56 protein-coding genes and 1 riboswitch (2 of these 57 cut by a window edge) are annotated in these 57671 nt (G+C 34.4%); of the genes, 22 read left to right on the top strand and 34 right to left on the bottom strand.

All coding sequences use genetic code 11. The features are described 5' to 3' along the window. The 6 genes from C8P67_RS18220 to C8P67_RS18195 all read left to right on the top strand — a co-directional run. Positions 1-69, top strand: partial view of an NCS2 family permease gene (locus C8P67_RS18220; RefSeq protein WP_115814615.1) — the 3' portion only. It extends 1233 nt beyond the left edge of the window; only the last 69 of its 1302 coding nucleotides appear in the window; its start codon lies beyond the left edge, outside the window; its stop codon occupies positions 67-69. Between the two features lie 27 nt (positions 70-96). Then, entirely contained in the window at positions 97-789 is a 693-nt protein-coding gene (locus tag C8P67_RS18215) for a DUF5020 family protein (protein WP_115814614.1), read from the top strand. A 347-nt stretch (positions 790-1136) separates the two neighbouring features. Then, the gene (locus C8P67_RS18210) at positions 1137-1595 is read left to right on the top strand and encodes a (2Fe-2S)-binding protein (protein ID WP_115814652.1); all 459 of its coding nucleotides are present in this window, start codon (positions 1137-1139) and stop codon (positions 1593-1595) included. 2 nt (positions 1596-1597) lie between these two features. Continuing rightward, positions 1598-3781: a xanthine dehydrogenase family protein molybdopterin-binding subunit gene (locus C8P67_RS18205; RefSeq protein ID WP_115814613.1), complete on the top strand. Its 2184-nt coding sequence runs from the start codon at positions 1598-1600 to the stop codon at positions 3779-3781. Positions 3782-3939: 158 nt separating this feature from the next. Then, positions 3940-4701, top strand: a complete 762-nt coding sequence (xdhC, locus tag C8P67_RS18200) for a xanthine dehydrogenase accessory protein XdhC (protein ID WP_115814612.1) — start codon at positions 3940-3942, stop codon at positions 4699-4701. Beyond that, positions 4691-5317: a nucleotidyltransferase family protein gene (locus C8P67_RS18195; protein WP_115814611.1), complete on the top strand. Its 627-nt coding sequence runs from the start codon at positions 4691-4693 to the stop codon at positions 5315-5317. The genes xdhC and C8P67_RS18195 overlap by 11 nt, the downstream gene beginning before the upstream one ends. 79 nt (positions 5318-5396) lie before the next feature. Here the strand turns inward: C8P67_RS18195 and C8P67_RS18190 are convergent, their stop codons facing one another. The 4 genes from C8P67_RS18190 to C8P67_RS18175 all read right to left on the bottom strand — a co-directional run bounded on the left by C8P67_RS18190 (position 5397) and on the right by C8P67_RS18175 (position 7491). Continuing rightward, positions 5397-5936, bottom strand: coding sequence for a DUF4252 domain-containing protein (locus C8P67_RS18190; RefSeq protein ID WP_115814610.1), 540 nt, complete (start codon positions 5934-5936; stop codon positions 5397-5399). A 1-nt stretch (position 5937) separates the two neighbouring features. Continuing rightward, on the bottom strand, positions 5938-6465 hold the full coding sequence (locus tag C8P67_RS18185; protein ID WP_115814609.1) for a DUF4252 domain-containing protein: 528 nt from the start codon (positions 6463-6465) through the stop codon (positions 5938-5940). A gap of 80 nt (positions 6466-6545) precedes the next feature. Then, positions 6546-6995 (bottom strand): hypothetical protein, encoded by a 450-nt coding sequence (locus C8P67_RS18180; RefSeq protein ID WP_115814608.1) that lies wholly within the window; start codon positions 6993-6995, stop codon positions 6546-6548. Next, positions 6982-7491, bottom strand: coding sequence for an RNA polymerase sigma factor (locus tag C8P67_RS18175; RefSeq protein WP_115814607.1), 510 nt, complete (start codon positions 7489-7491; stop codon positions 6982-6984). Before C8P67_RS18175 ends, C8P67_RS18180 begins: the two co-directional genes overlap by 14 nt. Before the next feature lie 122 nt (positions 7492-7613). Between C8P67_RS18175 and C8P67_RS18170 the strand changes: the two genes are divergently transcribed. Further along, positions 7614-9125 (top strand): S41 family peptidase, encoded by a 1512-nt coding sequence (locus C8P67_RS18170; RefSeq protein ID WP_115814606.1) that lies wholly within the window; start codon positions 7614-7616, stop codon positions 9123-9125. Positions 9126-9336: 211 nt separating this feature from the next. Here the strand turns inward: C8P67_RS18170 and C8P67_RS18165 are convergent, their stop codons facing one another. The 8 genes from C8P67_RS18165 to C8P67_RS18130 all read right to left on the bottom strand — a co-directional run bounded on the left by C8P67_RS18165 (position 9337) and on the right by C8P67_RS18130 (position 17251). Further along, complete coding sequence (locus C8P67_RS18165; RefSeq protein ID WP_115814605.1) at positions 9337-10416, bottom strand: YncE family protein; 1080 nt, start codon at positions 10414-10416, stop codon at positions 9337-9339. A gap of 4 nt (positions 10417-10420) precedes the next feature. Then, the gene (locus C8P67_RS18160; protein WP_115814651.1) at positions 10421-12274 is read right to left on the bottom strand and encodes a TonB-dependent receptor plug domain-containing protein; all 1854 of its coding nucleotides are present in this window, start codon (positions 12272-12274) and stop codon (positions 10421-10423) included. A gap of 31 nt (positions 12275-12305) precedes the next feature. Continuing rightward, positions 12306-12504: riboswitch (cobalamin riboswitch) on the bottom strand. 223 nt (positions 12505-12727) lie between these two features. Next, complete coding sequence (gene cobC / locus C8P67_RS18155; protein ID WP_115814604.1) at positions 12728-13294, bottom strand: alpha-ribazole phosphatase; 567 nt, start codon at positions 13292-13294, stop codon at positions 12728-12730. Then, positions 13279-14085, bottom strand: a complete 807-nt coding sequence (locus C8P67_RS18150; RefSeq protein WP_115814603.1) for an adenosylcobinamide-GDP ribazoletransferase — start codon at positions 14083-14085, stop codon at positions 13279-13281. The genes cobC and C8P67_RS18150 overlap by 16 nt, the downstream gene beginning before the upstream one ends. Before the next feature lie 64 nt (positions 14086-14149). Further along, complete coding sequence (gene cobT, locus C8P67_RS18145) at positions 14150-15826, bottom strand: nicotinate-nucleotide--dimethylbenzimidazole phosphoribosyltransferase (RefSeq protein ID WP_115814602.1); 1677 nt, start codon at positions 15824-15826, stop codon at positions 14150-14152. Between the two features lie 114 nt (positions 15827-15940). Further along, complete coding sequence (gene cobU / locus C8P67_RS18140) at positions 15941-16450, bottom strand: bifunctional adenosylcobinamide kinase/adenosylcobinamide-phosphate guanylyltransferase (protein WP_115814601.1); 510 nt, start codon at positions 16448-16450, stop codon at positions 15941-15943. A gap of 44 nt (positions 16451-16494) precedes the next feature. Next, positions 16495-16857: a four helix bundle protein gene (locus tag C8P67_RS18135; RefSeq protein WP_115814600.1), complete on the bottom strand. Its 363-nt coding sequence runs from the start codon at positions 16855-16857 to the stop codon at positions 16495-16497. 31 nt (positions 16858-16888) lie between these two features. Further along, complete coding sequence (locus C8P67_RS18130) at positions 16889-17251, bottom strand: DUF5522 domain-containing protein (RefSeq protein ID WP_115814599.1); 363 nt, start codon at positions 17249-17251, stop codon at positions 16889-16891. Positions 17252-17347: 96 nt separating this feature from the next. On the opposite strand from C8P67_RS18130, the gene C8P67_RS18125 reads away from it, so the two are divergent. From C8P67_RS18125 to C8P67_RS18110, 4 genes are all read left to right on the top strand, one after another. Further along, positions 17348-18490 carry an ABC transporter substrate-binding protein gene (locus C8P67_RS18125; RefSeq protein ID WP_115814598.1) on the top strand — a complete coding sequence of 381 codons (1143 nt, stop codon included), beginning with the start codon at positions 17348-17350 and terminating at the stop codon, positions 18488-18490. A gap of 62 nt (positions 18491-18552) precedes the next feature. Continuing rightward, positions 18553-19581 (top strand): iron ABC transporter permease, encoded by a 1029-nt coding sequence (locus tag C8P67_RS18120; protein WP_115814597.1) that lies wholly within the window; start codon positions 18553-18555, stop codon positions 19579-19581. 73 nt (positions 19582-19654) lie between these two features. Further along, positions 19655-20440 (top strand): ABC transporter ATP-binding protein, encoded by a 786-nt coding sequence (locus C8P67_RS18115; RefSeq protein ID WP_115814596.1) that lies wholly within the window; start codon positions 19655-19657, stop codon positions 20438-20440. Between the two features lie 39 nt (positions 20441-20479). Further along, positions 20480-21019 (top strand): hypothetical protein, encoded by a 540-nt coding sequence (locus C8P67_RS18110; protein WP_115814595.1) that lies wholly within the window; start codon positions 20480-20482, stop codon positions 21017-21019. A gap of 15 nt (positions 21020-21034) precedes the next feature. On the opposite strand, the gene C8P67_RS18105 is transcribed toward C8P67_RS18110, so the two are convergent. The 3 genes from C8P67_RS18105 to C8P67_RS18095 form a co-directional block, all read right to left on the bottom strand. After that, on the bottom strand, positions 21035-22642 hold the full coding sequence (locus C8P67_RS18105; protein WP_115814594.1) for a class I SAM-dependent methyltransferase: 1608 nt from the start codon (positions 22640-22642) through the stop codon (positions 21035-21037). A 103-nt stretch (positions 22643-22745) separates the two neighbouring features. Further along, positions 22746-23195 (bottom strand): tRNA (cytidine(34)-2'-O)-methyltransferase, encoded by a 450-nt coding sequence (locus tag C8P67_RS18100; RefSeq protein WP_115814593.1) that lies wholly within the window; start codon positions 23193-23195, stop codon positions 22746-22748. Positions 23196-23249: 54 nt separating this feature from the next. Next, positions 23250-23840 carry a pseudouridine synthase gene (locus tag C8P67_RS18095; RefSeq protein ID WP_115814592.1) on the bottom strand — a complete coding sequence of 197 codons (591 nt, stop codon included), beginning with the start codon at positions 23838-23840 and terminating at the stop codon, positions 23250-23252. 171 nt (positions 23841-24011) lie between these two features. On the opposite strand from C8P67_RS18095, the gene C8P67_RS18090 reads away from it, so the two are divergent. Further along, positions 24012-24368, top strand: coding sequence for a hypothetical protein (locus tag C8P67_RS18090; protein ID WP_115814591.1), 357 nt, complete (start codon positions 24012-24014; stop codon positions 24366-24368). Between the two features lie 85 nt (positions 24369-24453). Here C8P67_RS18090 and C8P67_RS18085 read toward each other — a convergent pair whose 3' ends face one another. From C8P67_RS18085 to C8P67_RS18075, 3 genes are all read right to left on the bottom strand, one after another. Further along, the gene (locus C8P67_RS18085; RefSeq protein ID WP_115814590.1) at positions 24454-26019 is read right to left on the bottom strand and encodes a hypothetical protein; all 1566 of its coding nucleotides are present in this window, start codon (positions 26017-26019) and stop codon (positions 24454-24456) included. 64 nt (positions 26020-26083) lie between these two features. Continuing rightward, the gene (locus C8P67_RS18080; RefSeq protein WP_115814589.1) at positions 26084-26629 is read right to left on the bottom strand and encodes an RNA polymerase sigma factor; all 546 of its coding nucleotides are present in this window, start codon (positions 26627-26629) and stop codon (positions 26084-26086) included. Between the two features lie 312 nt (positions 26630-26941). Next, positions 26942-27802, bottom strand: coding sequence for a protease complex subunit PrcB family protein (locus C8P67_RS18075; protein ID WP_115814588.1), 861 nt, complete (start codon positions 27800-27802; stop codon positions 26942-26944). Between the two features lie 182 nt (positions 27803-27984). Here C8P67_RS18075 and rmuC point away from each other — a divergent pair, with 182 nt between their 5' ends. From rmuC to C8P67_RS18060, 3 genes are all read left to right on the top strand, one after another. Continuing rightward, positions 27985-29355 (top strand): DNA recombination protein RmuC, encoded by a 1371-nt coding sequence (rmuC, locus tag C8P67_RS18070; RefSeq protein ID WP_115814587.1) that lies wholly within the window; start codon positions 27985-27987, stop codon positions 29353-29355. Positions 29356-29451: 96 nt separating this feature from the next. Continuing rightward, positions 29452-30000: an acyl-CoA thioesterase gene (locus C8P67_RS18065; protein ID WP_115814586.1), complete on the top strand. Its 549-nt coding sequence runs from the start codon at positions 29452-29454 to the stop codon at positions 29998-30000. A 162-nt stretch (positions 30001-30162) separates the two neighbouring features. Then, a complete protein-coding gene (locus tag C8P67_RS18060) occupies positions 30163-30702 on the top strand; it encodes a YceI family protein (protein ID WP_115814585.1) in 540 nt (179 codons plus the stop codon). 2 nt (positions 30703-30704) lie between these two features. Here C8P67_RS18060 and C8P67_RS18055 read toward each other — a convergent pair whose 3' ends face one another. The 8 genes from C8P67_RS18055 to C8P67_RS18020 all read right to left on the bottom strand — a co-directional run bounded on the left by C8P67_RS18055 (position 30705) and on the right by C8P67_RS18020 (position 38260). Next, a complete protein-coding gene (locus tag C8P67_RS18055; protein ID WP_115814650.1) occupies positions 30705-31616 on the bottom strand; it encodes a TIGR01777 family oxidoreductase in 912 nt (303 codons plus the stop codon). A gap of 136 nt (positions 31617-31752) precedes the next feature. Next, complete coding sequence (locus C8P67_RS18050; protein ID WP_115814584.1) at positions 31753-33048, bottom strand: cryptochrome/photolyase family protein; 1296 nt, start codon at positions 33046-33048, stop codon at positions 31753-31755. Positions 33049-33103: 55 nt separating this feature from the next. Continuing rightward, positions 33104-33568, bottom strand: a complete 465-nt coding sequence (locus C8P67_RS18045) for an SRPBCC family protein (RefSeq protein WP_115814583.1) — start codon at positions 33566-33568, stop codon at positions 33104-33106. After that, positions 33555-34244, bottom strand: coding sequence for a lycopene cyclase domain-containing protein (locus tag C8P67_RS18040; protein WP_115814582.1), 690 nt, complete (start codon positions 34242-34244; stop codon positions 33555-33557). Before C8P67_RS18040 ends, C8P67_RS18045 begins: the two co-directional genes overlap by 14 nt. Before the next feature lies 1 nt (position 34245). Then, entirely contained in the window at positions 34246-34686 is a 441-nt protein-coding gene (locus C8P67_RS18035) for a sterol desaturase family protein (protein WP_115814581.1), read from the bottom strand. Positions 34687-35014: 328 nt separating this feature from the next. Further along, positions 35015-35854: a phytoene/squalene synthase family protein gene (locus C8P67_RS18030; RefSeq protein WP_115814580.1), complete on the bottom strand. Its 840-nt coding sequence runs from the start codon at positions 35852-35854 to the stop codon at positions 35015-35017. A 3-nt stretch (positions 35855-35857) separates the two neighbouring features. Next, positions 35858-37327 carry a phytoene desaturase family protein gene (locus C8P67_RS18025; RefSeq protein ID WP_115814579.1) on the bottom strand — a complete coding sequence of 490 codons (1470 nt, stop codon included), beginning with the start codon at positions 37325-37327 and terminating at the stop codon, positions 35858-35860. A gap of 36 nt (positions 37328-37363) precedes the next feature. Next, positions 37364-38260: a MerR family transcriptional regulator gene (locus C8P67_RS18020; RefSeq protein WP_115814578.1), complete on the bottom strand. Its 897-nt coding sequence runs from the start codon at positions 38258-38260 to the stop codon at positions 37364-37366. A 200-nt stretch (positions 38261-38460) separates the two neighbouring features. Between C8P67_RS18020 and purB the strand changes: the two genes are divergently transcribed. Continuing rightward, positions 38461-39807: an adenylosuccinate lyase gene (gene purB / locus C8P67_RS18015; RefSeq protein WP_115814577.1), complete on the top strand. Its 1347-nt coding sequence runs from the start codon at positions 38461-38463 to the stop codon at positions 39805-39807. 403 nt (positions 39808-40210) lie between these two features. After that, positions 40211-42451: a cation:proton antiporter domain-containing protein gene (locus tag C8P67_RS18010; protein WP_115814576.1), complete on the top strand. Its 2241-nt coding sequence runs from the start codon at positions 40211-40213 to the stop codon at positions 42449-42451. 239 nt (positions 42452-42690) lie between these two features. Here the strand turns inward: C8P67_RS18010 and C8P67_RS18005 are convergent, their stop codons facing one another. Then, positions 42691-43053, bottom strand: coding sequence for a winged helix-turn-helix transcriptional regulator (locus C8P67_RS18005; protein ID WP_115814575.1), 363 nt, complete (start codon positions 43051-43053; stop codon positions 42691-42693). 296 nt (positions 43054-43349) lie between these two features. On the opposite strand from C8P67_RS18005, the gene C8P67_RS18000 reads away from it, so the two are divergent. The 3 genes from C8P67_RS18000 to C8P67_RS17990 all read left to right on the top strand — a co-directional run bounded on the left by C8P67_RS18000 (position 43350) and on the right by C8P67_RS17990 (position 46847). After that, entirely contained in the window at positions 43350-44273 is a 924-nt protein-coding gene (locus C8P67_RS18000) for a ClpXP adapter SpxH family protein (RefSeq protein WP_115814649.1), read from the top strand. Positions 44274-44772: 499 nt separating this feature from the next. After that, positions 44773-46212 (top strand): toll/interleukin-1 receptor domain-containing protein, encoded by a 1440-nt coding sequence (locus tag C8P67_RS17995; protein ID WP_115814574.1) that lies wholly within the window; start codon positions 44773-44775, stop codon positions 46210-46212. Between the two features lie 176 nt (positions 46213-46388). Beyond that, positions 46389-46847 carry a hypothetical protein gene (locus C8P67_RS17990; protein WP_147298253.1) on the top strand — a complete coding sequence of 153 codons (459 nt, stop codon included), beginning with the start codon at positions 46389-46391 and terminating at the stop codon, positions 46845-46847. Between the two features lie 272 nt (positions 46848-47119). Here C8P67_RS17990 and C8P67_RS17985 read toward each other — a convergent pair whose 3' ends face one another. The 5 genes from C8P67_RS17985 to C8P67_RS17965 form a co-directional block, all read right to left on the bottom strand. Beyond that, positions 47120-47476 carry a helix-turn-helix domain-containing protein gene (locus tag C8P67_RS17985; RefSeq protein WP_115814572.1) on the bottom strand — a complete coding sequence of 119 codons (357 nt, stop codon included), beginning with the start codon at positions 47474-47476 and terminating at the stop codon, positions 47120-47122. A 2-nt stretch (positions 47477-47478) separates the two neighbouring features. Beyond that, complete coding sequence (locus C8P67_RS17980; RefSeq protein ID WP_115814571.1) at positions 47479-47808, bottom strand: type II toxin-antitoxin system HigB family toxin; 330 nt, start codon at positions 47806-47808, stop codon at positions 47479-47481. Positions 47809-47986: 178 nt separating this feature from the next. Then, entirely contained in the window at positions 47987-49459 is a 1473-nt protein-coding gene (gene guaB / locus C8P67_RS17975) for an IMP dehydrogenase (protein WP_115814570.1), read from the bottom strand. Between the two features lie 193 nt (positions 49460-49652). Then, positions 49653-50516: a hydroxymethylglutaryl-CoA lyase gene (locus C8P67_RS17970; protein ID WP_115814569.1), complete on the bottom strand. Its 864-nt coding sequence runs from the start codon at positions 50514-50516 to the stop codon at positions 49653-49655. Positions 50517-50572: 56 nt separating this feature from the next. Beyond that, positions 50573-51595, bottom strand: a complete 1023-nt coding sequence (locus tag C8P67_RS17965; protein WP_115814568.1) for a quinone-dependent dihydroorotate dehydrogenase — start codon at positions 51593-51595, stop codon at positions 50573-50575. Positions 51596-51820: 225 nt separating this feature from the next. On the opposite strand from C8P67_RS17965, the gene C8P67_RS17960 reads away from it, so the two are divergent. Further along, positions 51821-53305 (top strand): glycosyl hydrolase, encoded by a 1485-nt coding sequence (locus C8P67_RS17960; protein WP_115814567.1) that lies wholly within the window; start codon positions 51821-51823, stop codon positions 53303-53305. A 127-nt stretch (positions 53306-53432) separates the two neighbouring features. After that, positions 53433-54107: a TIGR02117 family protein gene (locus C8P67_RS17955; protein ID WP_115814566.1), complete on the top strand. Its 675-nt coding sequence runs from the start codon at positions 53433-53435 to the stop codon at positions 54105-54107. Positions 54108-54140: 33 nt separating this feature from the next. Here C8P67_RS17955 and C8P67_RS17950 read toward each other — a convergent pair whose 3' ends face one another. Together C8P67_RS17950 and carB are read right to left on the bottom strand one after the other, a co-directional pair. Further along, complete coding sequence (locus C8P67_RS17950; protein WP_245980501.1) at positions 54141-56207, bottom strand: CotH kinase family protein; 2067 nt, start codon at positions 56205-56207, stop codon at positions 54141-54143. A 136-nt stretch (positions 56208-56343) separates the two neighbouring features. Beyond that, on the bottom strand, positions 56344-57671 hold the 3' portion of the coding sequence (carB, locus tag C8P67_RS17945) for a carbamoyl-phosphate synthase large subunit (RefSeq protein WP_115814647.1). It continues 1528 nt past the right edge of the window; the window shows 1328 of its 2856 coding nt (coding positions 1529-2856); its start codon lies beyond the right edge, outside the window — the gene reads right to left on this strand; the stop codon is at positions 56344-56346.

The following is a 57671-nucleotide window of genomic DNA, read 5'->3' as shown; positions in this document are numbered from 1 at the left end:
GTCCATCCAATCATGTGGGGAATTGGGCTCTTTTCAATATTAGAAATCATCATTTCGCAAATGCATTAACTTCAAATTCTAAAATCTATAAGCTTTATGAAAATTAAGCACTTATTATTTGCTCTTTTATTTTCTTGTTATATCAAAGCCCAGGAAGCCCAGCTTCATTATGACTTTTTACCCGAAAGACAATATACAACCTTCACATTCGAATTTTTTAAACCAGACAATCTAGGAAGCACTTTCTTCTTTACTGATTTCAACTTCGGACGCAGTGATTCAGCAAATTTGGCTTACTTTGAAATTGCTCGGAAATTCAATATCAAGAATAGTTTTATGGATGGACTAAATTTTCACATTGAATACAATGATGGTTTTTTGATGACCGATGACAAAGAAAACAGTCCTGAGAATCCACTCGGATTCCCCATTAATCGTGCTTTTTTGGCCGGTTTAGGTTTCCCTATCAAGATTGGCAGCTTCACACTGAACACTAGTTATCTGTACAAAAACACGCATGGATCATCTGGACTCGACGGGCAATTCACAGCTGTGTGGTTCCAAAACTTATTCAACAATAAGGTAACTGTAAGAGGTTTTCTAGATTTCTGGTCAGAGGACAGAGCTGACGGGTCGAGCAAAAAAGCAATTTTATTAACCGAACCTCAATTTCTCTACAATTTCAGCAAAAACTTCTCTCTCGGTTCGGAAGTTGAAATCAGTAACAACTTTCTTCCATCAGAAGAATTTGAAGTATTCCCAACTATTATGGCAAAATACGCATTCTAAAGATTTTTTTTAAAATTATATACCAAGAAGGCAGTAGAATTTAAATTCTAATTGCCTTTTTTTATACCCGAAAGTTTTATTTCTACATAAGGCAATTACAAACCAATTCATTATTATTTTTAAATTATATAATTACAAAATATTCCCGCTTACAAAAAAACGTATATACTACTGAATTTCATACATTTACAATAAGTATTTAAAACCCACAAGCCTCTTCTCTTTCTGCTTTTTCAGAAGCTCAAAGGCAAATGCACTATAGGCAAAAAGTATTTCGAGTAATTTGAAACCAATAAATTTTAAAAAAAGTAATAACTTTCAGCTTCCTAAATGTAAAAATGAATCTAATGACTACACTTTTCATAAACAAAAAGAAACATACTATTGATGTTGATCCCGAAATGCCTTTGCTTTGGGCCATTAGAGATATCATTGGCCTTACGGGCACCAAATTTGGATGCGGAATAGGTGCATGCGGTGCCTGCAAAGTGCTTGTAGATAATGTTGCCACTTACTCCTGCCTGACTCCTGTCGAAACGGTTGCTGGTAAAAATATTACCACTATTGAAGGTACCACTGAAAATTTACAATTACTGCAAAAAGCCTGGGAGGAATTCAATATACCGCAATGCGGTTACTGCCAGCCTGGACAGTTAATAACTGCTGCATCTTTACTTAATTCTAATAAAAATCCTTCGGATACTGATATTGACGATGCCATGAGCGGTAATATTTGCCGCTGCGGGACTTATCAGCGCATCAAGAGCGCCATCAAACATACTGCGAAACTTAAAAACAAACACTAGTCATGAATGAAATTCAAAATTTAAGCCGCAGGGTTTTTATCAGAAACGTAGGATTGGCTTCGGGAGGTTTAATCTTAGGGTGTAATTATAATTTACTAGCTAATGATATAGCGGTCGGAAGTCTAACAGAATTTAACCCTAATCTATTTGTACAATTAAATTCGGACGGAAGTCTTATTATTGTTGCTTCCCGTTCTGAAATGGGTAATGGTGTGCGCACCTCTTTAACCTCTGTCGTTGCAGACGAAATGGAAGCTGACTGGAATAAAGTTTCGGTGAAGCAAGCTGTTGGTGATGCCAAATATGGAGATCAAAACACCGATGGTTCCCGAAGTATCGTTGGTTTTTATGAAACTATGCGAAAAATGGGCGCCATGACCCGAATGATGCTAATAACCGCTGCTGCAAAAAAGTGGCAGGTTAATGAAAGTGAATGTAGCGCACAAAATCATTTTATCATTCATACCAGCGGTAAAAAAATTGGTTTTGGAGAATTAGTTGATGTAGTAACAACGCTTCCTGTGCCAGCTAATATCACTTATAAAGATCCAAAAGATTTTAAATACATTGGTAAAAATCTAAAAAGTATTGATGTCAAAGATTTTGCAAACGGGAGTGCTGTTTTTGGAATCGACAAGCGCTTACCCAACATGAAAGTCGTTGCGATAGCTCGATGTCCTGTAGCTTTTGGCACCGTTAAATCATTCGATAAAACGGCAGCAATGAAAATTAAAGGCGTAGAAGATGTTATTGAATTTCCAAGAATTGAAAAACCATTTGGTCCTTTGGGAGGTGTTGCCGTGATTGCTAGTAATACCTGGGCGGCTTTTAAAGGAAAAGCAGCACTGGAAATTCAGTGGAATTATGGCAAAAATGAAGGGTATAATTCGGAAAAATACATGGCTGAATTAACCGAAAGAGTTCACACAGCTGGAAAAGTCGAAAAAGAAACTGGTGATGTAAATAAAGCTTTTGGTGAAGCTGCAAAAGTTGTGGAAAGTACTTTTCAATTACCCCATTTGGCACACGCCCCAATGGAAGTTCCTAATGCTGTGGCATGGGTGCAAGGAGACAGCTGCGAAGTTTGGGTTCCTACACAGTCTCCACAGGATGCACGAGACGAAGTTGCCGCTTACCTAAGCACTACTGTAGATAAAGTTACTGTAAATGTTACTTTTTTAGGTGGCGGTTTTGGCCGAAAATCAAAACCCGATTATATTGTAGAAGCTGTTATGGTTTCGAAAACTATCAAAGCTCCTGTTCAAGTGGTCTGGACGCGGGAAGACGATATAAAACATGGTTACTATCATACTGTAAGTGCGCAATACATGAAAGCATCGCTGGACGCACAAGGCAATGTTTCGGGCTGGCTGCATCGTTCCGCATTTCCTTCTATTATGTCAACTTTTCAGCCAGGGACTGATTATCCTGCAGGATGGGAAGCCGGCAGCGCTGCAGACGTACCTTTTGAAATAAAAAACTTCAAAGTAGAATCGGGACAGGCACCTGCTATGGTCCGTATTGGCTGGATGCGTTCTGTAATCAATATTCTTCACGGTTTTTCTATCAATGTATTTGCCGATGAACTGGCTTATGCTGCAAAACAAGACCCCTTGGAATTTCGCCTAAAATTAATTGGCAGCGATCGTATTCAAGACACCAAAGATTCTATTAAATATGATACTGCACGTTTAAAAAACGTTTTGAAACTGGCGGCAAAAAATGCCAACTATAGCAAACCTTTACCTAAAGGACACGCTTACGGACTGGCTGTTCATTATAGTTTTTATTCTTATGTCGCTTCTGTAGTCGAAGTATCGATGGCTGATGACAAAGTAAAAGTTCACAATGTATATACGGTTATTGACTGCGGAACAGCGGTCAATAAAAACACCATAACAGCGCAGTTAGAAGGTGCTGCAGTATTTGGAATGTCGATAGCTTATTACGGAAAAATAACAGCGAATGATGGTGCTATTGAACAAAACAGCTATAGTGATTACCGAATGATCCGGATGAATGAAGCACCAAAGGTTCATGTAGAAATTGTTGAAAGTACTGATAGACCAACCGGCGTAGGAGAACCTGGAGTTCCTGTAATTGCTCCTGCTATTATCAATGCGATATTTAAGCTTACAGGAAAACGATATTACAATCTGCCTTTAAGTGATTATGATCTGGTATAAATTATTTTCTGGGCGTTACCACAAGGGCCGGGCTGTCCGTTATATCTTTATTGCCGAACCCCGGCAATAAAGGATGCCACTACCATCCCTAACGCAGATAACAGCACGGAACAAAATTTGATGCAAACACAAAAAAATTAAAACGAATATTTATTTTAATGAACAACTGGATTGAGCTATTACAGGAATTTAAAAATAAAAAGAAACCTGTTGCCCTAGTTACTGTTACCAAAATTTTAGGCTCAGCCCCATGCAGAATAGGTTCCAGAATGATTGTAACACCGCAAAAAGATTTTTTTGGAACTATTGGAGGCGGAAAATTAGAATTTCAAGTAATCGATGAAGCAGTTCGATCTATTCGGGAAAATAAAATCTTAGAATGTTCTTATACGCTAGGACCTGAATTTGAACAATGCTGTGGCGGAAAAGTAGAATTAATTATCGAACCCATGAATCAATCCCAAGAATTATACATTTTTGGAGCTGGACATATTGGCACAGCTATCTGTCAGGTTTTAAAAGACACTCCTTTTTCAATTACACTTCTTGATACCCGAGAAAACTGGAAAGAAACTATCGAAATTGACTCGGCAGTTAATTATAGTGATACTCCTTTTGATCTTTATAAACAAACTGTAAACTGGGGACCAAACTGCTATGTCGTTATACTGACTCACGATCACAAACTTGATTTTGAAATTACCGCTTTGGCACTGCACGAGCAGACAAAATATATTGGACTGATAGGCAGTAAGACCAAGAAAAACAAATTCAATAATATGCTGATAAATGAATTGAATTTTAAAGCAGGAATCTCACCTGTCCACTGCCCCATTGGATTGGATTTAGGCGGTAATTCACCAAAAGAAATTGCCATAAGCATCGCCTCCGAATTACTGAAAGCCTATTATGAAAAATGACACCATATTCATATTACTGGCAGGCGGAAAATCTGAAAGAATGGGAATTGCAAAAGGATTGCTCCAATACCAAAACAGCTATTGGATTTTGGAACAAATTAAGAGAATTTCGGACGCAGCAATAACCGAAATTTATATTGGGCTAGGGCATCACTCTAAGGAATACATAGACAAAATACCTTTGTTAAAACAGGCACAATCAGAATTTGTTATTTACAACAAAATTCGGATTCGAGTAATCATTAACAGTAATCCAGAAATGGGTTCTTTCTCTACCCTCCAAACGGTCTTACAGCAAATACCTCGAAATAAATCGGTATTGACAAATCCTATTGACGTTCCAATATTGAACACTGCCGAGTTACAGACAATCATCGAAACTCAAAGCCAAATTGTACTTCCAAATTTTGAAGGCAAAAATGGGCATCCCATAAAACTGCATCCCGATTTTTGGAATCCATTGCTTCGACTAGATCCAGCTGATAAAAACAGCCGATTGGATTTAGAAATAAAAAAAACAAATCCTTCAGGAATAACAACAATTACCGTAACCGATTCTTCAATCGTAAAAAATTTAAATACTCCAGAGGATTGGGCGGTATTTTCTAAGGCATAAAAAAAGCGTTCCGAAAAGACTTTCGAAACGCTCTTTTAACTTGAATTCGTTTTCTGATTATTGATGATCGTTATAAAACCTATTTCTTAATTAATTCCTGCAATGGTTTTAATTGTTCCAAATCAATTTTAGATTCTTTCAAAACCGAAATCATATTCATAATATGCGTCGGATTCATATCTTTTCCTAAAACTCTAACAACCGCGAAACCAGCATCATTTTTATTGGCAAAAAACACAAATTCATTTATATGATCATCGGATCCTACGTAGGTAACCGAAGCTCCTTGTTTCCCTGAACTAAACTTCATCAGCTGCTGGTATTTTGGGTCTTTTAAAATCAGATTCACTTTGGCACGTTCCGCCTCGAATTGTGATTTATTCTTATCGTCTAATTTAAAAGCCAAAACATTAATTTTATCAAAAGACTGCAAAGCTTCACTTTGAGCTGTAGTTAATTTGGCTTTATCAACATCCAAAATATTTGATGAAATATCTAAGGCAATGAAATTTTTGTTCTCGGTATTTTCTACAAAGTATTTCTGCAGAGACGGTTCAGAATTACAGCTGCCAAAAAGCAGACTGCTCAATAATGCAATTATAAATAATACAAGTTTCATCTTACTTTTTGCCTTTGGTTGCTTTTTTCAGATCGTCTCCTCCAGGAATTTTCATTTTATCAGTCAAAACTGATATCTCATTCAGATCAAAATCACCAGTCAGTGACATCAATACTGTCTCCTCCCCTTTACCTCCTTCTATGTACATAAGCAGCTCTTTTATCTGAGTATCTTTGGCGCCAGATTTAACCATGATTTTGACATTTTTGCCCTTATCATTTATACGCATCAATTCTTCCAGACCAGCAGTTTTTATATATTTATCAGCTGCTAATTTCATTTCCCCTTCCACTTTGGAATTTTGAGTTGTAAACACCTTTAAATTATCCAACTTTTTAATCAGGTTCATGTACTGCTGTGCTTCTTTATCAGAAGTATCAACTTTTACTTTACTCATCAATTCGAACATCTTTTTATTTACGACAATTGATGTTACTTCTTCCTGTCCGTCAAACTTATCGAACGCTGATTGCGCAAAAAACGGACTTGATACTAATACTAAGACTAATGTGATTATTAACTTTTTCATTTTATTTGATTTAATGATTATTTTTAAATTTAAATTCTGCAATTGGGCTTGAGTGCTCTAGAATCACTCTCGCTTTATTTTTATTGAACAAATACTTTTTCTTTAGTTACTTCATAAACATAAATATATTGAACCCCTTCAACACCAATATTTACGTTATTGGACAGCAAAGCCAATGCCTTTTGAGTTGCCTGCAAAGCTTCTTTAGGATCATCATAGGTGCCTAATTTTTTATTTTCATTTTCTTTATTCATATCAAAAAATGCATAAGTTCCTATTCCAATCAAAACTACTATCGATGCTGCTATTGATAACCAAGCTGCTTTTTGCTTTTTTTGGATAAACGGTACATCTTTTTCAAATTTTTCTTTTTGAGCATCTGCAAAAAAACCAAATAAAGGTTTGTATTGTTCTAAATGCGGTGCAACATTCAGTGACGAAAAATAGTTTTTCAACTCATTCTCTTCGGCAATACTTGTTTCTCCTTCAAAGTATTTTTCTAAAAGCGCCTCCATTTTATTGTATTCCATAACTGTGTGTTTTTAACATGTATTCTCTAATTGTTTTCCTTGCCCTAGAAAGTGCCACCCGTACGGCAGTTTCGTTCATCTCTGTTATTTTTGCTATTTCTGAAAATTCGCACTGTTCAATATCTCTTAACTGAATAATTAACCGCTGCTGTTCCGGTAATTGATTAATGATTTTTTCAACCCAATTTAAACTATCGGTATCTTCAACTTGTTTGTATAAACTTGGCTCTTTATCAGTAAAATTATTATCTACAATTTTAAGATTACTCGCTCTTTTTGATTTCAGCTGATCTAAACAATAATTTTTGGTCATGGTCATCGCCATCGCTTCGACACTATTATATGTTTCTAAATTTTCATTTTTGCTCCATAATTTTACCAAAATTTCCTGAGTAGCATCTTCTGCTTCCTCTGTGCTTACAAGCAATCGTTTAGCCAGCCGAAACAGCTTGTCTTTGAACGGATTGATTAAAAGCACAAACTCTTTTTGGTTCATAAATAGGGTTTTATTAATCTTGGTTATATAATCAAGACGAGGCACTATAATTTTTGTTACAAAAAAAATTAAATTAAACTAAAGTTAGTACTTTTACGTTGTAGATCTACAACAAAAACTATATGAAGACATCTTTCAAAGTTACTTTATTATTATTCATTGCTTTTTTTACTTTTCAAAGTTGTGAAGATATGGACGATGTCCCACCTCCAGCCGATCTAGAAGTTAATGATTTTATATGGAAAGGTCTTAATTTATATTATTTATGGCAGGCTGATGTACCAAATTTAGCTGATAAACGTTTTGCTTATCAAACTGCTTTAAATAATTTTTTGAAAGGATATGCTAAACCCGAAGATTTATTTGATGCCCTGAGAGTCGATTCAAAAATTGATAGATTCAGCTGGATTGTAAGCGATTATCTAGAATTAGAAGGTCAGCTTCAAGGAACCACTAAAAATAATGGTATGGATTTTGGTCTTTCCTATAAATCTCCAAATTCAAATGATATATTTGGTTTTGTACGTTATATAATACCCAATTCTGACGCTTCTACTAAAGGCATTAAACGTGGACTTATCTTTTATGCCATTAATGGGATTCAGCTTTTTAACAACAGAGTTACAAGAGAAAATAATTACAAGAATTTATTAAGCTCCAATACTTACACTCTAAATTTAGCAGATTATGACAATGGAAAAATTACACCAAATGGAAAATCAGTAACTCTTACAAAAACAGTTCTCAATGAAAATCCTATTTTAATTAATAAAATCATAGAAACTGATGGTCATAAAATAGGTTATTTAATGTACAATGGTTTTTATCCAAATTATGACACTCAGCTAAACGATGCTTTTGCTTCACTAAAAGGTGTTACTGATTTAGTTTTAGATTTAAGATATAATTCTGGTGGTTCAATTCTGTCTGCCACTCGATTGGCAAGTATGATTACAGGCGAATCTACTACTGGCAAAGTATTTTCCAAAGAGAGATGGAACGGCAAAATTAATGCTTATTTTGAGTCAGAAGATCCAGATGCATTAAAAAACTTATTTGTTGATAAAATAGGATCAGCACCAATAAACAGCCTGAATCTTGACAAAGTGTATATTTTGACGACACAAAGTACAGCTTCAGCAAGTGAATTGATTATCAATGGATTAAAACCATATATTAATGTAGTCCAAATTGGTGATATTACAACTGGAAAAAATGTAGGTTCCATAACAATCTATGACTCCCCTACTTTTGGGAAAGAAAACAGAAATCCAAATCATCGTTACGCGATGCAGCCTATTGTTTTAAAAATTGTTAATGCAAATGATTCTGGCGACTATTTTAATGGACTGATTCCTACTTATTCATTAAAAGAAAATCTAGCTAATTTGGGTGAACTGGGAAGCTACGAGACCAAAATGATTAATAACAACGAAACACTAATATCTAATGATCCTTTATTAGATTTGGCTTTTGCTAAAATCACTGGAAGACCTGCAGGAACTACTACAAAAAAGAAAGAAAATATTCCTTTACTTCAATTTAATTATTTGGGCGATTCAAAATCAATTATTGGACAAAATCAAATGTATATTGAGGAAGTACCAGTAGGACTTCTGAAAGCTTTGGAATAAACAATTTAATTTGTAATCTCATCCAGATGATTATATAAAAAATTAAAAAAAACATCTGCAACCAAAAAAGGCTTTCATTACTGAAAGCCTCTTTTTTTCCCAAAAACAACTTATAACATGGTTTAAATTATTTAACAGAATACCACAACTATTAAATACACCACATTAGACTAAAAACATTAAAACACAATAATGGTTTTAAATGTTTGTATTAATCATTAAAATAAAATCCATTTGGACCTATACCAACAGTTAATTCCTTTTGTAAAGTTCCAGTTAAATTATAAATATAAGCCTTACTGTCAGATTTGTAATCTCCACTATCAGACAAGTATATACGATCATTATTAACTGCAAATCCATATAAATTAGCAACTGAAGTGGCTGTTACAATTGGTGTAGTCGAAGCTTCGGTAGCAGTTGTAGTTATCCCGTAAACCGAATTTGAAACAGTGTAATAAATTTTATCTTTGTAAATATCCATATGTCCAGCACCGTCTAAAGCTTCAGGAAATGCAATTGTAGAAGTTGTTTTATCTGATAATTTCACTTTCACTATTTCGCTTCTGCTGCCAAAAGGACCTCTCAAAATATATAAAACCCCATCTTTTTCTTCCATTGTATCTGCACTAGATCCAATTATTATTGGTGTTTCAACTGTTTTTGTAGCAATATTTACAACCGATAATTTGTCAGTACTATTAGGGTCAGTAATGTATAATTTACCATTTTTTTCTATAATTCTGTTGGCTGTTGTGTTTACATTAATTTTAGATTCAAATTTATTAGTTGCCAAATCAATAACAGCAACATAATCATCTGTATTACCATCAGCATCCCATGCACCACCCCATTCAGCATAAGTATTGGCATTGGTTACATATGCTTTACCATCTTTTACCACACCATATCTTGGATTCACTAGTCCTGTATCAATTTTTGCTATTAATTTAAATGTATATCTATTAACAACATTTATAACATCTGCTCCTCCAGCGATGATGTAAGCTTTATCTCCGTCAAAAAAGATATTTTGAACAAACTTTCCTAACAAGTCGCCCGCATTTGCCGCAGTATAAGCATCCTTTGCAAAAAAACTGAAATCATTGCTCGAAAAAGATACAGTCCCTTTTCCAGATGTGTCACTTCCTTCATTTAGAATAAAAAATCCATTTTCATAATTCCCTTTTGGATCGTTGTTGTTGTTGTTATTATCATTATCATCGTCATTTGAACACGAGGCAAACAAGGAGATACCAAACGCTATTAAAAGTAATTTACTAATCTTCATAATATTAAAATTTTAAGGTTAAATACATATTGAAATTTCGACCCGGCATAGGTCTGTTTTCCAGACTTTCATAGTTTTCGTTGAAAACATTCAAAACCTGAAAGCCCAGTTTAAAAGAATCTAAGAATTTAAAATCATAGTCGATTCCAAGATTGGAAACCGTGTAATCGTTTATGATTTGGTCCGGATTATTATCGGAACTTGTATAAACAAAACCATTGTACATAAACTGATAGTAAGTGCTAATTCTATTTCGGGAATATGAAACCGAAGCCGTTACTTTATCAAAAGGAACAAAGAAAAGCTGGTTTCCTGATTCGTCATCTTCAGATATTGTATGAGCGTAGGAAGCATTTACACCAAAACTATTTTTGCCAAATTGTTTCTTCCAGCTCAATAAAGTTTCAGCTCCATAGCTGTTTACATTGTCTTGATTTTGCGGAGTCCAGATGCCATTTTTACCAGGAACCCATTGCAGTAAATCTTTAATTTTTATATAATAGAAAGTCTGCGTAAGCGAAATGTTTTTGAAAGTAAACACGTTTCCAATCTCCGCCTGATAGGAACTCTCAGGTTTTAAATCAGGATTCCCCCCAGGTTCCCAATACAAATCATTAAAAGTTGGTATCCTGAAATTACGGGACAAATTCAATTTCAAATTGTATAGTTTACTAAACTGATACGAAGATCCTAAAGAGAACAAAACAGGTGATTCGTAATTGTTTGTGAATTCTTTTCGAATACCAAATTCATTTTTCCAATGCTCAAAAAAGTCTTGTTTTACCAATAATGAAGCCGAACTAATTTCGCGTACGTGATTGCCAAAACCTGTTCCATAACCATTGGTTCTGTTGTAATCTAAAATTCCGTTTAGCTGGGTAGATTTAAATAATGCATATCCAAAATCAGCTTTAGCAATCAGGCTTTCTGTTTTTCCGTAAGTATAGTTATTAGTTGAATTATCAGCAAAATATTGATAATTTTCAAAAATGTAAGCGGTTTTTAAATTCGTGCTGAACCTGCCAAAATTCCCGTCATATTCCAATAAATTTCGGTTAAAGCCATTAACGTATTTACTTTTCATCTCCGTTTCCGTAACCAAAGAAGTATTTCTGTCAGTGTTGGACGTTTGGCTGTATAGTTTAAGAATATTTCTATCATTAAGCTTATACCCCAAATTAGCACTCACGGTAATCACATCATATTGACCATTTTGATTCCAGCGCTGTTCGCCTTTCCAAGTGTATTTGTTCAGGTATTTATAATCATTAGTCGAACTGTTTTTTGAAAATCCAATTTGGGCACTCCATTTTTCATTGGAAATATTGGTTTTATAATTAATTCCAATCGTATTAAAACTGCCATAATCCAGTTTTAAATTAGTGTCAAATCGTTTATAAAACCCAAAATCATTATTCAAATGAACCGTCCCGCCTATTGCTCCGCTACCGTAAAGTATACTCCCACCACCAGCTTTTACACTAATTGAATTATAGTCAGAACCTGAAACTGTGTTAAAATCAGTGCTCCCATTCATTTGTGAATTAATATTGATTCCGTTCCAAATTACAGCAGTCTGCGAAGAAGTCGTTCCTCGAAAAGAAACCGTCGAAAGCATTCCGCGTCCGTATTCCTTAAAATAAAGTGTAGAATTGAAGTTTAACAAATCAGTCAGTAAAGCTTCATTTTTATTGATAATGGAATCATTGAGCTTTAAAACCGACTGTGAATTGGAGTATTTTTTAAAATTTTTATCGGAAACAACAACCTCCTTTAACTTGTTTACAGAGTCATTCTGTGCCGAAATCAATTGGCACATTAAAACAAAAAAGGCAAATAGTAGTTTTCTTAAAGTCATAATTTCTGAACCTTTTTTCCCGAAAGTTCGATATTCGTTAAGAAAAAAGGCAGGTCTCCTGGCTTGCGTCTTGTTGTTTGCCTTCCCATCCCGATTTCGGGGCAGTGGCTTAGTAGATTACAACAAGCTTGATAGCTTACAGTTGCGGGAACAGCTTAGGTTTCGAACCTAATTCCCTTTTAATGTGTTTCCAAAAATTCAAAAACACAACCTTAATTCGGATGCAAATATAACTGAAATGAATTCACAAATCCTAAAATTATATTCTTAAAATTTGTTCTGAACAATCAAAACCTCTCTGGAATCTGAGTTTGATTATCTTTTTTTGGAGCAGAAAGATTCGGCATTTTTAGGAAAGATTGGTCCCGCTTTCCGTTACAATCTTTTTGGCTGAACTCCAGCCAAAAAGGATTTCCACTACAATCGGGGCTAAAGAGAAAAATTTGTGCTATTTTAGAAAGATTTTAAAATCCTCGTTGAATTCAAAATTTCAATTTTCACAACAGCTCCAAAATCCAGCTTAGATTTAAAAGCTTCTAACAAAGGAAGATTATTTATTTTACACAAAATACTTCGAATAACTCCCGCATGTGCGACAATAATTAATGGTTTTTCAGATCCTTTTGCAATTTCATTTTCTAAAAAATCTAAAACTCTTTTATTCAAATCAACAAAAGATTCACCATTGGGAACCCGAACATTTACAAAATCCTCCATCCACGGATTTAAAACTTCCTGCGGAATATCATTCCAACTTTGCAATTCCCAATCACCAAAATGCATTTCCATCAATCTTGAATCTTCAATAATGGAATTAGCCTTAATATTTTCCTGAATATGTTTGGCCAAAACAACACAACGTTGCAACGGACTGGAATACAAAACCGCCTCCTGTGGCAATTGACTCAAAATAGTTTGAAAAACAAGATCGTAAGGTTCTCTAATTTCTACATCACTCTGACCGTAGCAGATTCCTTTTTCGCAAACTGTCTCGGTATGACGAACTAAATAAACTTCCATATCGCAATAATTGACAGATAAAAAATCACCTCACAAACCTGTTGCGTTGCACCCAAACAATCTCCCGTATAACCGTCAATCCATTTCTGAAAATAACGAGCCAGAAAAAATCTAGCTATAAAAACAGGTACTAAAGCCAACAATAACTGCCATTGAAAAAATGACAAAACCACAAGTGGCAACAATCCGAAAAACAAAGCACCTGTAACTTCTTTCCAAGTGAAATTCTGAGCAATAGGTTTGCTTTTGCTCGAAGCATCTTCCCTAGAATATTGATGGGTAAAGACAATTGAAATTGCAGACAAACGACTAACTGAATGTGCAGAAACAAAAAGTAGAAAAATGGTAAATTGTAAATTGTAAATTATTAATTCCGACTTCTGACTGTCATCCACCACCTGAACTAAACTCTGAAATTTTAGCAAGAACAACAAAACTACACCAATCGCTCCATAGGCTCCGATAGCGCTGTCCTTCATTATCAAAAGAATTTTCTCTTTTGTCCATCCCCCGCCAAAACCATCACATACATCAGCGAAACCGTCTTCATGAAAAGCTCCTGTAGTTAATATTCCTGCAATAACAGACAGAATTACAGCAATTTCATTGTTAAACAAAATCGCTGATAAATAATAAACCGCAAAAGAAATCACCCCGACAATCCATCCAATTAAAGGAAAATAACGAGATGCTTTATTTAAATAATCAGGATTGTGGTCGATGTTTTTAGGGCACGGAATTCGGGTGTAAAACATCAATGCCGTAAAAAATATATGTAATTGTTTTTTCATTTTTTATTTATAATTCTGTAGAGAGGCATTGCAGTGCCTCTCTACGTTGCGTATTTCAACAAATTTACGAACGACTAACACCTGCCGATTCAAAACTAGCCATTTCATTTAAAAAACAAACAGCAGATTGTATAATCGGAAACGCCACTGCACAACCCGTTCCTTCTCCCAATCGTAAATCCAATTGCAATAATGGCTGAACATCTAAATAATTCAATATTTTTTGATGTCCTTTCTCTGCGGATGAATGGCAGAATATTGCATTTTCTTTTACTGACGGATTCTTTTTATAGGCAATTAAAAAAGCAACCGTGCAAATAAACCCATCTACTAGAATAAGCATATTATTTTCTTTGGCTTGAAGCATTCCACCTGCCATTTGCAGAATTTCAAATCCACCGAAATAAGCTAATTTACTTTCTAAATCATTTGAGCCATTATAATTTTCAATAGCTTTTTTCAGAATATTTTGCTTCTGAATTAATTTTTCATCAATAACTCCTGTTCCTTGGCCAACGCAATCTTCGATTGGTAATTCCAAAAGAATACTCATCAAAACTGAGGCTGTAGAAGTGTTACCAATTCCCATTTCGCCAAGACCAATACAGTTGCAACCCATTTCAAAAATGGAATTCACGATTCCCTTTCCTTTAGTAAAACATAAATCCAATTCGGATTTACTCATCGCCGAAGTATGTAAAAAAGATTGTGTTCCCTTCGCTATTTTCGCTGAAACTAAATTCGTATTCGTTGGAAAATCATAATTTACCCCAGCATCTACTATGGTTAAGCTAATATTATTTTGTCTGCAAAACACATTGATTCCTGCTCCGCCTTCGAGAAAATTAGTAACCATTTGTCGGGTAACATCTTGCGGATAGGCGCTTACGCCATGATTAGCAATTCCGTGGTCACCTGCAAAAACTGCTATGTGCGGTTTTATTATTTTGGGTTCTAATGTCTGGAAAACTGTTCCTATTTGCTTTGCCAAAATTTCCAAAACTCCGAGTGAACCTGTTGGTTTGGTTTTATTGTCTATTTTTTGTTGAAGTGCTTCAACTAATGTGGAATCATCAAAGTAAGATTGCTTCATTCCTCGCAATGACTCTGTAGTCGATACTGGAGTGGAAACTAAAATCTCTTCAACAAAAGGCTTTTCAGCTTTTTGTTTCCAATTCAATTGTTGAAGCATTGGTTGATTGCCATAATCGGTGGCAGGTTTACCTACGCAGAAATAGCCCAAAGGTTCAATATTTTCGGGTAATCCTAAAAGTTGTTTGAATTGGTAATAATTCAGAATTGAAACCCAACCCATTGAATAACCTTGTTCTGTTAATGACAGCCAAATATTTTGTGATGCACTAACTGCACTAAATTTTATCGCTTCATTGCTTCCGACTGTTCCAATTGTAAATGTATTCAAAACCGAACGGTCATAACAAATCACCAATCCAAGCGGTGTTTCCTCAATCGCTTCGAGTTTTAAGCCTTGGTATTGTTTTTTCTGCAACTCATCATCGGTTAAATTACAAGCTTTCTGATCGTAGTCCAAAAACAGTTTTTTTATCTCTTTTTTGATTGTATCCGATTTTATAAGATAATATCTTGTAGCATCGGTCAAACCTACTGAAGGAGCGTGATGTCCTGCCTGCAATGCTCTTTGGATCACTTCATCTGGCACTTCGTCTTGCGTAAAATGTCGAGTGTCACGGCGGGATTTTATGATTTCATCTAATGTCATTATGTGCAGTGTGTTTGCGTTAGGGATGGAAACGACATCCTATTGTGGCGGGGTTCGCCACAATAGATATAGCGAACAGCCCGACCCTTGTGGTAACGCCCAAATTTACAAAATCTATCCTTTAATTTTTACAGGAATTCCCGAAACCATTAGTACAACTGTATCGGCTTTTTGGGCGATGTATTGATTCATCCATCCTTGAAGTTCTACAAATTTCCTACCAATGTGCGTTTCTGCGTGGACTCCCATTCCGATTTCGTTAGTTACAATAATGATTGTTGCATCTTCTTGTTGTGCGATAGCGTCCAATTCAGTTTTGGCTTGTTCCAAACTTAAAGTAACGTCATTTTTCGTATCCACAAAAAAATTCGTCAGCCAAAGCGTCACACAATCGACAACGGCCACTTTGCCTGAGAAATCAATTTGGCTCAAATGTTTTTCTTCTTCAATGTTTATCCATCTTTCATCACGCCCCTTTTGATGACGATCGACACGTTTTTGAAAATCGTCGTCCCATTTTCTGGCTGTGGCAACATACAATGGTTTTTCGGCTAACTCTTTGGCTAAATTTTCGGCATAACTGCTTTTTCCGGAGCGTTCCCCTCCCGTTATTAAGTATATCATTAGTTAATTATTGATGATTAATTGTTAATGGTTAATGTTGAAGCCTATTTTGAAACTAATTGATTTTTGGAAGTTTTAAGAATGCTTGTGATTAATTTTAGAATTGTAATTGCATCATTGTAAATAGTTTCAAATTCTTTTTCATTTAAATAATCAGTTGCTTTTAGCAATTCCAACCAATAAACTACTTCGTTGGCTTCTTTCTGCGCAATTGCAAATTTATGAATGAAATCACTTTTGCTTTCGGCGTGTTCTGCTTCTCTAATCATTGCACCAATACTTGTTCCTGATCTTAGAAGCTGTTTTGAAAGTATAAATTCCTTTTTATTACTGCTCAAATATTGATAAAGTTTGACAATTCTAATTGCAAAATCAAAGCTTTTGTCTTTAACAATGTTATCCTTCATAATTAACCACTAACAATTTATAATTAACCATTTAATACGGGCAATGCGTGCAATCGCTTTTGCAACAATAACCTCTTTTTAAATGAAACCAAGGCTTGAAAACATAGTTTCTGTCTTCAAAATAATAATCAATTCCTTCTATAATATGTGTTGTTTCTGGTAATAATGAAGCTTTGTTTCCTATTGCGGTTTCGGGAGTTATGGTTGCCACAAACTCGTCTATTTTATTGGAACAGGCGGTTTTGAAACAACTTGGACAAAGACAATCGGCAATATCAAACGGATCAAAAATAGGCGGAAAATCATTGCACCAACACGCTTCGCCTTGGGGAGTATCCCCACAATTAAAAGCCTTTTGGCAGGTAGAACAATGCTTCACTTTTATAATATTCATTTTGTAAAGATAACGTTTGTCTTATTTTTTACTGTAAAAATTAAAGAAGAAATTTATAATTTACTATACCTTTGTTGCTATCGAAAAAAATAATATATGCGATTTTCATTCTACAAAGTTCTTTTAATCTGTGTTCTTTTTTCATTTATTGGATGTAAAAAAAATGAAACAAAAGAGGTTATAAATGCTGTTAACACTACAAATAGCATTCAATATTCCAAAAGTTTAGCCATTCACAAACACAACGGCTATAGTGTAGTTACAGTTTCAAATCCTTGGCCGGATGCGGTTAAAAATTTCGTTTATGTCCTAAAAGAAAAAAACGGAATTGTTCCAGACAGCTTGCAAAAATATACTCAAATTAATGTTCCTTTGAAATCCATTGTCGTGACTTCGACTACCAATATCCCATTTTTGGAAATGTTGGGCGTTGAAAAATCATTGGTTGGTTTCCCGCATACCGATTATGTTTCATCCGAAAAAACAAGAGCCTTAATTGATGTCGGTTCTGTTAAAAATGTGGGGCAGAACGAAAAACTCAATATCGAACAACTTATCGAATTATCGCCGGAACTTATTGTCACTTTTGGCATTGACAATAATAATCCGAGCATTGAAAATTTACAAAAAAGCGGTTTAAAAGTTTTAATCCAAGCCGACTGGATGGAGCAATCTCCTCTTGGAAAAGCTGAATGGTTAAAACTTTATGGCGTTTTATTTGGTAAAGAAAAAGAAGCCAATCAATTATTTGACAATATTGTAAAAGAATACAACAATGCTTTGGCTTTGGTTGCCAATAAAAAACCAACTTCGACTGTTTTGTATGGTTCAATGTATCAAGATCAATGGTATGTAGCCCGCGGAAGCAGTTGGGTTGCCCAATTTATGAAAGATGCCAAAGCGGATTATTTTTGGAAAAATCTTGAAGGCACGGGAAGTCTTGGACTGTCATTTGAAAACATTTTGGACAAAGCCAAAACGGCCAATTTTTGGATTGCAACTGGCTCTTTCAAATCATTGTCGGAACTGGAAAAAGCTAACCCACATTACAGTCAATTTGATGCTTTTATTAATAAAAATATTTACACATTTGAAGCAAAAATGGGAGCTACTGGTGGTACAATTTTCTACGAATTATCCCCTGCCCGGCCTGATTTGGTATTGAAAGATTACATCAAAATTTTTCATCCGGAATTGCTTCCTGATTATACTTTTACTTTTGCACAAAAACTGAATTAAATATTACTCGACAGACCTAACAGGTTTTAAAAACCTGTTAGATCTCAGCAAACAAAATAGAATTGAACAATCCAAAACGAAATACGATCTTATTCTCATTCCTTTTTTTAGGGCTGATTATTCTGTTTTTTGTAAACATCAGTTTGGGGTCGATTACTATTCCTTTCAAAGAAGTTTATACTAGTTTGACAGGAGGACAATCGAGTAAATCAACTTGGGAATACATTATTATCAACTATCGTTTACCAAAAGCGATTACGGCAGTTTTGGTCGGAATGGGACTTTCGATAAGCGGATTATTGATGCAAACTTTATTTCGAAATCCGCTTGCTGGACCTTATGTTTTAGGACTTAGTTCTGGGGCGAGTTTAGGGGTTGCTTTTGTGATTTTGGGAGCGAGTGTAGTTCCTTCGTTTTTGAGTGGCGTTTTATTATCTCCCTATGGAATTGTTTTGGCTTCAACTTTAGGAAGTACCTCTGTTTTGTTGCTGGTTTTATTGGTTTCGCAACGCTTGAGAGATACGATGGCTATCCTGATTGTCGGGCTGATGTTTGGCAGTTTTACTAGTGCAGTTGTTGGGGTTCTTACTTATTTTAGTTCAGCTGAACAATTGCAAAAATTCACTTTTTGGTCAATGGGAAATCTTGGCAATTTATCTTGGACTTCCATTCTTATTTTGACGATTTGTGTGTTACTAGGATTATTTCTGAGCTTACTCAGTATAAAACCATTGAATGCTTTACTGCTTGGCGAAAACTACGCTAAGAGTATGGGATTGAATTTCAACAAAGCGCGACTTATCATCATATTAGCCACCAGCATTTTGGCGGGAAGTATTACTGCCTATGCAGGTCCAATTGCTTTTGTGGGATTAGCAGTTCCTCATATTGCCAAATTAGTTTTTCAGACGAGTAACCATACTGTTTTATTTTGGAGTACATTGCTTTTTGGAGCGGGAATTATGTTGATTTGTGATGTTGTCTCCCAAATGCCGGGAATGGAAATTACGTTGCCTATTAATGCGATTACTTCGATATTGGGTGCTCCAATTGTCATTTGGTTGTTGATTCGAAAGCGGAATTTTAAATAGGATTTAACCGCAAAGTGCACAAAGAATTACGCAAAGTTCGCAAAGTTTTGGGCTGAAAAAATTAAAATAAAGTATGTCAAACAATATCCTTATTACGCAAAATCTAAGTATTGGATACACTTCCAAAAAAGAAACTGTGACTATAGCCGAAAACCTCAACTTGAATTTACAAGCTGGGAAACTAATTGCTTTGATTGGGGCAAACGGTATTGGAAAATCTACTTTATTGCGCACAATTACCGGAATTCAAAAACCTCTGTTGGGAACTGTTTTATTGAATGATAAAAAAATTTCCAGTTACGAACCATTGGAACTTGCCCAAAATTTAAGCATGGTTTTGACCGAAAAATTACCTCCAAGTAATTTAACTGTTTTTGAATTGGCGGCTTTGGGGCGTCAGCCTTACACAAATTGGATTGGGACGTTATCAGATGCTGATATTCAAATTGTTCAGGAAGCCATTGAGCTGACACAAATTGGTCATTTGTCACAAAAAAAATATTACGAAATAAGCGATGGTCAACTGCAAAAAGTTTTGATTGCAAGAGCATTGACACAAGACACTCCACTAATTATTCTGGATGAACCCACAACCCATCTAGATTTACTTCACAAAGTTTCGTTACTTAAACTCTTAAAAAAACTATCACACGAAACCGGAAAATGTATTTTATTTTCGACTCACGATATTGATATGGCTATTCAATTATGCGACGAAATGATAATTATGACTCCCGAAATGGTGGTTCAGGACGAACCTTGTAATTTGATATCAAAAGGGATTTTCGACACTATATTTAAGGATGAAAGTCTTTTTTTTGATAAGGAAAAAGGGAAATTTACTTTCAAAAATCTATAATAAGTTCTCTATCTTTGTAAGAGTCGTAAACTATTAAAGATGAAATACTTATTTAAAATAATTTTGTTTTTTTGGATAACCATAAGTTTGGCACAACCAAAATTAGAAATGACTCCAAAAGGTTTTGCTCCTCTTGAAATAGAAACACCCAACCGACCGATCAATAAATTATTAGAGCTGTCTAAAGATTGGGCACCTTATTACAATCAAGATGGTTATGATGTTTTTGATGTTACTGAAAATTCCTTAACAATTGAAGCTCGTTGTAAAAATGCTTATTCCTATTGGAATATAGGTGTAAAATATAATTTTGATATCAAATATAGTCTTAAAATTGTATTTGGTAAAAACCAGAAATATACGCTGACATTTATTGTAGAAGAAATTTATACCGATAGGGTTCCCTTGAAATCTACAGTGGCAGATTTTTTTACACCTGGAGGCAAACTAAAAGAAGATTTCAAAGATGTAAAACCTTCATTGGAAAGAACCGTAAATAAAATTGTAAAATCTTATATTAATTACATAGCCCAACAGTCCGCTCCATTATCCATAACGGGACAGGATACTAACAACTAACTCTGAATTCTTTTTTTAAACTCCTTTCAGTAAATTAATACTCACAGTTGCCATTTCAGAATCAGGGAATTTTTTGAAATAGTCAGGATCAGGGAATAATCCAGCCTCAAAGGCAATTTTGTGCAGTACTTCAATTTCTACAATATATTGATCCGAAAACCCATGGGTCGCATCATAAGCCGTTACAGCTGTTTTTCCAAGGTTTAATGCTGTTATTTGAGGCGCAACGGTATGCAGCTCGATTATCAGCAAGCCGAATTTATGAACATAGGGCGACCATTTTTTGAAGTGTTCCAATAAATTATCTTCCACTAAATTATTGCTTATTCGAACACCTCTGTGTGCAAATGCGCCGGTCGAACTGCTAATTCTATCTATTGAAATTTGTTTTGGCATTTCCCAAATTCGGTTGTGATCTAGAAAAGTTCTCACATTCAGCAAATCTTTTAAATCGATATTATAATTTTCTTTTAAATCATCGGCTAACAAATCCGGACGTCCAATGTCTCCCCAAATTACTTTGGCCCAAATATCGGCTTTGATTAAATTGGCACGGGTAACTTTAAGAGCGGCTTGATTATAATCGGCACCCACCAGAAACAAAGGGTATTTGTCCAGCATTTTTCCTCTCAGCGTCTGGCGGTCAATCACATCAAAAACATGTTCCAAAAAAGCACCATTTCCACAACCCATATCAAGGATTCCTTTGGGCTGTTCAGCAATAGGCAAATTGAATAATTTGATGAGAATTTCATCCACAACTTTAAAATACGTATCGTGCGCACCACCGCTTCCCCACACATTCATTTCGCGGTCAACATGAATTTCATCTTCTCCTTCGCCTACAATTCTTAAAACTGAAGGATTTCCAAAAATCAATTCGTCCATTTTTCTAAAAGTGGGTAAATACGAAACTGTAACGCCGTACGCCGAAGCTCTTTTTGCAAAAAACAATCCAGTTTCAGTAAACTGATAATTTCCATTTTTTCTGGAAAACCATCCCAAATGTGTCAAAAAATTAAGAACAGTTTTAAAATTTTCGGGTGATTTATGAAACTCTTCGGGGCTAAACGATATTTCCATAAAATATTTATGAAACATTCCGCTCATTCCCAAATGAACCGTTATTTGTCCCACTAGAAATCCCTCAATATGTATCAGGATCTGATGCTGCATTTCATTTGTTAATGCATCTTCGGAAAACGAAATCCCGTAATTATTTTGGTATTTTTCAAATATTAATTTCATTCGGTTGAAAACCTCACCTTCAAATAATTTTGGGCGTAAATCATTTGAAAATTCCAACAGCTCCACAACATCTTTATACAATGGAAACAATGAAAAAGCAATTTCACTTTTTTCATTAATGCGAAATGCAATCAGATCAGTTTTAGTGTTGATATAATAATCGAGAAAACCTTGTGAAGCCAAAACACGTAAAGCCACATTTAAATAACCTTCACTGGTTTTGAACTTTGAAGAAAGTTCAGAAAGACATATTTCTTTTCTTTCTAAGATATAAGCTAAGACTCCTTTTTTATGAAGAGCATAAGCAACTGGTGCCGTAACTAAGCCATCGAGGTGTTTGAAAATGGTACTTCTTAAGGAAACGTTGTCTATCATAAAAAGAGATTTTAAGATATAATGCTTATCTCAAATATATGCAATTTCATTTAAAAAAACACATTAACCCATCAATAACCACTAGACAAAAATCATTAATAAACTATAATCCAATCTGCCTTTTCGCTTCACCAACCACAAATGCAACCGAATTAGCGATATTAAAACTTCTGATTAACGGTGACATTGGAATTGTTAAATGATTTTCGAACAAAACCATAACTTCGGAACTCAAACCAACACTTTCCTTACCAAAAACAAGCCAGTCACCATCTTGGAATTCTGCATCATAAATGGATGTTGTGGCATGGGAACTCATCAGGAAAACTCTTGATTTGTCTGGAATTTGTGACGTCCACTCTTCAACATTTTGATATTCTGTGACGTCGAGGTGTACCCAATAATCGAGTCCGGAGCGTTTTAAATTTTTATCATTGATAACAAATCCAAACGGATGGATTAAGTGCAGACGGCTTTCGGTGCCTACGCACAAACGGCCAATATTTCCTGTATTATTTGGTATTTCGGGTTCTACGAGAACGATGTTTAGCATTGTGATTTAAAATTTTTGATTAACGATTTTTGATTGCAGATAGACATAAATAATTTAGATTGTTTGATTTTTGACATTGATATTGAAATCTTCCACTTCCAAAACTTCCCCTGCTTTTAAGTCATTTAAATGTACATTCCCAATTCGGACACGCACTAATCGCAGAGTTGGAAAACCAACCGCCGCAGTCATTTTTCGCACTTGGCGAAACTTCCCTTCATTGACCGTGACAGCCGCCCACGAAGTTGGTCCATGACGCTCGTCACGTATTTTCTTGCCTCTTGGTCCAAAATCAGGAATTTCGGCTATGAGTCTTGCTTCACATTTTTTTGTCTTATATTTTCCTCCATCGAAACCTATCTCCACACCTTCTTTCAATATATCAATGGCTTCCTGAGTAATGACTCCATCAACTTGAACGTAATACTCTTTATCAACTTTTTTGCTTCTAATAATTTCACTTATTAATCCGTCGGTGGTTAATAAAAGTAAACCTTCCGAATCTTCATCAAGACGGCCAATTGCCATAGTTCCTTCTGGAAAATTATGTAATTCTCCCAAGAGCTTTTTCTTGCGTTTCAATTCGTAAATAAATTGGCTTAAATATCCATAAGGTTTATGAAGAATGAAATGACGGTGGGACATACTAACTTATTTTATCTGGGCAAAGATAGATTTGTTTTAGTAAAATTTTCATCCAAATTTGTCCAGATTTCAAAAATAATTAAACCAAAAGCAATGTTAAATGATTGGAATTTAAAGCATAAAAATCGTAGTATTGATATAAGAAACAAATTGTTTTAAAAAACTAACGTTATGGAAAATAAAGATTTAGGTTCTAAAAAGATAAATAACAAACAAGAAATTAATGAAGGTTTCAGCGGGAAAAATATGTTTGGAGATACTGATTCGGACTCACCAAAACTTCAAGAAGAAATAGAAATAGATGCTCAGGGAAATGAAAAAATAGTACAAAGAGCACGAAACTCTGGCGACACTTTAAAGAATGTTACAGACGAGGACGAGAATTCAAATCGTGGTGTTACTAGTGATGCAGATTTAAAAAAAACTTTAGAAAACAGAGATAAAAATTCGGACATAACTCCTAATCGTTATCCAAACTCGCATCCAGATAATCACATAGATAGAGGAAATCAAAAATTGGATGAATAATAATTTAAATTCTTCATATAAATCACATTAATGAATGCTGGATGTTTTTTAGGAATCTCCAGCATTTTCTTTTATAAATTAGTTTTTAAAACGAAACATTCAGCCCCACATTAAACATCCACTGGAATTGATTAAAAGACTGATTCTCCAATGGATTGATGTAATAATTCATCCCCGGCTCTATAAAAAATCTGGTCTTTTTATAGAACTCATACTGCAGAGTACTGCTCAATGACGTTCCGTAAACAAATTCATTTACATTATTGTTTTCTCCTATAGAATTACCATTCAGTAAAACATCATTTGAAATTAATTTACCTACAAAGCCTCCGGTATTCATGCTTATATTGGTTTTCTTTTTACTTAAAAGAGCATAGGAAACCTCTAAAGGCATTTCAAAATATTTTAAATTTTGAGTTACATTTCCTGTTTCAAAACCTGTACTGGCTTTCGAATTTGAGGAAAATAAATAATTTTCATTATCGGAAACAAAAACTACGCTACTGCTTTTAGAAGGACTGTCCTGTACTAAAGGTGATGTCCCAGACGCAAAACTTACTAAACTGCCACGTTCATAATAACCGACTCCTTCTATTTTTTGTCCAAGTTCATTAATTTTAAACCCCGAACTAACAGCCCATTTTTTATTAAGTTTATAATTTGTTTTGATACCGTAACCATTGGACTGCTTGGAGGCCACAGTACTTCCTAAAGCTTTTTCATTATTGAAATTATCAGAACTCATAACTCCTGCAAATACTTGAAGCGACCATTTATCAATAACAGCTTCCGGCTTTGATTTCTTAGTTTTGTCTTTATCCAAATCAGCCAGTGCATTCTCCAGCTGGGCAACTTCTTTTTTTATTATAGAAAGTGAATCTTTAGTACTATTATTTTCTGCTATTGCTGTATTAGGATTGAATCCCGAAACCTCTAAATTTTGATTTGCCTGTACTGATTTAGAATTTGTATTTTTTTCAATTTCTTTATTTTGCTTCGATTCAGAAATAGCATTATTTTCAGAACTGGCTATCGTTTTGGTGTTTCCATTTGAATTACTTTTTGACGAATAATTATTTACCTCAACAACTGAAACGGCATTAGAAAAACCAAAATTTACACTGTTATTTACAACTATTACATCCGACTGTAATTTATCACTTCCTTCAGTAATTAATTGGTTATTTTTTTCTCCTTTGGAATGATTAATTTCCTTTGAATTATTGGTTTTCGGCAAAATAGTTTTGGTTGCTGCTAAATTATTATTTGTCAAAGAAATAATAGATTTATTAGTATTTAAATTTTTATTTTCAGCCTCATTTACGCTATTGGCTTTTTCTTCAAGAGATGCTTTTCCAATAGTGCTTTCATTTTTATTTGTATTATTTTTTTTGTTTTGTTCTGAGTCATTCTGAAGAACAACTTTATCAGTATTATTTTCTATAATCAATTCATGATTATTCCCGTATTTCATAGTTAAAAGAGAAAATCCCGCCACTAGACAAGCCGCAGTCCACCACCAGATAACGGGGCGTTTTTTCTTTTTCGGTTTATCTAATTCGGCTTCAATATTTGCCCATAACTCGGGTGGCGGAGGACTGGAAAAGTTCTCCAATGAAGAAAAAATAGATTTTGCTTCTTTATTTTTCATGCGTAATTATTTTTTTTGAAATCAGTCTGGTTTTTCTTTAATGCAACTAAACAGAAATCTTCTTTTATGCTGTTTTAGAATTTACGACCATCAAAATTTTTTTTTTCAAAATACTCTTGGCCCTATTTAAATTTGATTTGGATGTGCCTTCACTTATTTCAAGCAACACTGCAATTTCTTTGTGTTTCATTTTTTCGAAGACATATAAATTAAAAACCATTCGGTATTGATCTGGCAATTCCTGAATATATTCTAATAATTTTTCCTGTTCAATGGGTACCAATTCTAATTCCTCTTCGGCAGCGACATCAGTATCAAAAACATCCAAAAACAGTATATCTTTTTTCTTTTTCTTTAATGTTTCTAATAACTTATTGATAAAAATTCGCTTAATCCAGCCTTCAAAACTTCCTTCAAATTTGTATTGACCTATTTTTTGAAAGGCAATTACAAAGGCTTCCTGAAAAACATCTTTGGCATCATCCTCATTCCGCATATATTTTAAGCAAAGGCCATAAAGGACTGGAGAAAACAACTGATACAGTTTCAGCTGAGCCTCTCGGTCATTATCGACACATTTTTTAATATACTGGTCTAAGTTCTCTTTCAAGAATTTTTGGCGTTGGTTTATTATTTCTATGCTGGCTATTTGGAATTAGCCGCTTCTTGTTCGAATACTGCTTTATTATTTTTTCAAGAACAAATGATTTCCCAAATATCATTTACAAAAATAAGCTTCTCTTCGATATTATTATAAAAATTTATTTATCTATAAATCAATTATTTAAAACTAAACTTTGTTAGTAAAAATCAAATTTCACCAAACCTTGGCTTCTATTGGTTTTTCTTTGAGATACGTCTTTTTATAAAAATAGAATAACTCAGATTCAAGTAAGAATCTGAGTTATTCTGTAAAATTTATTTAAGATTTAGTTTTTAATTCAGTGATTTTATTTTTAATCACGTTTTTAAATGCAATAATTTCTGCGGTTTGATCTGCGGTATTATCATTATCCAAATATACTTTTGTAACGACACCTCCTAGGCTCCATTCAAAATAAACACCGCCTTGATCATGATCATCCGGCAATCCATAAGTTTTGGAAGTACCTTTTAGGTTTTTTATTTCAGTTGGAACTTTCGCAAGAAAACCTGCATAATCATCTTTAAAAATTAGTGCTTTATAATCTGTCTGATTGAACTGAACAGGAAAATTACTTACTTTCGGGTATTGAAGTACTTTGTAGTTTTCAATTTTATAAAACTGATAACATGATGCCCCTGTACATTCTTTAAAATAAGTACCAACAATTGCATAATCAACAACCTTATTTACTTTTGAAAACAAAAGAGGCTTGGTAGATTTTGGAAGAATTACATAATCTGCAGGGTATGTAGTAGTTGGAGTTTCTCCAACTGCACCAGATGTTTTTTCAGAATATTGAATCAAAATCTGGCAGTCATCCTCAATTACAGATACTATCTTTATATCATAACCAGTTGTAGGTTTTGGTCCGGCCAAAAGTCCCAATATTCTTTTTTGTGTAAAATCCGGTAATGGAACAGCTGCACAAGCGGCAAATTTCTGCTGCATTTCTTCCGTTGAATTTATAGTTATATAAATAGCCTTCGTAGGATTTTCTTTTAACTGCCCGCAGTAATTAAAACTTTCAAAGGCAACATTTCTAACACTACCACAATTTTGTGGTTCCCCGCTTTCTATAGGATCTGAGCAGGAATAAAGACTTAGAGCCACTAACATGATTGAAATCAACTTTTTCATATTTTTTCTTTTTTTAATAATTTATTATACTAGTAAGATGACACTAGTTTAAAAAGGTTGCGTGATGAAAAATAAAAATGTTGATTTAGCATCAGATTTTTAATAATTCGTGAAATTTCATTTTTTAAAATTAAGCACTACGTATTAATGCGTACTTTTGTCTTTTTAAAAAAAAGACATTTATGTTAACAATCCTTCCGTCATTATTGGTTTTTATTATTGCGCTTGCAATAGGTATTTTCATTGGCAAACTAATCTTTTCTGCTAGATTTCAGTCAGAAAGAGTAAGTCTGGAAGAGAAACTAATTGCTGTAAATTCACAATTAATCCAGCAGAAAGAACAATTTTTATTGGATAAAAATGCTTTCGAAAAACAATTGGAAGCATCCAATGCTGAAAAAGAAAATATCCGAAATGAGAAAGACAGTTTAGCCATTCAGCTTTCTAAAAAAGAAGTTGATTTTGAAAATCTATGGGAACGCAATAAAGAGCAAAAAGACGAAGTTGAAAAACTACAGGAGAAATTCACCAAAGAATTTGAAAATCTTGCCAATAAAATATTAGAAGAAAAATCGAATAAGTTTACTGAGCAAAACAAAGAAAACATGAAAAACATCCTGACGCCGCTACAGGATAAAATTCATTTATTTGAAAAGAAAGTAGAAGATACTCATAAAGAAAGTATTGATTACCATGCCGCTTTACGCCAGCAGATATTAGGCCTAAGCGAAATGAATGCACAGATGAGCAAAGAAACCCTGAATTTGACTAAAGCCCTAAAAGGCGACAGTAAAATGCAGGGAAACTGGGGCGAACTGGTACTGGAGCGGGTTCTGGAAAAATCAGGACTGGAAAAAGACAGGGAATATCATGTACAGCAATCACACGTTAATGAAGAAGGCCAGCGAGTTTTCCCGGACGTTGTCATCAATCTTCCTGATGGTAAAAAAATGATCGTCGATTCTAAAGTTTCCTTAACTGCTTATGAAAAATTTATCAACGAAGAAGATGAAATTTTAAAGAAAACCTATCTAAGAGAACATGTCAATTCGATTAAAAGCCACGTGGACCAATTGGGATCCAAAAACTATCACGATTTATACCAGATAGAAAGTCCCGATTTCGTATTGCTTTTCATTCCGATGGAACCTGCTTTTGCATTGGCGCTTAACGAAGATACTGCTCTGTATAATAAAGCTTTTGAAAAAAACATCGTCATCGTCACTCCTTCTACCCTATTGGCCACTTTACGTACCATAGACAGTATGTGGGCAAACCAAAAACAGCAGGAAAATGCTTTTGAAATAGCGCGCCAAGCGGGCGCTTTATATGATAAATTTGAAGGTTTTGTTGCCGATTTAATCAAAATTGGAAAGAAAATTGAAGAAAGTAAGGTAGAATATCAAGGAGCTATGAATAAACTTGTAGAAGGAAAAGGAAACTTGATTACCAGTGTCGAAAAACTTAAAAAAATGGGAGCCAAAGCTAAAAAAGCACTTCCTGACAGCATATTAAAAAGAGCCGAAACTGATGAAAGTTCGCTTTTAAACTAAATCATTAAAAAACTAAACCTCTGCACAGCGAACAAAACCAATAACTTTAACCAATACAATTAAAGACAGCTTTGTCTTTTCACCAAAAATAAATCTATGGACAAAATTTTCAAAACAGTTGCTTCATCACATGTCAGTATTTCAGTATTGATGCTGCCTTCACATACCAATTTTAGCGGAAAAATTCACGGAGGTTATATCCTATCGCTTTTAGATCAAATCGCTTTTGCCTGCGGTTCCAAATTTTCAGGAAATTATTGTGTAACGGCTTCGGTAGATACTGTAAACTTTTTAAAACCTATTGAAGTAGGTGAACTTGTGACAATGAAAGCCTCTGTAAATTATGTTGGAAAAAGTTCTATGGTTGTAGGAATCCGAGTAGAAGCCGAAAATATTCAAACCGGTTATAAAAAACATTGTAATTCCTCTTACTTCACGATGGTTGCCAAAGATAATGAAGGCAACAGCGTACCTGTGCCTGGTTTAATTCTTTCCAATTTTGAAGATGTAAAACGTTTTTGCAATTCATTAAAACAAATTGCGCTAAAAAAAGAACGTGATCATCATCAAGAAGTTTTTAATTATACTTCAAAAGAAACTTTAGAGGGTTTAAAAAAGTACAATATCCAGATTAATCTAGATTAAATTCTAATAGAAAAAACAGTCTTTTCTCAAGATTTTATATATCATTTACAAAAGCCAATATAGAAGAATAAACTTTTATATTGGCTTTATTTTTGGCGCAATTTTATGACTGTTATCATAAATATGTCGTAACTTTAAGTACAACCTTTAATAGACAAGATCATGAAAAATTTTACTCTATTAGTTCTGCTTTTTGTTCTTTATCCCATTAATGCACAAAATAAATTCAGCACATCAAAATGTGTTATTTTCTTTGAAGCATCCGTACCGCTGTTTGAGGCTGTTGAGGCCAAAAATAATGATGTGAACTGTACCCTGTTACCCAATAAAAGTGAAATAACTTTTACAGCCGTTATCAAAAAATTCAAATTTAAAAGAGATTTGATGCAGGAGCACTTCAATACCAATTACATGGAAAGCGACCGCTATTCTAAAGCTACTTTTAAAGGAATCATCGAAAAATTTGACTTAAAGCTAATCACCGAGGAAGAGAAAGATTTTTTTATAAAGGGAAAAATAACGATTCATGGAGAATCACGTATGATAACTGTTCTTGCAAAAATTAAAAAGGCGGGAAACGGAATCCTCATAAACTCCAATTTCACGCTTAACACTGATGATTTCAATATTGAAATCCCAAATATTGTAATTGCCAAGATTTCAAAAAAAGTAAATACCCAGATTGTCTGCGTTTTGAACTAGTGCTATTTTATACAGTTTTTAATTGCCTTTGGAAGATTTTTAAATTGAAATCTAAATCCTAATTTTTTTATTTTATCAGAAGAAACTCTTCTTCCTGTCAAAAGCAGCGTTGCTCTTTCGCCAAGGACTAATTGGATTAAGAAAGCTGGTACTTTGGGTAGCCAAATTGAAAAACCATACGAATTAGCTAATTCTTTAGAGAAAATTAAATTGGTGGTACTATCATTAATAGTAGCATTATATGGGCCTGTCATTTTTCCATTTTCTATAGCTTCAATATACATCATGCACAAATCATGCACATGAACCCAAGGCATATACTGCTTTCCTGAACCTAATGCGCTACCCAGACCTTTTTTAAAGATTGGGTTTAGTTTTTTTAATATTCCTTCATTTTTCCCCAAGACCAAGCCCGTTCGAATCTTTACAGTGCGAATACCTAAGCCTACCATCAAATCGGCTGCATTTTCCCAATCCTGGCAAACAGTTCCCACAAAATCATCTGCAGGCAAAGTATTTTCGGTACAGATACCTTCTCCATTGACCGCTCCATAATACCCAATCCCCGAAGCCGAAACAAAAGCATCGACTCTTTTGTTCAGTTTTTTTAAAGTATCATAAATCAATTGTGCAGATTGTATTCTACTATCCCGAATGGCTGCTTTTCTTTTAGAAGTCCATCTTTCTTCGGCTATATTTTCGCCAGCCAAATGGATAATATAATCGGCATTATAAACCGCCGATTCATCAATATTTTGTGCAGTTACGTCCCAAGTATAATAAGAAACCTTATCTGTGTTTGGTCTGCGGTCTCTCGTAAGTATAGAAACTGTATAATCTCTTTCCAATAATTTTTTAGTCAGATACCTTCCTATAAAGCCGGTACCTCCTGTAATTAAAACATTTTTTTGCATAATTTTAAAAAAATTTGAGGAAGTCAATTATCACAGATACAAATATAAGCCAATGCTTTTTTTAACAGTATTAATAAGAAGTTAAACGTAAGCGAATTATACACAAATAATACTTAAAATATACTATGTAAATCTATCACTTTAAAATTCCAGCTTTGTAAACTGCTATAGCTCTGTCTCTGGCAAATGCATGGTCGACCATTGGCTCACCGTAACCCAAATCGAATTCTGGAATCCACTGGCGAATGTAAATTCCTTTTTCATCAAACTTTTTGAGCTGGATATCGGGATTAAAAACCCTGAAATAAGGCGCTGCATCACAACCCGTTCCGGCGGCCCATTGCCAGTTGCCCACATTGGCTGACAAATCATAGTCAAGTAATTTTTCGGCAAAATAAGCTTCGCCCCACTGCCAGCTGATAAGCAGATGCTTGCATAAAAAACTCGCTGTCACCATACGCACTCTATTGTGCATATATCCAGTTTCATTAAGCTGGCGCATACCTGCATCGACCATCGGATATCCTGTAGTTCCTGTACACCAGCGCTTGAAATCTTCTTCATTATTACGCCACTGAATGCCATCATAAGCCGATTTGAAATTATGAGTAACCACTTTTGGAAAACTAAATAAGATTTGCATAAAGAATTCCCGCCAAATCAATTCACTAAGAAAAACATCATTTTTACGAACTGCCCAATTGACTAACTTTCGGATACTGACGGTTCCAAAACGCAAATGCGGCGACAAATATGAAGTGCTGTCCGCTGCAGGAAAATCCCGTGTTTGATGATAATTTGTAATTTGTGTGAGATTATGAGGCAAGACTTTTATACTATTTGCTTCGAAACCTATTTGCTGTAAAGTGGGGAAATCGAAATTACTTTTGCAGAAATTAAATAAGTAATTAAGAGTTATATACTCTTGAAGCGGTGCCATCGCTTTGTATTTTTCCAGCCATTTGTTTTTGTACGGCGTATAAATCGTATAAGGTAATCCATCTGATTTTGTAATTTCAAGTTCTTCGAAGATCACTTGATCCTTGAAAGAAAAAAAAGAAGCATTGTTATCTTTTGCTAATGTTTCAATTACCGAATCTCTCTTTATGGCATATGGCTCATAATCTTTATTTAAAAAAACTGCTGAAATAGTATATTCCTCAAAGAGTGTTTTCCAAACCTCAGCTGTTCTTCCTTTTTTTATTAAAAGAGAACATCCAATTGCGTTTATTTTTGCATTTATTTTTTGGAGTGACTCGTGTATAAAACCAACACGTGCGTCATTTTTTGGCAGACTATTCAAAATATCCGTGTCAAAAATAAATAACGGAATTACAGGACGTTCAGACTGTAAAGCATGATACAGCGCTACATTATCTTCTAGACGTAAATCGCGCCTGAACCAAAAAATTACTACTTCTTGTTTTATCATTATTTTTAATTGAAAGATTGGTGCCTAATGATACTTAACAGATCTTGAAAACCTGTTAGGATTTTGAATTAAAAAGTTCGTTAACTTTCTGAAAACGATAATCAAAAATTTCGCTGAGTTTATTCTTAACGATTAAAGCATTTACAATTCTACCCAGAAAACCAAATGGCAATGCATAATGGACAACATCGGTCATTTTTACTCCGTTTAGAGTCGCTTCAAAAAAATGTTTATGATGCCAAAAACTATACGGACCAAAACGCTGTTCATCTATAAAATAAGCTCTGTCTTTTACTTGCGTAATCTCAGTAACCCAATTTAATTTTAATCCCAAAAGAGGCGAAATTTTGTATTGAATAATCTGTCCCGCATACATCGATTGACCATCAAAATCGGTAATCTCAAATCCCATACTTTTTGGGGTTATTTTCTGCAGATTTTCGGGACTCGAGAAAAAAGCCCAGCATTCATCCAAAGTTGCGTTGATATGCTGTACACTTTCTTTTTTATACACTTTCATTTTTTGTATCCATTATTTCAATTAAAACTAAACTCATCAATAACATCGTAAAAGCATAACCTACATCTTCAATAGGTATTGTTCCCAATCGGATGCCTAAGTTTTCGTTATTATTATAAAAAACGACCGGTTCATCTATGAAACTACCGGTAAGAATTCCATTCACTATTAAAAACGGAATCAAAATGATTAAAAAAGTAATAAAATAGGTTTTTAAAATCTTTGGATATTTAAAAACCGCTATTGTTAAAACTAGAATAAACACACTAAAATTGACAAAAGTGTACCATTTATTGAAATTCAATACAATCACAGAAACAATGAAAATCATCAAAATCCAATAAACTTTTTTCACAGTGCTGTCACTCAAAGCCACGTTGGGCAAGAAATATTGAAAAGAAAAATGGATAAATAAACTAGCATACGGAATGCAGATAAAAAACAACCATTCTTCAATGGGTAAGCCAAAAAATTCTATTCCATAATGATATCTGGGATTAAAACTCCAAACGCCTATTCTGGCAAAAATAATATCCCAAGCAATAAAAAAGACAGCCGTTATCAGCAAAGCGGGAAAAATTACTTTCCAGCGATTACTGTATTTCATTCTTTTTTCGAAACTGTATAAAAACGGAATTAAGAACGAAGCTATATTTAAAAAAAGGTATAAAGACATACTATATTTTGTAATATTTAAAAGGCACAAACAGCATTCCAAAACATTCTCCGTGATGTTTCCCTAAATGTTTATGATGTACTTTATGTGCTTTCCTCAATCCTATCAAATATTTGTTTTTACTGTTTTTGAACCACTTAAAACGCTGGTGAATCAAAACATCGTGTATCATAAAATAACAAAATCCGTAGGCAGTTATTCCCAGACCTATGAAAAAGAGATAATTCATACCCTGCTCTGCTCCAAAATAAAAAAGAACAATACTCGGAATAGCAAAAATGACAAAGAAAATATCATTGCGCTCAAAAGTATGTGCGTATTTTGGCTGATGATGATCAGAATGAAAATACCACATGAATCCATGCATAACGTATTTGTGCGTGAACCAAGTGACACATTCCATGAATAAAAAAATACCTAAAAAAATCAGAAAAGAAACCATATTCTTTTTATTAAATTATTTTTCAATTGTAAATAGGATTAGATTTTTAATCCTGCAAGGTTTCCAAAATCTTGTAGGTATTGTTAATCCTATAATCCTAATACCTACAAGGTTTGAAAAAAAACCTTGCAGGAAACTATCAAACCTATTCATTTTGTACTCGATTTTTCGTTTTTCAACTTTTGATAATCTCTAAAAAGCAAAAATATTTCCTACTAGCCCCGATAGAAACGAAAATCCTCTTGTCCTGGGGTTCAGGACAAGAGATTGTAGTGGATAGCGGGACAAATCTCTCCTATAAATGCCAAATCTTTCTGCTCCAAAATAATCACACTAATTTCAGCTTATAAGATACGAAAGATTGCGCCAACAATCCTGCTTTGGAATAATTAGAAACCCTAATTCTTGCATTCCCTATTTCGTTACAAGGAGTATGCGCCAGTTTTTTGAGCAGTTTTTTGTAATAGACATAAGCTGTGTAAACACCAAATTTCGCTTCCAAAGGCAGTTTTCTAATTCCCTGATAAGCAATTCTAAAATCTTCTTCGATTTCTTCGATGATTGCTTTTTTTGAATATTCATTGAAAGATTTTAAATCAATACCGGGAAAATAATTACGGTTCAACAGTAAATTATCGTCCTTTAAATCCCGAAGGAAATTCACTTTTTGAAAAGCCGAACCCAGTCTCATTGCCTGATCTTTCAGCTGATCGTATTTGGCTTCATCTCCTTTTACAAACACTTTGAGACACATCAACCCCACCACATCGGCAGAACCGTAAATGTATTCGTTGTATTCCTCTCTGCTGTGATAATCGGATTTGATTAAATCGAGTTTCATACTCTTGAGAAATGCCTGAATCATATCGTCCGATATATTATATTCCTTGACTGTTTGCTGAAAAGAATTCAAAATCGGATTTAAACTGATACCTGATTTCATGGCTTTGTAGTATTCCGCTTCAAAATCATTGATCAAATTCTCTTTGTCATAGCCATGAAAAGAATCCACTATTTCATCGGCAAAACGCACAAATCCATACACGCTGTAAATGGCATCACGAATGCTGGGCGCCAACATATAAACCGCCATAGAAAACGAAGTGCTGTAATTCTTGGTCACCAATTTACTGCACTTAAAGGACACATCGTCAAATAATTGCTTCATAATCTATTGATTTAAAAGTTGTTTATCTATTAATTCAGAGACCAGTTTTCCAGAAATCAATGCTGGAGGAACGCCTGGACCGGGAACGGTTAACTGCCCTGTGAAATATAAATTCTTTACTTTGGAGCTTTTGAGTTTTGGTCTCAAAAAGGCTGTCTGCAAAAGCGTATTTGCCATTCCGTAAGCATTTCCTTTATATGAATTGTACTCCGAAACAAAATCATTTTTGCAAAATGACAGTTTGAATATAATATTACTTTTCACCGTTTGTTGGGTCAAAATTTCGAAACGCTCAATTATTTTATCAAAATATTCGTTGCGTAAATGTTCGGTATCTTCAATTCCAGGCGCAAGAGGAACCAGAAAAAAACCAGATTCCATTCCTTCTGGAGCGGCTGATGTGTCTGTCAGTGATGGGAAATTGGCGTAAAACAAAGGTTCCTTCGGCCATTGCGGTTCATCATAAATAGCTTTGGCATGCTCGTCAAAATCGACATCAAAGAATAAAGCATGATGCGAAATGTTTTTTAATTTTTTATTAAATCCGATATAGAATAATAAAGAAGACGGCGCAAAAACTCGGCTTTCCCAATATTTTTCAGAATAAGCACGATGTTTAATATCCAATAATGTTTCGGTGTGATGGTAATCGGCACCGCTCAAAATGATATCAGATGGAATTGTTTTCCCATTGACTTCAATGGATCGGGCTATTTTATTTTCGACATTGATTTTTTCAATATTGGCATTGGTTACAAAAGTGACTCCTAATTCTCCAGCCAGGCTTTCCATTGCCCGAACGACATCAAACATACCTGTTTTAGGATGCCAAGTTCCCAAACCAAAATCAGCATAATTCATGAAACTATAAAATGAAGGCGTATCAGATGGTTTTGCACCAAGAAACAAAACAGGAAATTCAAGTATATGAATGAGTTTTTCGTTTTTGAATTTCTTTCGGATGTCTTTACTGATATTACTGAAAAACTGACCGACTTTCTTAGCAGTTTCTACAGTTACTAATTCTAATGGAGAAACACCCGGACGATACACTAAATCTTTGATGGCGATATCATAATTGCTTTTGGCTTCACGCATAAACTCCTGTAGAATTTGTCCGCTTCCCTCTTCGATCGCTTCAAAATCAGCTGCAATTTGTGTCAGATTATCAGCTATTGCAATAAAATCATCAATTCCATAATAGACTCTATAGGCAGGTGAGAGTTTTATAAGCTCATAATAATCGGTTGTTTTTTTACCAAAATCAGCAAAAAAACGTTCAAAAACATCGGGCATCCAGTACCAGCTTGGTCCCATATCAAAAGTAAATCCTTCCGCTTTCAATTGGCGGGCTCTGCCTCCTATTAAAGCATTTTTTTCGTAAACGGTTACTTCATGACCGCTTTTAGCCAAATAACAAGCTGCAGCCATTGCCGAAAACCCAGAACCGATTATTGATATTGATTTTTTCATTTGTTTAACAAATGTACAAAAATCTTAAACAAAAAATCAAATGTTTTCTGCTAAATCAGGAATGGAATTAAAAACTTTAACATCCGCAGGAAGTAAACTAAGATTTATATACTGTGTCATCTTTCCAATAAGCCAAATCTGTGAGCCGTCACCCAAAAGCGTTTCTGCCATAGCTTTAACATAATCATCCACATATTCACGATCTGGCTGCACCGAAAAATAAGACAGAAAAACAATGGAATTAAAATGCTTCTTTAAATCTTTGAGATTAGTTAACGGCAGACTTTCACCCAAATAAATCACTTTATATCCATTGGAAACTATTTCGTAATGCAGATATACCAATCCTAATGAATGAATTTCATTAAGCGGAAGCGACAACACGTAAACCTTATCCGTTTTAATTGGCTTAACCTCTTCTGCTTTTTCAATATTTACCAATATTTTCTTTAATACCAAACAGCTTATAAAGTGTTCGTGCGCTGGAGTAATCGTATCTGTCTGCCACAACAGGCCAATCTCATCCACCAACGGAATAAATACCTGATGAAAAATTTCCTTAAAAGATTTATCTTCCATCAGCCAATTATAGGTATTAGAAAAAAGCTCCTGATCAAAATTCATCATCGCCATCTTAAAAGCGTTGACAGCATGATTTTTGGCATTTTTGTTCGAAATAATCTCAAGCGTCATTTCGACTATTTTTTCATCTGCAAAGGTTGCGATTTTAGAAATCTTATACCCATAATCATGCAGCAGGGTAATATTCAATAGTTTCTGAAGGCTTGGCAAAGAATACAAACGTATATTGGTATCAGTACGCATAGGCTGAAGAACGTTGTATCGCTTTTCCCAAATCCGGATAGTATGTGCTTTTATACCAGAAAGATTTTCAAGATCCTTGATACTGAAAACATTTTTAATATTGTTCATTTATAACTTACATTTTGTTAAACAAATATAACTATATTTTCAAAATACTTTTTTTAAAATACGATCTGATAATTTTAAATCTTTCATTTTAATTCATGATTGTATTTTTTATAACTAATTTCTTTGTTTAAGCTTAAATTTCACACCCCTAATCCCTAAATTCTCATTATATTTGTGCCTTTCGAAAAAACAACAAAAAAATGACTACTCTAAACGAATTGAATGCTATATCACCAATCGATGGTCGTTATAGAAATAAGACAGTATCTCTGGCTCCTTTTTTCTCTGAAGAAGCATTAATCAAATACCGCGTATTAATCGAAATTGAATATTTCATTGCTTTATGCGAAGTTCCTTTGCCACAATTAAAAAACGTAAACCCTAATCTTTTCGACAGTTTACGTGACATTTATAAAAACTTTTCTACCGAAGATGCTCTTTGGATTAAAGAAACCGAAAAAGTAACCAACCACGACGTAAAAGCGGTTGAGTATTTCATAAAAGATGCCTTTGAAAAACTAGGTTTGTCTGAACATAAAGAGTTTATCCACTTTGGACTTACTTCTCAGGACATTAACAATACTGCTATTCCGCTTTCAACTAAAGATGCTTTTGAGCAGGTTTATATGCCGTCATTGATTGCTGTGATTTCTAAATTAAAGGAATTGAGTCAAGAATGGGCTTCGGTTCCGCTTCTTGCACGCACGCACGGACAGCCTGCCTCTCCTACTCGTTTGGGTAAAGAAATTGCTGTTTTTGTAGAGCGTTTGGAAGAGCAGATGCGTTTGCTTTTTAACATTCCGTTTGCAGCTAAATTTGGCGGTGCTACCGGAAATTACAATGCGCACCACGTAGCATATCCGCAGATTGACTGGAAACAGTTCGGGACTAAATTTGTACAGGAAAATTTAGGTTTACACCACTCTTTTCCAACAACACAAATTGAACATTACGACCACTTTGCAGCGTTCTTTGATGCGCTGAAAAGAATCAACACTATCATTATTGATTTAGACAGAGACATTTGGACGTATGTTTCGATGGAATATTTCAAGCAGAAAATTAAAGCGGGAGAGATTGGTTCTTCTGCTATGCCACATAAAGTAAATCCGATTGATTTTGAAAACTCGGAAGGAAACTTAGGAATTGCGAACGCCATTTTCGAGCATTTATCAGCTAAATTGCCTGTGTCAAGATTGCAGCGCGATTTAACAGACAGTACTGTTCTAAGAAACATTGGTGTACCGATGGGACATACAATCATTTCTTTTGAAGCTACTTTGAAAGGTTTGAACAAATTATTACTAAACGAATCTAAATTCCACGAAGATTTGGAGAAAAACTGGGCGGTTGTTGCCGAAGCGATTCAAACAATTTTACGCAGAGAAGCCTATCCAAATCCTTATGAAGCTTTGAAAGGTTTGACAAGAACCAATGAAGCGATTACAAAAGATTCTATTCATGCCTTTATTGGAACGTTAGAGGTTTCAGATGAAATCAAAGCTGAATTACTACAAATAACGCCAAGTAATTTTATAGGAATTTAATATTATGACTGTAGGCTTTAAGCAATAAGCTTTAGGCTAATAACTAATAAGCTATCCTTTTCAGGGTAGCTTTTTTTTTGCGTGATACTTTTTTAACCGCAAGGTTCACAAAGGAAGAGCAAGGCACACAAAGTTCCTTAAAAAAATCTCGCAAAGACGCGAAGACGCAAAGAAAGACATTCTAATCTTTGCGTCTTCGCGTCTTTGCGAGAAAAATTTTAAACTTAACTCCATAACAAGAGAATCTTTGCGAACTTAGCGTAATTCTCAGTAAAACCTTGCGCTAATTTCATAATTCGAGGTTAAAATTTCAAAAGGAGCTGCCGTTAAATCCTAAAAAAAAATCTTTTTTTGTAAATTAGCCATAATCGTTTTTTACAACTACAAATTACAATCCTAGCCTATGAGTCTATTAGCCGAAACAACAGAAACTGCACACCACCTTGAACCTTTAATAACCGATCTGGGATTAATATTAATGACGGCAGGAATTGCTGTTTTAATCTTTAGAAAACTAAAACAGCCGTTAGTACTTGGTTATCTTATTGCTGGTTTTTTGGCAGGGAATCATTTCGACTTTTTTCCATCGGTAAAGGACATTAAAAGTGTTGAAGTCTGGGCAGAGATTGGAATCATATTTTTACTGTTTAGTCTGGGGCTCGAATTTAGTTTCAAAAAGCTGATGAAAGTCGGAGGCACCGCTTCTATCACTGCGGGAGTCCAGATTATAAGCATGTGCCTGGTTGGTTACAGTGTCGGTCAATGGCTTGACTGGCCCAAGATGGACAGTATCTTTCTGGGTGTAATTCTGTCGATATCTTCGACAACCATCATTCTAAAATCATTTGACGAACTAGGTGTCAAGACCCAAAGGTTTGCCGGAATCGTCATTGGTTCACTTATAGTTCAAGATATTCTTGCCATTTTAATGATGGTGTTATTATCGACAATAGCCGTAAGCAATCAGTTTTCTGGAGGTGCGCTTTTAATGTCTGTACTAAAATTGGTATTTTTCCTTGTGCTTTGGTTTTTGGGCGGTATCTTCATTATCCCAACGGTACTCAAAAAAACCAAACATCTGCTTACTGACGAAATGTTGCTTATTATTTCATTGGCACTTTGCCTAATGATGGTAATTTTGGCGGCAAATGCAGGTTTTTCGCCAGCTCTTGGTGCTTTCATTATGGGATCTATAATTGCCGAAACTACTCAGGCCGAACATATTGAACATCTTATAAAACCTGTAAAAGATTTTTTTGGCGCAGTCTTTTTTGTATCTGTCGGTATGTTAATCAATCCCGATGCTTTGTACGAGCACGCTATACCGGTAATTGTTCTCTCCATTGTCACTATTTTTGGGCAGTCCATCAGTTCGACTATTGGCGCTTTATTATCAGGACAGCCGCTCAAAGATTCCATCAGAACCGGTATGAGTTTATCCCAAATTGGGGAATTCTCGTTTATTATTGCGACTCTCGGAGTAACATTAAAGGCTACAAATACCTTTTTATATCCCATTGTAGTAGCAGTTTCGGCGGTAACCGTTTTTACGACTCCGTTTATGATTAAATATTCGCAGCCGTTTTCAGAATATCTGGCACATAAACTCCCGCGCAAATGGACAAAACGTATAGAACGTTACTCGGCCAGTACGCAGGCAATAAAAACGGTGAGCTTATGGCAGACGGTAATCAATGCCTTTTTGATTCAAGTGATTGTGCTCGTGGTAATCATTCTTGCCATTATCCTGCTTTCTTCCCGATTTATTCTCCCGCTGGTAAATGATTATCATTTAGGAAACACACTGGGAGCATTAATAATTCTGGTAATACTATCACCATTTTTATGGGCGCTTGCATTTAGGCGTGTGGCAACAGCCGAAGTAGAGCAATTAATGTACGACCGTAAATCACGCGGTCCGCTGACCATGCTTTTTTTCGTCCGCATCGTACTGTCCATTTTCTTTATAGGTTTATTGCTAAATATATTTTTCTCCCCGCAGGTCGCATTAATTGCATTGATAATTGCAGTAGTAATCTATTTGATTTTCCAAAGAAAACTGCACATACAATATCATAAAATAGAAAATCACTTCCTGACCAATTTAAACGACAGAGAAATCGCAAAAGCCAAAAGAAGCCGAAGCGATCTATCTCCTTGGGACGGACACATGGCATTTTTTGATATAGCTGCCGAATCGAATATTGCCGGCGAATCGCTGAAAGATTTACAAATTAGGGAGAATCTAGGTATTAACATCGTTTCGATAAAAAGAGGTGAAGTCATGATACATATACCGGATGCAAACGAACGTGTATTTCCCGGAGATGAAGTCTGCGTTATTGGCACCGATGCTCAAGTACAGGAGTTTAAAAAATACCTGGATCAGCACGAAATGGATGTCTCTCCCGAAGTTGTCGAACCGGATATTGTACTGCGCCAAATTGAATTGAAAAACCATGTATTTCATGGCAAGAGTATCAAAGAATCAAGGCTTCGAGAAAAAACCAAGGGCGTAATCGTTGGCATCGAGAAAAGAGGCAAGCGAACCCTAAATCCCGAATCGAATATTATTCTTGAAAAAGACGATATTTTATGGATCGTAGGAGATAAAAAACTGCTGTGGGATTTGGTTCATGATTAAATCATCAGCATTTGTATATACAGAAACACTGGCCGAAAGGCTGGTGTTTTTTTTATATCCATAAGCCATATCAGGAGCAGAACAATAGGATTTCAGAACAGCTTCCCTCCCGCTCTCCGTTTCAAATCTTATAAGCCGAACCCCGGCTTATAAGGATTTCCACTTCGATCGGGGCTAAACGACAGCCTTTTGTTTTTCTTAGAACTAATTTAAAGTAAGCTGCTGTCCAAAAAAAGTATTTATATTTTATGATAAACCGATTTTCTGTAATCAATACCCCATTTTGCTAATTCATCGATAAGAGGCAAAAGAGTTTTCCCTTGTTCAGTAATTGAATATTCAACAGTAATAGGCTTTGTGTTCATCACTGTTCTGCTTATCAAATTATTTATTTCTAAATCCTGAAGTTCTTTTGACAGCATTTTAGTGCCTATTCCGTTTATTTCCCTCAGCAGATCCATAAAACCCAATGTATTTCCTTCAATGAGTGTGCCTAAAATATGGAATTTCCATTTGCCGGACAACAAACTCATAGCATCGCTTATGGCCTGCATCCTTACCTGACAAACTCGTGTTGAATTTATTTGAGCATTCTTTTTCATCTTGTGGATTTTTATACTGCAAAATTATTCTTTTTACATGTAGTTCCCAAGAGGAAAGTACTATCAAAAAGGAAACTCATAACTAATGAACGTTTAAGGTATTTTAATTTTGCACAAATAGCAGCAATTTAAATCTTAAATGCAATGAACAAAACAACACGTGATATAATTATAAAAATGGAAGAATATGCCAGCACTGCACATTCCAAAAAATTATTCAGTTAATGATACTAAAAATACTAATGATATTAATTATGCTTGGCAACAGTGGCTGCCAGGCTCAAACCAAAGACAAAATGAAAAACAGCAATCCTTTACTATGCAACCCAGAAAGCGGTATTTGTGAAATACCTGCAGACAATACAAATACAGCAGACAGCAGTCTGATAAAGTCAGATAAAAAACCTGTGAAAATAATTTACTATACAGACCCGATTTGTTCCTCCTGCTGGGGTATTGAACCGCAGCTTCGAAAATTAAAATTAGAATATGGAAACAGTATAGATATTGAATACAGAATGGGCGGTTTACTTCCTGATTGGAATTACAATAGCGGTGGTATAAGCAAGCCCTCCGATGTTGCCCATCATTGGGACGAAGTCAGCATTTATTATGACATGCCTATTGATGGAAGCGTTTGGCTGGAAGATCCATTATCCTCGTCTTATCCGCCTTCCATTGCTTTTAAAGCTGCACAGATTCAAGATATTGAAAAAGCCGTTTTGTTTCTTCGCGAAATAAGAGAAATGGTTTTTCTTGAAAAAAAGAATATTACAAAATGGGAACATCTGGAACTAGCAGCAAAAAATGCCGGACTTGATATTGCAAAATTTAAAACTGATTATGAAGGAAAAGCAAAGGAACTTTTTGAAGAAGATTTAAAATTGGGTAAAGAACTAGGCGTAAGAGGTTTTCCGACAATGATATTTACAAACACGGCAGTAAATAAAGAATTAGTGTATGGTTCAAAACCATACAGTACATTTGAAAATGCGCTGCTTAAAGTATTTCCTTCTGCTTCCAAAACGAGTTATAACAAAACCTGGACATCTATTTTTACAAAATATAATTCATTAACAGCAAAGGAATTTTCAGAACTAACAAATACCGATCGAAATGAAAGCGAAAAACATTTAGACGAATTAGTTCTGGATAGAAAATTAGAAAAGTTTACAACAAAAAATGGAGCAATCTGGAGGTTAAAAAATACCAGCCGATAACACTAAGTCTAAATTTTGCTACTGTATGTTATAATACCGGATTAAGTAAAACTCAGATTACAGGCAAACATTCTGTCATTAGGTTTAGAAATAATCAAAATACCAATATTTGTAAGAATTTTTAAGTTAGTTGTAAGTATATCAAGGTTAGTTGAGGCAAATCTTCAGTTAGTTGACCTAAATCCGCGGTTAGTTATAGTAAAGTCACTAACATTGTTACAACTAACTGCGGATTTAGATCAACTAACAACCAATTACAGTCTTCTGACTGTAAATTGTCATCTTTTAAGGCTATACCAAAGTTTTCAGAAGATAAAATAATAGCAGATCGAGAAAAAAACTTTTATAGGATTATAATTATTATTTTTTATATTTGAAAGAAGTGTAATATGATGGGTTTATTGCGATAATCCATCTTGAATTTGGTATTGTAGCGTATATTTATCAGTTAGCGGCAATACGCACAAAATGAGAAGAATTCAACAACTTTAAAGAATCAATGAATAAAAAAATTTTTATATCTTATAGCTGGGGAAACAGTGAAGATCAAGAATGGATAGTTAACTTGGCAACAAGATTAATGAATGACACAGTAGATGTTGTATTAGACAGATGGTCGTTAAAAGATGGACACGACATTTATAGTTTTATGGAAGAAATGGTGAAATCTGAAGAAATATTTAGAGTTCTTATTATTTCAAATAAAAAATATACAGAAAAAGCAAATATAAGAGAAGGTGGAGTTGGAACTGAAACTCAAATAATCACTCCAAATATCTATTCAAAAGAAAAGCAAGAAAAATTTATTCCAGTTGTATTAGAAAGAGATGAAAATGGAGAGCCTTTCCTTCCTATTTATTTAAAAAGTAGAAAATATATTGATTTTTCTAGAGTGGAAAGTTTTGAAGATAGCTATGAAGAACTTTTAAGAAATATTCTCGAAGTTCCTTCAATACCAAAACCAAAACTTGGAACTAAACCACCTGTTTACATTACAGACAGAACGGTTAATTTATCTGAAACAAATAATAAACTAAGAACAATTGAAAATCAATTAAAAAAAAACAATTCAGTTTCTGCCAAAGAACTTAACAATTTTATAGATTTATTTTTAGAGAACTTATGGAATTTTGAACAAAAGGATACACCAAATAATTTTAATTTATATGGAGAACAATTGTTCAATAGTTTGATATCATACAAACCATTACGAGAAGATTACATAAAATTTGTTGACATTCTTTCTTCTAACGAAATTGATAACTCAGAGGAAACATTAATTGAATTTTTTGAAAATGCTCCAATATTTAATATCCCAAGAGAGGAAATTGGAAGCTGGACTGCAACAAGATTTGAAATATTTAAAATTATTTTTCACGAACTTTTCATATACACAATAGCCGTTTGTTTAAAAAACAAAAATTATGAATTGGTTGCAGATTTGTTACATTCAAAATATTACAAAAAAGACAAATATAAAAGTAAATCTGAACCGGAATCATTTGTTTTTTTATATAATTATCACGAAAATTTAGAAAATTACAGTTATCAAGTTTATAATAAAATAACTGGATTTGGAGATTATATAATTACAAATTTATCAGAAAATTTAAAAAAAGAAGATGTAATTTTAGCTGATACATTATGTTATTTCGTTAGTTATTTAGACAAGAATAGTATTTATGATACTTGGTTTCCTAATACTTATTTATACGGAGAAAGGTCTAACACAAATTTCTTTGAAAAAATAACTTCTGAAAAGCATTTTGAAAAAATAAAAAAAATATTCAATATAAAAACAAAACAAGAATTACAAGAAAAGTTGAATTCATTTATGAATAACTCAAAAGATAAAATTAGATATGGACGTGGTTCATTTAATTATATTCCTTTTATTCACGAACTAGTCAATCCGGAAACTATAGCTACATATAGATAGTACTACCGCTAACAGCCACTACAACGGATTTGGGCATTTGGCTTAATGAAAAGATGGTCTTGTATTTGGTATGATTTGGCAAATCAGAAAATAGGGCTTAATTTAATCCCAAACCCGCTGTAGTACCAGAACGTTGGCAGAAACCGTTTAAAATCGGAGAATAAAAGAAGCGTAAAATGGAATTAACCTCTGAATTTAGAACATTATTTATTTTAAGGAAAATCTCAGGATTTATATTTTTATTAGCTATTTGCTGTTTACTAATGAATATGGGATTCGTTAGAAATGAATGGGTAATAATATTAATTTCATTGATAATATTAGCAATATCTTTTATAATACTGAAAAACGATATTAGGAAAATCTATAAAATTAGAGTAGTTAAAAATGGAATATTGAAAATTCCCATTTTTATCAACAAAGAGAAATTAATATTATTCAGTGACATTAAAGAAGTTCGTTTAGAAAAAGTTGAAGGAATGAGCAGTGATGCTGGTGAAATAACTTTAGGATATTACGAAACTATATTAATTCTAAAAACAAATGAAAAAATATTAATCAGTCCTGACCATTTTGAAAATTATAAAGAGATTATGAAAACAATTAAACTTAATCAAAACAGCCAATATAATTAAACAAATACGGCTATCTGCCAATAACTACAACGGATTTGGGCAATTGGCTTAATAGAAAAATGGTTTTGTACTTGGGAGTCCAATTCTTTGCAGAATTACTTATGGAAATGCTTCCTTAGTCAGCATTGACAACCTAGTGGCAATTAAAATGCTGAAACACATTATTAGAAAGATCAACCTCGGTCACATCATAACAAAAAAGGTGCAAGAACTAAATCCTACACCTTTTGACTTTTAGACTTACGTCTTTAAGACTATCAGTACTTTGCTATTTAAGCACTATGCAGAAAAACTTCCGCCGGAATACTAAAATAATTCTTTAGTTTTTGCGCCATTTTCAAGGTGATGTCACGCTTGCCAGAAAGAATGGCGGAAACGTGTCCCTTGCTCCCTATTATAGGTTCCAAATCTTTGGCTTTCAACCCCATTTCCTGCATTTTGTATTTGATTACTTCCAGAGCATCCAATTCTGGCAGCTGATAATGTTTGTCATCATAATCTTTAACTAAAACCAGTAATAGATCTAATTCATCAGTTAGTGAAGTATTAGGTTCTGCATGGAATATTTCCATTAATCGCAAGGAAGCTTTATTGTAATCCTCTTCGGTTTTTAATACTTTCCAATTCATAATTATCCTTTTTTCTTGATTAAGATTGCTGTATTAAACGCAACTGTTGCAACATTTATCTTATCGTATTCTTTATGAGTCCCAAACCAAATGACATAACAGGCGGTCTGCAAAAAATTAACCGAAACAACTAACCGAAAATCATTTCCTTTGATATTGAAAACCACTCTTTCATTGTTGATTATACTTGCGTTTCCATACACCCGCTTGAGTTCATTGAAATTGCAAAAATCCTGCTTTGAAAATTCATTATACCATATCAACAATGATGTTTTTGCTATTGGATATGTTTCAGTGTAAAATAAAACGGTTTTCTTTACAAGGATTTTCATTGGACAAATTTAATTAAAAGTTCTCAATTTGCAAACTAAATTAACACAGCTAAACAACTATTTATAGTATTAAAATTAGGAATAAACTACATTTAAACAAGTAGTTAAAAAAATAAAAAAGGTGCAAGAACTAAATCCTGCACCTTTTGACTTTTAGACTTTCGCCTTTAAGATTATTTTATCTCGAATAATTTGGAGCTTCTTTTGTGATTGTTACATCATGCGGATGGCTTTCGTTGATTCCGCTGGCAGTAATACGAACAAAACGTCCTGTATTCTGTAAAGTTGCGATATCTTTGGAACCGCAGTATCCCATACCGGCACGAAGTCCGCCAACGAATTGCTGCATACTTTCGTTTAATTCTCCTTTATACGGTACACGGCCAACAATTCCTTCTGGAACCAGTTTCTTAACATCATCTTCCACATCTTGGAAATAACGGTCTTTCGATCCTTCCTGCATGGCTTCAACAGACCCCATTCCTCTGTAGGATTTGAATTTTCTTCCTTCGAAAATGATAGTTTCTCCTGGAGATTCCATTGTTCCTGCTAATAATGAACCTAGCATTACACTGTCAGCACCAGCAGCAATAGCTTTAGGAATATCCCCTGTATAACGGATACCGCCATCAGCTATTACCGGAACTCCTGTTCCTTTTATAGCTGCTGCAACTTCAAGCACTGCAGAAAATTGAGGAAATCCAACTCCTGCCACAACTCTTGTTGTACAGATAGAACCAGGTCCAATTCCTACTTTTACACCATCGGCACCATTTTCTACTAAAAACAAAGCAGCTTCCGGCGTGGCAATATTACCAACAATTACATCTAGTTCTGGAAATTTAGCTTTTACAGCTTTCAATACATCTACAACACCTTGAGTGTGTCCGTGAGCTGTATCGATAATTACAGCATCAACACCAGCATTTACTAGAGCAGTTGCTCTATCAACAGCATCAGCAGTAACTCCTAGAGCGGCAGCTACTCTCAAACGTCCAAATTTATCTTTATTAGCATTTGGTTTTTGAGTTAATTTGGTAATATCTCTAAAAGTGATTAAACCAACCAGCTCGTTTTTATCATTTATAACAGGTAATTTTTCAATTTTATGACCCTGCAGTACTACCTCAGCTTCTTCTAATGAAGTTCCTTCGGCAACAGTTACTAGGTTTTGGCTGGTCATTACCTCAACAATAGGTCTTGAACCATTTTTTTCAAAACGTAAATCTCTATTGGTAACAATCCCTTTTAAAATTTTATTTTCATCCACAATCGGAATACCGCCGATACCATATTCTCTCATTGCAGCTTTAGCATCCGAAACGGTAGAAGTCAATAATAAAGTAACTGGATCGATAATCATTCCAGACTCAGCACGTTTTACTTTACGTACTTTGGCTGCCTGCTGTTCGATAGTCATGTTTTTATGCAAAACACCAATTCCTCCTTCTTGTGCCATAGCGATTGCCATAGAACTTTCGGTAACTGTATCCATAGCAGCAGATACAATAGGGACATTAAGTGTAATATTTCTGGAAAATCTTGATTGGATACTCACTTCGCGGGGAAGAACATTTGAGTAATTAGGGACTAATAGTACATCATCGTAAGTTAAACCTTCACCGATAATCTTGGAGTCGTGTGCTTTCATGTTGCAATTTCTAGTTGAATTGCGTGCAAATATACACAATCTTAAGCTAAAAACCACTTGACTAGACTATTTTATTTTTAATGAGAATTAATAACACCTATAAAACGGAATACCTTACATTTAAAATAATACTGTTTATCTTAACCCTTCAGATAAATTGCAGCCTATACTTAAATTCAATAAACAGCAAATATTAATGAAATTCACCAAATAATTTTGAAGCCTCATTATAAGCACTTTCAAAACTCATCGGACTGCAGTTAGTAATTTCTTTCTGAACAGTAAAATACGAAAGTAATTTTTCTGTAGGCATATTTCCGGTCAAATGATCCGAAGCCATTGGACAGCCCCCAAAACCTTGGATAGCTCCGTCATAACGCCGGCAGCCTCCCTTATAGGCGGCGTCAATTTTTTCCAGCCATTTGTTAGGAGTCGTATGAAGATGTGCTCCAAACTCGATTTGAGGGTATTTCGGAATTAGATGAGAAAATAAATATTCTATTACCTCTGGTGTAGAGCTGCCTACAGTATCGGAAAGGGATAAAATTTTCACTCCCATTTCTGCTAATTTTTCGGTCCATTGCGCAACAATCTCCACATTCCATGGATCCCCATATGGATTTCCAAATCCCATAGAAAGATAGGCAACAGTTTCTTTATTTGTTTTATCAGCTATATTTAAAATTTCATCAAGCGTCACCAAAGATTCGGCGATCGTTTTATGCGTATTCCGCATTTGAAAATTTTCTGAAATCGAAAAAGGAAATCCTAAATATCGGATTGCATCATATTGAGAAGCTAAAGATGCTCCTTGAACATTGGCAATAATAGCTAATAATTTGCTAGTCGTTTTAGATAAATCAAGCTGTTCTAAAACTTCGGCTGTATCCTGCATTTGAGGTATTGCTTTTGCCGAAACAAAACTGCCAAAATCGATGGAATCAAAACCTACTCTCAACAAAGCCTGCAGATAAGCGACTTTTCTTTCAGTAGGAATAAAGGCTCTTATTCCCTGCATAGCATCCCGTGGACATTCAATAATTTTTATAGCCTCCATAACATTCAAATATATAAAAAGGTTTTGAGTTATAAAGAAAGAAAAAAGTTATCCTGCTATTTTTTTTTCGCTAAAATTGCTTTATTTATGTCCTTAACTAATGCTGGCCCTTCATAGATAAAGCCAGTATATAATTGAAGAAGGCTTGCTCCTGCTTCTAATTTTTCCAAAGCATCTTCGGCAGAATGTATTCCTCCTACTCCAATAATTGGAAATGCTTTATTACTTTTTTCAGATAGAAAACGAATCACCTCAGTAGACCTGGAAGTTAAAGGCTTACCAGACAAACCACCAGTCTCTGTCTGATTTAAAGAACTCAATCCAGTACGCGAAATGGTTGTATTGGTAGCGATTACTCCTGCAATTTTTGTATCTTTTACAATATCAATAATATCCAGCAGCTGCTCATCTGTAAGATCTGGAGCAATTTTAAGCAATACCGGCTTTTGTTTTGGCATTGCTAAATTCTTGTTTTGTAAAGTCTGCAGCAATTGTGTAAGAGGCTCTTTTTCCTGCAATGCTCTAAGATTTGGAGTATTTGGCGAACTCACATTAACAACAAAATAATCTACATAATCATATAATGCATCAAAGCAGATTTCATAGTCAGAGGTTGCTTCTTCGTTTGGAGTTAGTTTATTTTTACCGATATTCCCTCCTATCAAAACACCTTTGTTTTTCTTTAAACGCTCTACCGCCTCAAGAACTCCTCCATTATTAAATCCCATTCGGTTAATAATTGCAGCATCTTCTTTTAGACGAAATAAACGTTTTTTCTCATTTCCCGGCTGTGCTTTTGGAGTTAGAGTCCCAATTTCAATAGAGCCGAAACCAAGATTGGAAAGTTCACTATATAAACTAGCATCCTTATCAAAACCAGCTGCCAAACCTACCGGATTTTTAAACTTTAAACCAAAAACTTCGGTCTCTAATCTTTTGTCATTTACTTGATATAAAAATCTAAATAAAGATGGAATGCCTGGGATTTTTGAGATGATTCTAATTAGTGAAAAAGTAAAATAATGCACTTTTTCCGGATCAAAACAAAAAAGAATAGGACGTATAAAAATCTTGTACATAGCTCAAAAATTGATTGGCACAAAAGTAAAGAAATGTTTTTAGTTTTTGGGCATACAAACATGCTTAACACCATTCTTTTGTTAAAATATTGAACAAATAAATAAACTGAATTGCTAATAAAGATCAAATATGATGTGTTTTTGATAAGATTTTATTTTTACAAAAAACTTGTTCTTGAACTACTTTTGAAAAATTGATTCTAATCAAAAAAAACTAAATACAATATGCCTAAAATTATACTTTCTATCATTTTGCTGATTGCTTCCTTATATTACAATAACTGTCATGCGCAAGTAAGTCCAAAAAGAGGAGTCGCTTATGGAAAGCATAGTACTGCAGATCTAAATGCATTGAAATCTGGGATTTCATGGTGGTACAATTGGTCTCCAGTACCAGAATCTACAGTTGATGCCAATTATGAAAGTTTTGGGGTTGAATTTGTAGCAATGGCTTGGGGTAAAATAAACAATCCAGATGCTTTTATCGCCACTATTAAACCTGGAGCTAAATATTTATTAGCCTTTAATGAGCCTAACTTTAATGATGGTGCAAAATTAACTCCGCAAGAAGCTGTAAATGCCTGGCCAAATATTGAGAAAATAGCTACTGCTAAGGGGTTAGAAATCGTAAGTGCCTCTCCCGCTTTCAACGGCCCATCCAACTATGGTGGCTATTCTAGCCCTATTGCTTGGCACGATGAGTTTTTTCGTCTTTGTCCTACCTGCAAAGTAGATTATATTGCATTTCACACATATGATGCAACTGCAGGAGATATTGTTGGAGTCACGTCGCTATTAAAAAAATACAATATTCCGATTTGGGTTACAGAATTTGCCAATCGCGTAGTACAATCTGCGGCTGACAAAACAAATTTTATGAAACAGACCGTGACCTCTTTTGAAAACGATCCCGATATTTATCGTTATTCTTGGTTTACCTGCAGAGTACCCTCAAACTGGACAGATATGCTGGAAGGACAGCTGCTTGGACCTGCGAGTGGCGCAATTAGACCAATAGGAACTGAATATCTTAATGTTCCTTACACCACTAAAAAAATGAATGTTCCCGGCCGAATTACTGCTAACAAACACTACCGTCGCAAGGGTACTAGCCTTCAAAGCACTACTGATGGAGGTACTTCTCAAAATGTATGCTTTGCTGATTCTGGTGATTGGGGTGAGTACATGATTAATGTAGCAAAAAATGGCTCATACCAATTGACTTTCCGGGTAGCATCACTCAATAAAGGTATGTTTGATATTAGCGTTAATGATGTTATTGTAAAAACAGACGAAACTTTTGAAGCCACAGGCGGTCTTCAAATCTACACAGACAAAATCGTTACTGGAATCAGCCTGCCACAAGGAGAAAATTATATTAAAATTCACTATAAATCGAAATTTAATTTTAATTATATTGATGCAGTTGATGAAAGCACTCTTGGAATTCCAGATAAAATCTCAGAAAAAAACACTGTGCTTTTTTATCCAAATCCTTTTACATCCGATACAAAAATTCAAATAAAATCACCAGTTACTGAACCTATTCAGCTTAAAATAGTTGATATGAAAGGTATTACCTGTTTTTCCAGCAATGATTTTTACACCAATCAAAATATTACGATTGATAATCATTTAGCTACTGGGGTTTACACAGCGATTGTCACCTATGGCACTACAAAGAAAACATTCAGAATAATAAAGGATTAATTCGAAAATAAACGCTAAAAAAAAGAAACTTTTAATTTAAATATTTAACACCCTGTTTTTTTTTAGGGTTATGACTTTTAATATCTTATTTTAATTACATTTGAAAAAACATCAATCCCTTTTCAAATTGAAAAAAACATTAAGAATCTTTTTTAAATTAATTGCAGTCTTTCTTGCATTTATAGTATTGTATATTCTATCAGCTTATACGCTTTCGAAAATTACAATTGATCAGGAACCCAATACAAAACCTGAAGTTGAAATATTTATTCTTACAAATGGTGTTCATACGGATATTGTAATGCCAACAAAAAGTACTCAAATAGACTGGAGCAAATATGTCTCATTTCAAAATACAAAAGCAGCAGATTCTACTTATACTTATATTGCAATGGGCTGGGGAGATAAAGGTTTTTATTTAGAAACCCCAGAATGGTCTGATTTAAAAGCTTCCGTTGCCTTTAAAGCTGCAACTGGATTAAGCACTACTGCCATTCATGCAACTTATTACAAGCGAATGAAAATAGGAGATGACTGCAGGTCGATAATGATCAGTGAAGAGCAATATCGACGCTTAATTTTATACATTACCGAAAGTTTTCAAAAAGATGATTTAGGAAATTTTTTACCGATAAAAACCGATGCCAATTACAGTAAAACAGATGCTTTTTATGAAGCAAACGGCAGCTATAGCATAATAAACACCTGCAATTCTTGGGCTAATGGTGCTTTAAAAGCCAGCGGACAAAAATGCTGTTTTTGGACTCCTATGGATTCTGGTATTTTTTCGAAATACAAATGATGCCAAAACAGCACTAACTTTCAATACATTTTATTATTGTTTTATTATTTTTTGAGTAACTGAGCCATTTTCATCATAAACAGCAATAAAATATACTCCGTTAGTATATTTACTTAAATCTACTTGTGTATTCTCTGATTTTTGCTTCATATCATCTAACAAAATCCCCAAAACGGAATAAATTTTAATTCCTGCTATAGGCTTACTTGTATGAACAGTTAAAACATTAGTAACTGGATTTGGATAAACCTCAATAACAGCTGACTTCAAAAATGAGGATGTAGAAAGGGAAGTATCATTTTTTGCAATCCAGCTTGATGCTAAACTATTATCCAAGTCTGTACTTATTAATTTCAGATAACTTCCATTTCCATCTGCCTCGGTTACCCAAGGTGATGCGTCAGAATACTCAACACTGTCAATAGTGTTTCCAAATCCATCTGCCAAAACCAATTTTTGGGAACTATTAGATAGGTTTCGGGTAAATTGCCCAGATGCAGGAATTCCATATTTATTTTGAAATGTAACTGTATTGCTGGCTAAAAATATACTAGCTCCCGCTAAAACAATCGAACTGGCCGGAAATTGATAGGTGATCCCTAATTCTTTTAAATATACCCCCGTCAAATCTACAGTTGTATTGCCTGTGTTTACAATTTCTATAAATTCTAAATCATCACTAACCGAAAAACCTGTGGAAATAGCTGGATTATAATTTATTTTATTAATTACTAAAGAAGGAACTTGAACAGCACTACATGAAGAAAAAGATCCTAAGTTACTAGTAATCCAAGATATTCTAGCAGACAAATAAGTTTTAATACCTGCAATTTCAGTAGTAAAATCTCTTAAAGCTCCCCATTTTATATTATCACGATTTTTAGCTTCTGTAATATAACTTACTGTGTTATCAATATTTTGCTCTAAACTAGAATAATTAAAAGGCATGCCTGTCTGGCTCAGTTCATTCCAGCGTTTTGATAAATAGCATTTAAAATTAGAATCAGTAAATAGATCAGACCAAAACCTAGGACCTACATTATCACCATTGGCAAATTGCCAAACATCTGATTTGCTGCGGTCATAACCCCATTCAAACAAATCATTACCATATGTTAAATTAAAATCCCAAATAGGTCCTGCACGCAATTTACCATTTCTGTCTTTATGAAAATAAGTACTGTACTGATAAGAATCAACATTCGAAGCAAACTCATTAAGCAGCATAAAATCTACAAAAGAAGGCACGTCAATAACAGATGGATAACCAGCTATAAAATCTGGATTAGTTGCACTTGATTCTAATTTCAAAAACTCATTATGAATATATGTGTTTTGCTCTGGCGTTACCGCAGTAGGTTTAGGCAGCTCATGAATAAAATCAACCCAGCCCGCAGTAGAAAACATGGACCAAGCTATAGGATCTCCACCAGTAGTTTTGTCTGCCTTTGTAATATAACCTCCTGTTACATTAGGGAGACTTACATCTGAAGAGCTAATTTTAAGTATATTAATACGCTCTGAGTTTGTCTTTAATTTTTCCTGCATAGCATACAAGCCAAGATATTCTCCATTAATAACAACTTCACAATAAACTGTCCTTGAAGCGTAATCACCTATCTGCCTTGCTAAATTATAGGAAAGAAAATCCCTCATGAAAGAAGGATCATAAGCAAACGAGTTTAAAACCCAATCATTTTCTGCCGGCATACCTAATATACTCACATTATTATTACTCTTGTTATCCGCTTTTAAAGTTGTCAGCCCATATGGCTTTTTTGGCAAAAGCTGTGATGTAGAACCTCTAAGCTCAATACCAATTCTTCCATCATAGTTTAAATATTCAGCGGTATTGACATCCGTCAGGAAGTTTCTGCTTCCATCTGGTCTGTTTATGATTTTCATAGCAGCCAAAATTTTAGGATCATCTAATATTTCCAATGGCAGATTGGTATTAGGATCCAAATCTGTATTGATTACAACAATTGGCAGATTACTATCGGTAAATGTTTGCGAATGAATCTCACCAGATGATATCAATAACATTACAAAGAAGAACTGAAACAGCGTACTGAAATTTAAAGTCTTAATTTTAAACATAATGGAATAGATTTTTATCAAATATATAAATTTTAACACAATAAAGATAAGCTTTAATAAACTGTATCTTCAATGTTAAGAATATAACAAAAAAAGCCTCGAAAACGAGGCTTTTTTGATATTATGGACTTAAATTTTATTTACTCAAGTACATTTTTCTTCTAGAATATAATTCGTAGAATTGGTCGTCTTTCAAGTCTTCGATAAACAAGATGCTTTCTCCAGTTGATTTCATTTCTGGTCCTAATGCTTTGTTTACATTTTGGAACTTACTGAAAGAGAAAACCGGCTGTTTGATAGCATATCCATTCAATTTAGGATTGAAATCAAAATCGGTTACTTTTTTCTCACCTAACATTACTTTGGTAGCATAGTTTACATAAGGCTCTCCGTAAGCTTTTGCAATAAATGGAACCGTACGGGATGCTCTAGGGTTTGCTTCGATGATATAAACGGTATCGTCTTTTATCGCAAACTGAATATTGATTAAACCAACTGTTTTTAAAGCTTTAGCTATTTTAAAGGTATGGTCTTTTATTTGCTGCATTACAAACTCTCCTAAGTTAAAAGGAGGCAGAGTCGCATTACTATCTCCTGAGTGCACACCGCAAGGTTCGATATGCTCCATAATTCCGATGATGTACACATTACCGTCAGCATCACAAATAGCATCTGCTTCAGCTTCGATTGCTCCAGCCAAATAATGATCTAAAAGCAATTTATTACCTGGAATCTGCTTCAGCAAGTTGATAACATGCTCTTCCAATTCTTTTTTGTTGATTACGATTTTCATTCCCTGACCTCCTAATACATAAGAAGGACGAATCAATAATGGGAAGTCTAAAGTATCTGCCAAAGCAGAAGCTTCGTCAGCTGTTTCAGCAATTCCGAATTTAGGGAAAGGAATATGTAATTCTGTCAATAAATCGGAGAAACGTCCTCTGTCTTCGGCTAAATCCAAAGCATCGAAACTTGTTCCTATAATTTTTATTCCATATTTCGACAATTTTTCAGCTAGTTTCAAAGCTGTCTGCCCTCCTAACTGCACGATAACACCTTCTGGTTTTTCGTGTTGGATGATATCATAAATATGCTCCCAGAATACTGGCTCGAAATATAATTTATCAGCAGTGTCAAAATCTGTCGAAACCGTTTCAGGATTACAGTTAATCATGATGGTTTCATAACCGCATTCTTTAGCTGCCAAAACTCCGTGCACACAAGAATAATCAAACTCGATTCCTTGTCCGATACGGTTTGGTCCTGAACCCAAAACAACGATCTTCTTTTTATCAGTAACAACACTTTCGTTGTCAACATAACGCTCACCATTAGCTTTTTCGATTTCAGCCTCGAAAGTAGAATAATAATAAGGTGTTTTAGCCTGAAATTCCGCTGCACAGGTATCAACCAATTTAAACACTCTGTTAATATTCATATCCATACGCAAAGAATGAACTTCGC

The organism is Flavobacterium aquicola (genome assembly GCF_003385115.1).
Lineage (GTDB): Bacteria > Bacteroidota > Bacteroidia > Flavobacteriales > Flavobacteriaceae > Flavobacterium > Flavobacterium aquicola.
Note: the sequence above shows the minus strand (reverse complement) of the source record. Positions and strands in the feature narration are given on the sequence as shown.

Excerpts from the sequence above, each read along its gene's own strand:
- C8P67_RS18215 (WP_115814614.1), top strand. The coding sequence starts at position 97 with ATGAAAATTAAGCACTTATTATTTGCTCTTTTATTTTCTTGTTATATC.
- C8P67_RS18210 (WP_115814652.1), top strand. The coding sequence starts at position 1,137 with ATGACTACACTTTTCATAAACAAAAAGAAACATACTATTGATGTTGAT.
- C8P67_RS18205 (WP_115814613.1), top strand. The coding sequence starts at position 1,598 with ATGAATGAAATTCAAAATTTAAGCCGCAGGGTTTTTATCAGAAACGTA.
- xdhC (WP_115814612.1), top strand. The coding sequence starts at position 3,940 with ATGAACAACTGGATTGAGCTATTACAGGAATTTAAAAATAAAAAGAAA.
- C8P67_RS18195 (WP_115814611.1), top strand. The coding sequence starts at position 4,691 with ATGAAAAATGACACCATATTCATATTACTGGCAGGCGGAAAATCTGAA.
- C8P67_RS18190 (WP_115814610.1), bottom strand. The coding sequence starts at position 5,936 with ATGAAACTTGTATTATTTATAATTGCATTATTGAGCAGTCTGCTTTTT.
- C8P67_RS18185 (WP_115814609.1), bottom strand. The coding sequence starts at position 6,465 with ATGAAAAAGTTAATAATCACATTAGTCTTAGTATTAGTATCAAGTCCG.
- C8P67_RS18180 (WP_115814608.1), bottom strand. The coding sequence starts at position 6,995 with ATGGAATACAATAAAATGGAGGCGCTTTTAGAAAAATACTTTGAAGGA.
- C8P67_RS18175 (WP_115814607.1), bottom strand. The coding sequence starts at position 7,491 with ATGAACCAAAAAGAGTTTGTGCTTTTAATCAATCCGTTCAAAGACAAG.
- C8P67_RS18170 (WP_115814606.1), top strand. The coding sequence starts at position 7,614 with ATGAAGACATCTTTCAAAGTTACTTTATTATTATTCATTGCTTTTTTT.
- C8P67_RS18165 (WP_115814605.1), bottom strand. The coding sequence starts at position 10,416 with ATGAAGATTAGTAAATTACTTTTAATAGCGTTTGGTATCTCCTTGTTT.
- C8P67_RS18160 (WP_115814651.1), bottom strand. The coding sequence starts at position 12,274 with ATGACTTTAAGAAAACTACTATTTGCCTTTTTTGTTTTAATGTGCCAA.
- cobC (WP_115814604.1), bottom strand. The coding sequence starts at position 13,294 with ATGGAAGTTTATTTAGTTCGTCATACCGAGACAGTTTGCGAAAAAGGA.
- C8P67_RS18150 (WP_115814603.1), bottom strand. The coding sequence starts at position 14,085 with ATGAAAAAACAATTACATATATTTTTTACGGCATTGATGTTTTACACC.
- cobT (WP_115814602.1), bottom strand. The coding sequence starts at position 15,826 with ATGACATTAGATGAAATCATAAAATCCCGCCGTGACACTCGACATTTT.
- cobU (WP_115814601.1), bottom strand. The coding sequence starts at position 16,450 with ATGATATACTTAATAACGGGAGGGGAACGCTCCGGAAAAAGCAGTTAT.
- C8P67_RS18135 (WP_115814600.1), bottom strand. The coding sequence starts at position 16,857 with ATGAAGGATAACATTGTTAAAGACAAAAGCTTTGATTTTGCAATTAGA.
- C8P67_RS18130 (WP_115814599.1), bottom strand. The coding sequence starts at position 17,251 with ATGAATATTATAAAAGTGAAGCATTGTTCTACCTGCCAAAAGGCTTTT.
- C8P67_RS18125 (WP_115814598.1), top strand. The coding sequence starts at position 17,348 with ATGCGATTTTCATTCTACAAAGTTCTTTTAATCTGTGTTCTTTTTTCA.
- C8P67_RS18115 (WP_115814596.1), top strand. The coding sequence starts at position 19,655 with ATGTCAAACAATATCCTTATTACGCAAAATCTAAGTATTGGATACACT.
- C8P67_RS18110 (WP_115814595.1), top strand. The coding sequence starts at position 20,480 with ATGAAATACTTATTTAAAATAATTTTGTTTTTTTGGATAACCATAAGT.
- C8P67_RS18105 (WP_115814594.1), bottom strand. The coding sequence starts at position 22,642 with ATGATAGACAACGTTTCCTTAAGAAGTACCATTTTCAAACACCTCGAT.
- C8P67_RS18100 (WP_115814593.1), bottom strand. The coding sequence starts at position 23,195 with ATGCTAAACATCGTTCTCGTAGAACCCGAAATACCAAATAATACAGGA.
- C8P67_RS18095 (WP_115814592.1), bottom strand. The coding sequence starts at position 23,840 with ATGTCCCACCGTCATTTCATTCTTCATAAACCTTATGGATATTTAAGC.
- C8P67_RS18090 (WP_115814591.1), top strand. The coding sequence starts at position 24,012 with ATGGAAAATAAAGATTTAGGTTCTAAAAAGATAAATAACAAACAAGAA.
- C8P67_RS18085 (WP_115814590.1), bottom strand. The coding sequence starts at position 26,019 with ATGAAAAATAAAGAAGCAAAATCTATTTTTTCTTCATTGGAGAACTTT.
- C8P67_RS18075 (WP_115814588.1), bottom strand. The coding sequence starts at position 27,802 with ATGAAAAAGTTGATTTCAATCATGTTAGTGGCTCTAAGTCTTTATTCC.
- rmuC (WP_115814587.1), top strand. The coding sequence starts at position 27,985 with ATGTTAACAATCCTTCCGTCATTATTGGTTTTTATTATTGCGCTTGCA.
- C8P67_RS18065 (WP_115814586.1), top strand. The coding sequence starts at position 29,452 with ATGGACAAAATTTTCAAAACAGTTGCTTCATCACATGTCAGTATTTCA.
- C8P67_RS18060 (WP_115814585.1), top strand. The coding sequence starts at position 30,163 with ATGAAAAATTTTACTCTATTAGTTCTGCTTTTTGTTCTTTATCCCATT.
- C8P67_RS18055 (WP_115814650.1), bottom strand. The coding sequence starts at position 31,616 with ATGCAAAAAAATGTTTTAATTACAGGAGGTACCGGCTTTATAGGAAGG.
- C8P67_RS18050 (WP_115814584.1), bottom strand. The coding sequence starts at position 33,048 with ATGATAAAACAAGAAGTAGTAATTTTTTGGTTCAGGCGCGATTTACGT.
- C8P67_RS18045 (WP_115814583.1), bottom strand. The coding sequence starts at position 33,568 with ATGAAAGTGTATAAAAAAGAAAGTGTACAGCATATCAACGCAACTTTG.
- C8P67_RS18040 (WP_115814582.1), bottom strand. The coding sequence starts at position 34,244 with ATGTCTTTATACCTTTTTTTAAATATAGCTTCGTTCTTAATTCCGTTT.
- C8P67_RS18035 (WP_115814581.1), bottom strand. The coding sequence starts at position 34,686 with ATGGTTTCTTTTCTGATTTTTTTAGGTATTTTTTTATTCATGGAATGT.
- C8P67_RS18030 (WP_115814580.1), bottom strand. The coding sequence starts at position 35,854 with ATGAAGCAATTATTTGACGATGTGTCCTTTAAGTGCAGTAAATTGGTG.
- C8P67_RS18025 (WP_115814579.1), bottom strand. The coding sequence starts at position 37,327 with ATGAAAAAATCAATATCAATAATCGGTTCTGGGTTTTCGGCAATGGCT.
- C8P67_RS18020 (WP_115814578.1), bottom strand. The coding sequence starts at position 38,260 with ATGAACAATATTAAAAATGTTTTCAGTATCAAGGATCTTGAAAATCTT.
- purB (WP_115814577.1), top strand. The coding sequence starts at position 38,461 with ATGACTACTCTAAACGAATTGAATGCTATATCACCAATCGATGGTCGT.
- C8P67_RS18010 (WP_115814576.1), top strand. The coding sequence starts at position 40,211 with ATGAGTCTATTAGCCGAAACAACAGAAACTGCACACCACCTTGAACCT.
- C8P67_RS18005 (WP_115814575.1), bottom strand. The coding sequence starts at position 43,053 with ATGAAAAAGAATGCTCAAATAAATTCAACACGAGTTTGTCAGGTAAGG.
- C8P67_RS18000 (WP_115814649.1), top strand. The coding sequence starts at position 43,350 with ATGAAAAACAGCAATCCTTTACTATGCAACCCAGAAAGCGGTATTTGT.
- C8P67_RS17995 (WP_115814574.1), top strand. The coding sequence starts at position 44,773 with ATGAATAAAAAAATTTTTATATCTTATAGCTGGGGAAACAGTGAAGAT.
- C8P67_RS17990 (WP_147298253.1), top strand. The coding sequence starts at position 46,389 with ATGGAATTAACCTCTGAATTTAGAACATTATTTATTTTAAGGAAAATC.
- C8P67_RS17985 (WP_115814572.1), bottom strand. The coding sequence starts at position 47,476 with ATGAATTGGAAAGTATTAAAAACCGAAGAGGATTACAATAAAGCTTCC.
- C8P67_RS17980 (WP_115814571.1), bottom strand. The coding sequence starts at position 47,808 with ATGAAAATCCTTGTAAAGAAAACCGTTTTATTTTACACTGAAACATAT.
- guaB (WP_115814570.1), bottom strand. The coding sequence starts at position 49,459 with ATGAAAGCACACGACTCCAAGATTATCGGTGAAGGTTTAACTTACGAT.
- C8P67_RS17970 (WP_115814569.1), bottom strand. The coding sequence starts at position 50,516 with ATGGAGGCTATAAAAATTATTGAATGTCCACGGGATGCTATGCAGGGA.
- C8P67_RS17965 (WP_115814568.1), bottom strand. The coding sequence starts at position 51,595 with ATGTACAAGATTTTTATACGTCCTATTCTTTTTTGTTTTGATCCGGAA.
- C8P67_RS17960 (WP_115814567.1), top strand. The coding sequence starts at position 51,821 with ATGCCTAAAATTATACTTTCTATCATTTTGCTGATTGCTTCCTTATAT.
- C8P67_RS17950 (WP_245980501.1), bottom strand. The coding sequence starts at position 56,207 with ATGTTTAAAATTAAGACTTTAAATTTCAGTACGCTGTTTCAGTTCTTC.